Origin of the sequence: Lentibacillus persicus, assembly GCF_900112705.1 — a bacterium.
In the GTDB taxonomy this organism is placed as follows: domain Bacteria; phylum Bacillota; class Bacilli; order Bacillales; family Amphibacillaceae; genus Lentibacillus; species Lentibacillus persicus.
On sequence record NZ_FOMR01000001.1, the window covers coordinates 174,945 to 232,615 of the forward strand.

Annotated in this window: 57 protein-coding genes and 2 riboswitches (1 of these 59 only partly in view); of the genes, 41 read left to right on the forward strand and 16 right to left on the reverse strand. The window is 44.3% G+C overall.

Translation table 11 applies throughout. The features are described 5' to 3' along the window. Positions 1-120 precede the first annotated feature (120 nt). The 10 genes from BMZ22_RS00945 (at position 121) to BMZ22_RS00990 (ending at position 8,786) form a co-directional block, all read left to right on the forward strand. Complete coding sequence (locus BMZ22_RS00945) at positions 121-1,575, forward strand: adenosylcobinamide amidohydrolase (protein ID WP_090080096.1); 1,455 nt, start codon at positions 121-123, stop codon at positions 1,573-1,575. A 70-nt stretch (positions 1,576-1,645) separates the two neighbouring features. Next, the gene (locus BMZ22_RS00950) at positions 1,646-2,206 is read left to right on the forward strand and encodes a bifunctional adenosylcobinamide kinase/adenosylcobinamide-phosphate guanylyltransferase (RefSeq protein ID WP_090080097.1); all 561 of its coding nucleotides are present in this window, start codon (positions 1,646-1,648) and stop codon (positions 2,204-2,206) included. Beyond that, positions 2,203-3,048: a cobyric acid synthase gene (locus BMZ22_RS00955; RefSeq protein ID WP_090080100.1), complete on the forward strand. Its 846-nt coding sequence runs from the start codon at positions 2,203-2,205 to the stop codon at positions 3,046-3,048. The genes BMZ22_RS00950 and BMZ22_RS00955 overlap by 4 nt, the downstream gene beginning before the upstream one ends. Further along, positions 3,038-3,844, forward strand: a complete 807-nt coding sequence (gene cobS, locus BMZ22_RS00960; protein WP_090080102.1) for an adenosylcobinamide-GDP ribazoletransferase — start codon at positions 3,038-3,040, stop codon at positions 3,842-3,844. The genes BMZ22_RS00955 and cobS overlap by 11 nt, the downstream gene beginning before the upstream one ends. Positions 3,845-3,929: 85 nt before the next feature. Next, entirely contained in the window at positions 3,930-4,376 is a 447-nt protein-coding gene (locus tag BMZ22_RS00965; protein WP_090080105.1) for a bifunctional adenosylcobinamide kinase/adenosylcobinamide-phosphate guanylyltransferase, read from the forward strand. Then, positions 4,377-4,964 (forward strand): cob(I)yrinic acid a,c-diamide adenosyltransferase, encoded by a 588-nt coding sequence (locus tag BMZ22_RS00970; protein WP_090080107.1) that lies wholly within the window; start codon positions 4,377-4,379, stop codon positions 4,962-4,964. 17 nt (positions 4,965-4,981) lie between these two features. Continuing rightward, positions 4,982-5,689 carry a hypothetical protein gene (locus tag BMZ22_RS00975; protein WP_090080110.1) on the forward strand — a complete coding sequence of 236 codons (708 nt, stop codon included), beginning with the start codon at positions 4,982-4,984 and terminating at the stop codon, positions 5,687-5,689. Positions 5,690-5,933: 244 nt separating this feature from the next. Continuing rightward, positions 5,934-6,605, forward strand: coding sequence for a uracil-DNA glycosylase (locus BMZ22_RS00980; RefSeq protein WP_090080112.1), 672 nt, complete (start codon positions 5,934-5,936; stop codon positions 6,603-6,605). Between the two features lie 111 nt (positions 6,606-6,716). Then, complete coding sequence (locus BMZ22_RS00985) at positions 6,717-7,382, forward strand: YrrS family protein (RefSeq protein ID WP_090080114.1); 666 nt, start codon at positions 6,717-6,719, stop codon at positions 7,380-7,382. Between the two features lie 555 nt (positions 7,383-7,937). Then, positions 7,938-8,786 carry a formate/nitrite transporter family protein gene (locus BMZ22_RS00990; protein ID WP_090080116.1) on the forward strand — a complete coding sequence of 283 codons (849 nt, stop codon included), beginning with the start codon at positions 7,938-7,940 and terminating at the stop codon, positions 8,784-8,786. Positions 8,787-8,987: 201 nt separating this feature from the next. Here the strand turns inward: BMZ22_RS00990 and BMZ22_RS00995 are convergent, their stop codons facing one another. Both BMZ22_RS00995 and BMZ22_RS01000 read right to left on the reverse strand, forming a co-directional pair. Further along, positions 8,988-9,443 carry an OsmC family protein gene (locus BMZ22_RS00995; RefSeq protein ID WP_090080118.1) on the reverse strand — a complete coding sequence of 152 codons (456 nt, stop codon included), beginning with the start codon at positions 9,441-9,443 and terminating at the stop codon, positions 8,988-8,990. 167 nt (positions 9,444-9,610) lie between these two features. After that, positions 9,611-11,206, reverse strand: coding sequence for an ABC transporter permease (locus BMZ22_RS01000; protein WP_090080120.1), 1,596 nt, complete (start codon positions 11,204-11,206; stop codon positions 9,611-9,613). A 362-nt stretch (positions 11,207-11,568) separates the two neighbouring features. On the opposite strand from BMZ22_RS01000, the gene BMZ22_RS01005 reads away from it, so the two are divergent. The 3 genes from BMZ22_RS01005 to BMZ22_RS01015 all read left to right on the forward strand — a co-directional run bounded on the left by BMZ22_RS01005 (position 11,569) and on the right by BMZ22_RS01015 (position 14,537). Continuing rightward, complete coding sequence (locus tag BMZ22_RS01005; protein ID WP_090080123.1) at positions 11,569-12,639, forward strand: TRAP transporter substrate-binding protein; 1,071 nt, start codon at positions 11,569-11,571, stop codon at positions 12,637-12,639. A 75-nt stretch (positions 12,640-12,714) separates the two neighbouring features. Continuing rightward, the gene (locus BMZ22_RS01010; protein ID WP_090080125.1) at positions 12,715-13,221 is read left to right on the forward strand and encodes a TRAP transporter small permease; all 507 of its coding nucleotides are present in this window, start codon (positions 12,715-12,717) and stop codon (positions 13,219-13,221) included. A 20-nt stretch (positions 13,222-13,241) separates the two neighbouring features. Then, the gene (locus BMZ22_RS01015) at positions 13,242-14,537 is read left to right on the forward strand and encodes a TRAP transporter large permease (RefSeq protein WP_090080127.1); all 1,296 of its coding nucleotides are present in this window, start codon (positions 13,242-13,244) and stop codon (positions 14,535-14,537) included. A 21-nt stretch (positions 14,538-14,558) separates the two neighbouring features. Here the strand turns inward: BMZ22_RS01015 and BMZ22_RS01020 are convergent, their stop codons facing one another. The 3 genes from BMZ22_RS01020 to BMZ22_RS01030 all read right to left on the reverse strand — a co-directional run bounded on the left by BMZ22_RS01020 (position 14,559) and on the right by BMZ22_RS01030 (position 18,639). Further along, a complete protein-coding gene (locus BMZ22_RS01020) occupies positions 14,559-15,362 on the reverse strand; it encodes an N-acetylmuramoyl-L-alanine amidase (RefSeq protein WP_090080130.1) in 804 nt (267 codons plus the stop codon). 193 nt (positions 15,363-15,555) lie between these two features. After that, entirely contained in the window at positions 15,556-16,431 is an 876-nt protein-coding gene (locus BMZ22_RS01025; protein WP_090080132.1) for an AraC family transcriptional regulator, read from the reverse strand. A 147-nt stretch (positions 16,432-16,578) separates the two neighbouring features. Next, entirely contained in the window at positions 16,579-18,639 is a 2,061-nt protein-coding gene (locus BMZ22_RS01030; protein WP_090080134.1) for a catalase, read from the reverse strand. 145 nt (positions 18,640-18,784) lie between these two features. On the opposite strand from BMZ22_RS01030, the gene BMZ22_RS01035 reads away from it, so the two are divergent. Continuing rightward, positions 18,785-19,207, forward strand: coding sequence for a YugN family protein (locus BMZ22_RS01035; RefSeq protein ID WP_090080137.1), 423 nt, complete (start codon positions 18,785-18,787; stop codon positions 19,205-19,207). A gap of 125 nt (positions 19,208-19,332) precedes the next feature. Here BMZ22_RS01035 and gltC read toward each other — a convergent pair whose 3' ends face one another. Continuing rightward, entirely contained in the window at positions 19,333-20,235 is a 903-nt protein-coding gene (gene gltC / locus BMZ22_RS01040) for a glutamate biosynthesis transcriptional regulator GltC (RefSeq protein ID WP_090080138.1), read from the reverse strand. Between the two features lie 117 nt (positions 20,236-20,352). On the opposite strand from gltC, the gene BMZ22_RS01045 reads away from it, so the two are divergent. Continuing rightward, positions 20,353-20,604, forward strand: coding sequence for a hypothetical protein (locus BMZ22_RS01045; protein WP_090080140.1), 252 nt, complete (start codon positions 20,353-20,355; stop codon positions 20,602-20,604). Positions 20,605-20,633: 29 nt separating this feature from the next. Here the strand turns inward: BMZ22_RS01045 and BMZ22_RS01050 are convergent, their stop codons facing one another. After that, the gene (locus BMZ22_RS01050) at positions 20,634-21,818 is read right to left on the reverse strand and encodes an NADH-dependent flavin oxidoreductase (protein WP_090080608.1); all 1,185 of its coding nucleotides are present in this window, start codon (positions 21,816-21,818) and stop codon (positions 20,634-20,636) included. A gap of 198 nt (positions 21,819-22,016) precedes the next feature. On the opposite strand from BMZ22_RS01050, the gene BMZ22_RS01055 reads away from it, so the two are divergent. From BMZ22_RS01055 to BMZ22_RS01080, 6 genes are all read left to right on the forward strand, one after another. Further along, positions 22,017-22,349: a glycine cleavage system H family protein gene (locus BMZ22_RS01055; RefSeq protein ID WP_090080142.1), complete on the forward strand. Its 333-nt coding sequence runs from the start codon at positions 22,017-22,019 to the stop codon at positions 22,347-22,349. Between the two features lie 17 nt (positions 22,350-22,366). Next, entirely contained in the window at positions 22,367-23,161 is a 795-nt protein-coding gene (locus BMZ22_RS01060) for a protein-ADP-ribose hydrolase (RefSeq protein ID WP_090080144.1), read from the forward strand. A 10-nt stretch (positions 23,162-23,171) separates the two neighbouring features. Further along, complete coding sequence (locus tag BMZ22_RS01065) at positions 23,172-24,059, forward strand: SIR2 family NAD-dependent protein deacylase (RefSeq protein ID WP_090080147.1); 888 nt, start codon at positions 23,172-23,174, stop codon at positions 24,057-24,059. A gap of 16 nt (positions 24,060-24,075) precedes the next feature. After that, positions 24,076-25,107: a lipoate--protein ligase gene (gene lplA / locus BMZ22_RS01070; RefSeq protein ID WP_090080148.1), complete on the forward strand. Its 1,032-nt coding sequence runs from the start codon at positions 24,076-24,078 to the stop codon at positions 25,105-25,107. Between the two features lie 26 nt (positions 25,108-25,133). After that, positions 25,134-26,588 carry a sodium:solute symporter family protein gene (locus BMZ22_RS01075; RefSeq protein ID WP_245745108.1) on the forward strand — a complete coding sequence of 485 codons (1,455 nt, stop codon included), beginning with the start codon at positions 25,134-25,136 and terminating at the stop codon, positions 26,586-26,588. Between the two features lie 377 nt (positions 26,589-26,965). Further along, on the forward strand, positions 26,966-27,277 hold the full coding sequence (locus BMZ22_RS01080; RefSeq protein ID WP_090080152.1) for a TIGR04104 family putative zinc finger protein: 312 nt from the start codon (positions 26,966-26,968) through the stop codon (positions 27,275-27,277). On the opposite strand, the gene BMZ22_RS17060 is transcribed toward BMZ22_RS01080, so the two are convergent. Together BMZ22_RS17060 and BMZ22_RS01085 are read right to left on the reverse strand one after the other, a co-directional pair. After that, a complete protein-coding gene (locus BMZ22_RS17060) occupies positions 27,236-27,505 on the reverse strand; it encodes a hypothetical protein (protein ID WP_218144016.1) in 270 nt (89 codons plus the stop codon). The two genes, BMZ22_RS01080 and BMZ22_RS17060, sit on opposite strands and share 42 nt — an antisense overlap. 3 nt (positions 27,506-27,508) lie before the next feature. Beyond that, complete coding sequence (locus BMZ22_RS01085) at positions 27,509-28,906, reverse strand: purine-cytosine permease family protein (protein ID WP_090080153.1); 1,398 nt, start codon at positions 28,904-28,906, stop codon at positions 27,509-27,511. Between the two features lie 363 nt (positions 28,907-29,269). Between BMZ22_RS01085 and BMZ22_RS01090 the strand changes: the two genes are divergently transcribed. The 4 genes from BMZ22_RS01090 (at position 29,270) to BMZ22_RS01105 (ending at position 34,138) form a co-directional block, all read left to right on the forward strand. Beyond that, positions 29,270-29,863: a C40 family peptidase gene (locus BMZ22_RS01090; RefSeq protein WP_177183317.1), complete on the forward strand. Its 594-nt coding sequence runs from the start codon at positions 29,270-29,272 to the stop codon at positions 29,861-29,863. Positions 29,864-30,020: 157 nt separating this feature from the next. After that, positions 30,021-31,361 (forward strand): N-acetylmuramoyl-L-alanine amidase, encoded by a 1,341-nt coding sequence (locus tag BMZ22_RS01095; RefSeq protein WP_090080155.1) that lies wholly within the window; start codon positions 30,021-30,023, stop codon positions 31,359-31,361. 405 nt (positions 31,362-31,766) lie between these two features. Continuing rightward, positions 31,767-32,894, forward strand: a complete 1,128-nt coding sequence (gene proB / locus BMZ22_RS01100) for a glutamate 5-kinase (protein WP_090080157.1) — start codon at positions 31,767-31,769, stop codon at positions 32,892-32,894. Continuing rightward, positions 32,891-34,138, forward strand: coding sequence for a glutamate-5-semialdehyde dehydrogenase (locus BMZ22_RS01105; RefSeq protein WP_090080160.1), 1,248 nt, complete (start codon positions 32,891-32,893; stop codon positions 34,136-34,138). The genes proB and BMZ22_RS01105 overlap by 4 nt, the downstream gene beginning before the upstream one ends. Before the next feature lie 110 nt (positions 34,139-34,248). Here BMZ22_RS01105 and BMZ22_RS01110 read toward each other — a convergent pair whose 3' ends face one another. Beyond that, the gene (locus tag BMZ22_RS01110) at positions 34,249-35,262 is read right to left on the reverse strand and encodes a DUF3231 family protein (protein ID WP_245745109.1); all 1,014 of its coding nucleotides are present in this window, start codon (positions 35,260-35,262) and stop codon (positions 34,249-34,251) included. A gap of 176 nt (positions 35,263-35,438) precedes the next feature. On the opposite strand from BMZ22_RS01110, the gene sspO reads away from it, so the two are divergent. Further along, positions 35,439-35,588 (forward strand): small acid-soluble spore protein O, encoded by a 150-nt coding sequence (sspO, locus tag BMZ22_RS01115; protein ID WP_090080163.1) that lies wholly within the window; start codon positions 35,439-35,441, stop codon positions 35,586-35,588. An 84-nt stretch (positions 35,589-35,672) separates the two neighbouring features. On the opposite strand, the gene BMZ22_RS01120 is transcribed toward sspO, so the two are convergent. The 4 genes from BMZ22_RS01120 to BMZ22_RS01130 form a co-directional block, all read right to left on the reverse strand. Further along, entirely contained in the window at positions 35,673-36,230 is a 558-nt protein-coding gene (locus BMZ22_RS01120) for an RNase H family protein (RefSeq protein WP_090080165.1), read from the reverse strand. 72 nt (positions 36,231-36,302) lie between these two features. Continuing rightward, positions 36,303-36,530, reverse strand: coding sequence for a hypothetical protein (locus tag BMZ22_RS01125; RefSeq protein WP_090080167.1), 228 nt, complete (start codon positions 36,528-36,530; stop codon positions 36,303-36,305). A 211-nt stretch (positions 36,531-36,741) separates the two neighbouring features. Then, positions 36,742-36,900: a hypothetical protein gene (locus BMZ22_RS16845; protein WP_177183318.1), complete on the reverse strand. Its 159-nt coding sequence runs from the start codon at positions 36,898-36,900 to the stop codon at positions 36,742-36,744. Between the two features lie 333 nt (positions 36,901-37,233). Continuing rightward, entirely contained in the window at positions 37,234-37,824 is a 591-nt protein-coding gene (locus BMZ22_RS01130; protein WP_090080168.1) for a prolyl oligopeptidase family serine peptidase, read from the reverse strand. On the opposite strand from BMZ22_RS01130, the gene BMZ22_RS01135 reads away from it, so the two are divergent. The 3 genes from BMZ22_RS01135 (at position 37,784) to BMZ22_RS01145 (ending at position 41,728) form a co-directional block, all read left to right on the forward strand. Next, positions 37,784-38,770, forward strand: coding sequence for a hydantoinase/carbamoylase family amidase (locus tag BMZ22_RS01135; protein ID WP_245745110.1), 987 nt, complete (start codon positions 37,784-37,786; stop codon positions 38,768-38,770). The genes BMZ22_RS01130 and BMZ22_RS01135 overlap by 41 nt on opposite strands. A gap of 45 nt (positions 38,771-38,815) precedes the next feature. Then, positions 38,816-40,354, forward strand: a complete 1,539-nt coding sequence (gene fdrA, locus BMZ22_RS01140; protein WP_245745112.1) for an acyl-CoA synthetase FdrA — start codon at positions 38,816-38,818, stop codon at positions 40,352-40,354. Between the two features lie 66 nt (positions 40,355-40,420). Then, positions 40,421-41,728 (forward strand): uracil/xanthine transporter, encoded by a 1,308-nt coding sequence (locus BMZ22_RS01145; protein ID WP_090080171.1) that lies wholly within the window; start codon positions 40,421-40,423, stop codon positions 41,726-41,728. Between the two features lie 358 nt (positions 41,729-42,086). Here BMZ22_RS01145 and BMZ22_RS01150 read toward each other — a convergent pair whose 3' ends face one another. Beyond that, positions 42,087-42,791, reverse strand: coding sequence for a hypothetical protein (locus BMZ22_RS01150; RefSeq protein WP_090080174.1), 705 nt, complete (start codon positions 42,789-42,791; stop codon positions 42,087-42,089). 393 nt (positions 42,792-43,184) lie between these two features. Then, complete coding sequence (locus BMZ22_RS17325) at positions 43,185-43,991, reverse strand: C40 family peptidase (RefSeq protein ID WP_090080177.1); 807 nt, start codon at positions 43,989-43,991, stop codon at positions 43,185-43,187. A 296-nt stretch (positions 43,992-44,287) separates the two neighbouring features. After that, a riboswitch (SAM riboswitch) is annotated at positions 44,288-44,395 on the forward strand. Between the two features lie 99 nt (positions 44,396-44,494). Continuing rightward, positions 44,495-44,614: riboswitch (SAM riboswitch) on the forward strand. A 147-nt stretch (positions 44,615-44,761) separates the two neighbouring features. Here BMZ22_RS17325 and BMZ22_RS01160 point away from each other — a divergent pair. The 12 genes from BMZ22_RS01160 to BMZ22_RS01215 form a co-directional block, all read left to right on the forward strand. Beyond that, entirely contained in the window at positions 44,762-45,931 is a 1,170-nt protein-coding gene (locus BMZ22_RS01160) for a thiolase family protein (RefSeq protein ID WP_090080180.1), read from the forward strand. Beyond that, positions 45,928-47,871, forward strand: coding sequence for an acetoacetate--CoA ligase (locus BMZ22_RS01165; RefSeq protein WP_090080183.1), 1,944 nt, complete (start codon positions 45,928-45,930; stop codon positions 47,869-47,871). The genes BMZ22_RS01160 and BMZ22_RS01165 overlap by 4 nt, the downstream gene beginning before the upstream one ends. Beyond that, complete coding sequence (locus BMZ22_RS01170; RefSeq protein WP_090080187.1) at positions 47,871-49,031, forward strand: thiolase family protein; 1,161 nt, start codon at positions 47,871-47,873, stop codon at positions 49,029-49,031. Before BMZ22_RS01165 ends, BMZ22_RS01170 begins: the two co-directional genes overlap by 1 nt. Further along, the gene (locus tag BMZ22_RS01175; protein WP_090080190.1) at positions 49,028-49,447 is read left to right on the forward strand and encodes a Zn-ribbon domain-containing OB-fold protein; all 420 of its coding nucleotides are present in this window, start codon (positions 49,028-49,030) and stop codon (positions 49,445-49,447) included. The genes BMZ22_RS01170 and BMZ22_RS01175 overlap by 4 nt, the downstream gene beginning before the upstream one ends. Before the next feature lie 89 nt (positions 49,448-49,536). Then, positions 49,537-51,033, forward strand: coding sequence for a sodium:solute symporter family protein (locus BMZ22_RS01180; protein WP_090080192.1), 1,497 nt, complete (start codon positions 49,537-49,539; stop codon positions 51,031-51,033). 624 nt (positions 51,034-51,657) lie between these two features. After that, on the forward strand, positions 51,658-52,470 hold the full coding sequence (locus BMZ22_RS01185; RefSeq protein ID WP_090080195.1) for a CPBP family intramembrane glutamic endopeptidase: 813 nt from the start codon (positions 51,658-51,660) through the stop codon (positions 52,468-52,470). 93 nt (positions 52,471-52,563) lie between these two features. Next, a complete protein-coding gene (locus tag BMZ22_RS17330) occupies positions 52,564-53,007 on the forward strand; it encodes a glycosyltransferase (RefSeq protein WP_090080197.1) in 444 nt (147 codons plus the stop codon). Beyond that, complete coding sequence (locus BMZ22_RS01195) at positions 52,994-53,563, forward strand: glycosyltransferase family 2 protein (protein ID WP_281242064.1); 570 nt, start codon at positions 52,994-52,996, stop codon at positions 53,561-53,563. The genes BMZ22_RS17330 and BMZ22_RS01195 overlap by 14 nt, the downstream gene beginning before the upstream one ends. 379 nt (positions 53,564-53,942) lie before the next feature. Then, entirely contained in the window at positions 53,943-54,347 is a 405-nt protein-coding gene (locus BMZ22_RS01200) for a hypothetical protein (protein ID WP_090080201.1), read from the forward strand. A 160-nt stretch (positions 54,348-54,507) separates the two neighbouring features. Further along, positions 54,508-55,413 (forward strand): endonuclease I family protein, encoded by a 906-nt coding sequence (locus BMZ22_RS01205; RefSeq protein WP_090080204.1) that lies wholly within the window; start codon positions 54,508-54,510, stop codon positions 55,411-55,413. Positions 55,414-55,675: 262 nt separating this feature from the next. Then, complete coding sequence (locus BMZ22_RS01210) at positions 55,676-56,869, forward strand: M14 family zinc carboxypeptidase (RefSeq protein WP_090080206.1); 1,194 nt, start codon at positions 55,676-55,678, stop codon at positions 56,867-56,869. 398 nt (positions 56,870-57,267) lie between these two features. Beyond that, positions 57,268-57,671: the 5' portion of a hypothetical protein gene (locus BMZ22_RS01215; RefSeq protein ID WP_090080610.1), read on the forward strand. It continues 352 nt past the right edge of the window; only the first 404 of its 756 coding nucleotides appear in the window; its start codon is at positions 57,268-57,270; its stop codon lies beyond the right edge, outside the window.

The following is a 57,671-nucleotide window of genomic DNA, read 5'->3' on the forward strand; positions in this document are numbered from 1 at the left end:
AAATCGCGTGAACCCCGGTGGAAATCGCGTGAACCCCGGTGGAAATCGCGTGAACCCCGGTGGAAATCGCGTGAACCCCGGTGGAAATCGCGTGGTCCCTATGAAAAGGAGGTGAATGCCATGCTGAAGCTGGAGAATGTGTCAGGCGGCTATGGCGGCGAGCCGGTTATTCAAGATATCAGTTTTTCAGTTGCTCAGGGAAATTTTTTTGGGATATTGGGACCAAATGGCAGCGGTAAGACGACGCTGTTGAAGATGATCAGCGGTCTGATTCCTAATAGTTCGGGTTCGATCCAACTGAATAATAGAAACATAGACCTTTTTTCCCGGAAGGCATTAGCACAAAAAATGGCTGTTCTTCCCCAGCTCACGGCGCATGCGTTTTCTTATACAGTGAGAGAGACGGTGGCGCTTGGAAGGTATGCACATCACGAAGGTTTTTTTCAGACGTGGACATCTGATGACGAGCGGGTGCTTCAGACGGTGATGGAGCAGACGAATATTACGGGGTTTCAGCACCAGACGATTCAAGAACTCTCGGGCGGCGAGCAACAGCGTGTGTTTTTGGCACAGGCACTCGCACAGGAACCTGATTTGCTGCTGCTTGATGAACCGACCAACCACTTGGATTTAGCTTATCAGAAAGATTTACTGGATCTGTTGAAAAAAGGAACGAAACACGATGGATTAATCGTTGTGTCGATCTTCCACGATCTGAATCTGGCCAGTCTTTACTGTGATCGGCTGCTGCTGCTTGAAAAAGGGAAAGAGCGCGCGATTCATTCACCTGATGGCGTCCTGAAAGAACATTTGATTCAAGACGTTTACAAAACCAATGTGCGAAAATATCCGCACCCGGTAGTTGCTAAACCACAGATGCACCTGCTGCCGGATGCCCTTGAAATGCATAATAAACCAATAAAAATAGATTCATCGATGCTGAGTGTTAAGACGGACCGAATTGCTTTAACCTCACCCATTCCGCTTAGAACGCTGTCTTCGGGTGTATGTGGTGCTGGAATCGGCTGGAACAACCAATTTGTCAATCGTCATGTGCCGGATGATTATTATTGTGCCGATCCTGCCGACGAAATGCAGGCTTATCTTGAAACAAATGGATTTGACGTATCACGCACTGTTGGCATGATGACGGCGGTGGATTTGAAAAACGTTGCCCACAGCCATTCTGAAAACAAAGGTGTATCCCTTTTTACCGTAGTGACTGCGGGGACAGAGAACGCGACAGACAGCGCCCGACCTGTTGCTCAAACGCTTGCGCAAGGGACGATCAATATTTGGTTGTTTGTCAATGGCTGCTTAACTGATCAAGCATTTATCCAAGCAATTATGACGGCCACTGAAGCAAAGGCCCAAGCACTAAAGGAGCTTGACATTCATGACAAGTGGACGGGGACGATCGCAACAGGCACTTCAACCGACAGTATTTTAGTTGCGGCCACACAACAAGGGCGATCGGTACCATATGCCGGAGCCGCAACGGAACTGGGTCAACTGATCGGGCAAAGTGTTTTTACTGAAACGAAAAAAGCCATTATAAATGATCAAGGGAAATAACGATGCTCATCCAACCGGACGGCACGGCTTCGTGCAGACATCAATAAGTTTTAATGGAGGCATTAGCTGAATGGAAACAGAACAATTGATATTCATTTCAGGCGGAGTTCGAAGCGGGAAAAGCAGCTTTGCCGAAACAATGGCAGCTGATTTAAGCAAAAAGCAGGGAACGATTTTGCATTATATCGCATGTGGCGTAGCGTCTGATGAAGAAATGGCTGCCCGGATTACGCGCCACCGTAAAGATCGGGAAAACGCATCAGTTGACTGGTCGACATGGGAATGCCCGGATCATTTACAGCGCATCGCCAATCATTTTTCAAAACACGATATCCTCGTTCTTGATTGTGTCACAACCCTATTAAACAATTATTTATTTGACGGTAATATGTCAGATCCTGAACATGTCATAAATGTCATATTAACCGATTTGATCAGTCTGAGGGAAACATCTGCCACGTTAATTGTCGTATCCAACGAAGTGACGCAAGGGGTTCCCTTTGAGCAGCCCTCCATAAGAAATTATCAATACATACTCGGAAATGCGCATCAACATATCGTTGACCAAGCAGATACCGCTTATTTAGTCGAAAACGGGATGCCGATTTGCAAGAAAGGAGCAGTGCCATGAAAGGGGTTATGATTCAAGGAACAGCTTCCAATGTTGGTAAAAGTCTAATCACAACTGCTCTGTGCCGGTTGTTTTCTGAAAAAGGATATGCCGCTGCACCATTCAAAGCACAGAACATGTCCAACCGTACGATTCAGACGGAAGATGGAAAAGAGATGAGTGTAGCGCAGGCTCAGCAGGCTGAAGCGGCAGGTCTTTCGCCACGTGCATATATGAATCCCGTTGTGTTAAAACCTTCTGCCAATCACCAGACAGAAGTGATTTTTATGGGCGAGGGAATCAACGCAATCGACGGCAATAATTATCAAATGACCTATTACAATGACGCCAAACAAACGATTCAATCAGCTCTGGAACAGTTAGACCGGAAGCATGATCTCATTTTTGCGGAAGGTGCAGGCAGTCCGGTGGAGATGAACCTGAAGGCGCATGATTTGGCCAATATGGCTGTTGCCGAGATGGCGGACGTTCCGGTCGTTCTGGTCACTGACATTGACAGAGGCGGTGCTTTTGCGAGTGTTGCCGGAACATTGGCATTGCTCGCTGAGGAAGAGCGCAATCGGGTGAAGGGGCTCGTCATTAACAAATTTCATGGCGATGTCACTTCGTTTGCCTCAGGCAGCGAGTGGCTAGAGGCCTATACCGGGATCCCCGTTTTGGGCGTAATACCGCATATTGAGCATGACCTTGCTGAAGAGGACGGGTTCAGAACACAGGAGCCGTCGACTGACAGCGCCAGGGAAAAAGAATCAACCTATGACAGACTGGCACGGCATGTGGAGCATTATGTGGACTGTCAAAAGCTGACAGCCATTGTGTTTGGTGAATCACATGTTCACTAGTTTACGCGGCATTTTAACAGGCATGGGCATTAACCTGCAGCTGTTTACCATTATCCCCATTAATAGGGGGCTTCCGATGAACCAATCCAGCTTGTCATATGTATTAAAGACATTTCCGCTGCTCGGATTGCTTCAAGGCGTCATCTATGCATCCGTTTTATTTTTACTGCTGTCCTATACACCATTTTCGCAAGTTTCAATAGCCATGGGTTTATGGCTTGTCTTGATTGTGCTGTCAGGAGGGATTCACCTGGACGGTTTGATTGATACAAGTGATGCGTATTTTTCGTACCGGGAGCCGGAAAAGCGGCTTGAAGTGATGGAAGATCCGCGTGTCGGCGCGTTTGGCGTACTGTCTGTTGTCGTCTTCCTTGCCGGGCGTTTTGTCGTTTTTTATGAATTGGCCACCATGACAAATGATTGGACCTATCTATTGATGGTGACCGTTCCGTTTCTGGGGAAAATGCTGATGGGTGTTTATCTGCAGATGCTTCCGGCAGCCCGGGCCAGCGGTATGGCTCACTTTTTTAAACAAGGTTCAAGCAGAATAAACTGGTTGATTTACAGTTGTTATTTAATTGTCATTGGTTTATTGATCGGCGTTTTAAACATTGAATTGTTGGCGGGCTATTTTATACTGGTCAGCTCTACAGCCGTTGTGGGTTATATCATCACCGGAAAAATCACGAAACATTTCGGTGGCATATCGGGTGATACACTTGGCGCGAGTTCAGAAGGATTGGAATTGGTGTTATGGATTGTCATGTGGCAGTTACACTCCTTTGCTATGGTGTAACAAGGGGAATATGCAGGGGGGGAGCGACCCGCCGATTTGATGCGAAACTTTTTTGAAGTTACAGTGATTGGAAGGAGGGTGGCCGGTGCACTTCATTACGGGCGGTGCCTTCAATGGCAAACGAAAATGGGTGAAAAATCACTACGCTCAGGAACATTGTTTATGGTTGAGTGCCTATGACGGCAATACGCTAAAGAAACAGTGCAATGAAGCGTTGCCGGAAGTTGTGGTGCTGGAAGGCCTGGAAGAATGGGTAAATATTCAAATTGATCCCGCCATTTTGCCCGATAAACAATGCCGGGAGATGATGCAGGAAATCGAACCCTGGCTGGCATGGGAAAAAGCTGACAGCCGACGTAGATTGGTTATCATCGGCACGGATATTTCCAAAGGGATTGTGCCGGCAAATAAGGAAGAGCGGATGTGGCGGGATATGACCGGGTGGCTGTACCAGCGTCTGGCGGCCAAAGCCGAACGGGTTGATCTCATCTGGTATGGCATCGAACAAACAATAAAAAGGGAGAGATTTTAAATGCGACTTTATACAAAATCTGGTGACAAAGGACAAACAAGTGTTATTGGCGGACGATTGGACAAGGACGATATCCGCGTTGAAGCATACGGAACCATCGATGAGGTGAATTCATTTGTCGGAAAGGCGATTGCAGAATTGGATACCGCTATTTTCCCGGATATTGTGGCCGACCTGGAAAAGATCCAGCATGAGTTGTTTGACTGCGGCTCCGAATTATCGAATATTAAAGCAGAACGCGAACATAAATTGTCTGAGGAACCGATCACTTATCTGGAAAATAAAATGGACGAATTGATCGATGAAGCGCCCGAATTGGAACGATTTATATTGCCGGGCGGTTCAGATGCCTCGTCGTCGATTCACATTGCCCGAACGGTTGCACGCAGGGCTGAGCGAATGATTGTGTCACTCATGAAAGCAGAAGATGATATCTCACCTGTTCCATTGAAATATGTGAACCGTCTGTCGGACTACTTTTTCGCAGCTGCACGTGTTATTAATGCCAGGCTGGGAGTACCGGATGTCGAGTATGCCCGCAGTGCAAAAGTTTTCCGCGGATCAAATAAGAAGCGAAGAGATTCATAAAAGGAGCTCGATTTGTGATGAGCAACGTGGTTGTGGTGCCGTTGACGGTTGAGCAAGAACTTGTCATTGCATCGGATAACAGTGGGGCAATTGGTGAAAAGCCAGATGATGCAGTGAGGACATCCAATAGCGTTGTCGGCCGTTTTGCCTGCCGTGTTGCTGCAATGGAATGTTTAGCTGCCGGCGGTGACATTCAAACGGTCGTGATACATAATTTTACGAGTGACGAAGCTTGGCCGGCGTATAAATATGGGGTGGCAGCGGTATTGAACGAACTGGGGTCAGAGCGGATTCCGATGACCGGCAGCAGCGAGAGCAATTTTGCCGGGTTGCAATCCGGATTCGGGCTGACGATCATTGGGACGCGCCCGATCGGGAAAACGAGCCGTCTATCAGGCCGGGAAGCATTTGCGGTTATCGGGAAGCCACTGGTTGGTAAAGAAGTGCTTGAACAGTATGATGACGTTGCACCACTTTGGTTATTTCAGCATCTGTGCCGGCTGGAGTCGGTGAAAGCAGTTCTTCCAGTTGGTTCAAAAGGGATTGCTGAAAAGTGGAGGGGCTGGACACACCGGTCAAATAAGCTGGAATGCGTGCTCAATTTAGAAAAATCCGCCGGTCCGGCCACCTGTTTTTTGATTGCTTTTGATAAAGATGATGAGCCGAACATAAGTAGCATAGCCGGTCGTTATTTCCATAGACTGTTAGCTGTTGAGAGTGAATAGTGAACCTAATGGGGTTATCACGCGAAATTTGATGGGTCCAACCGAAATTGGGGCAGAACGACGCGAAATTCGGCGAAGACCAATCGATATCCAGCGAAGACTACGCGAAATCCGCCCCACACCACGCGAACTAGACTAAAAGCCAGGCGTTTCCACCTCTCTGAACCACACGTCCCATTTTCAGTTTACTGATAGCGTGATATGATATATTAAAGATATTGATTTGTTGTTGGGAGCTGAAATTGTGGCTGTATTAACGAATGACTGGGCGCCGGTTGTGGGGGACGAATTTGAAAAAGACTATTATCAGGAGCTGCGATCATTTTTAAAGCAGGAATACACCCGTACAACCGTTTATCCGGATATGCATGATATTTATAACGCCCTGCACTATACAACTTATGAAAATACGAAAGTGGTCATCCTTGGACAGGACCCGTATCATGGGCCGAATCAGGCGCACGGCTTGAGTTTTTCCGTGCAGCCGCACGTTGCCATTCCGCCGTCATTGAAAAATATTTATAAAGAATTGTATGATGATCTCGGAATTGAAAGTCCAAATCATGGTAACTTGACCGATTGGGCCAAGCAAGGTGTGCTTCTGTTGAACACCGTATTGACGGTACGGGCGGGAAAGCCGGCCTCACACCGAGGTAAAGGATGGGAACATTTTACAAATGAAGTCATCCGGCAAGTAAATGCCAAGCAGGACCCGGTCGTGTTTATGCTTTGGGGCCGGCATGCACAAGCGAAAGAAGCCCTCATTACCGGTGCACATCATCTCATTATAAAATCGCCGCACCCGAGCCCTTTTTCTGCGCATAAAGGGTTCTTTGGCAGCAAACCGTTCTCACGTGCGAATGACTTTTTAAAGCAATCAGGCCGGGAGGAAATTAACTGGAAACTGCGATCCTGATGCCATGTGCCGGAACCAACTATTGGCAGTTTGGAATACAAGCGAAAAGGGAATTGATGGCTGACAATTCATTAATCGAGATACTTTCGTTGACTTGGAAAGGGGATTCGTATGAACACACGGTCTGATATGCGTAAAAATAAACGGAATAAGCATTTTATACTCAATACGCTGATCGGTATTGTCTTTATTCTGATACTTGTCGTCGGCGGCAATATCCTTTTTGGCGGCAGCGATACAGCCGAAGATGAACAAGGCAGCGCACCTAATGAAGGCGGGTCAAATGGCGATGATGAAGACGTCGAAATCACTGAAAATGAAGATGCCGACCAAAATGAATCAGGCAACTCAGGTGAGGGATCAAACTCAGAACAGGAAGAAAATGACAATGAACAAAGTGGCAATAATGATGAAAACAACAGCGATAGCGAAAACGACGGACAAGAAGATAATGATTCACAGCAGGAAGAGCAGGACGAAAACGGCGTTAATTCAGACCAGATAGGCGAACCGATTGGCACGTCCCAGACTGGAGAACATACATCCAGCTATGAAGAAGGGTCTGTCGACTGGAATGAAAAAGTGAAAGCCATTCAAATGGCAACAGGTGTGGGCGAGGGCATGACGCTCTGGCGCCTGGAAAGCGGGGGAGGCCCCCAGCAATCAGTCGGTAAAGTTAGTCCTGAAGGCGTCCAGGATTGGATGTATGTCGTAGACCTCCAGTGGGTCGACCAACAGGGCTGGAAAGTGACAAATGTCGATCGTCAAAACCGATAATAAGTGAAGCGTACTGAATCGCACAGATTTAGTACGCTATTTTTTTGTTTGTGGGGGGACAAGTTGTCAGACACCTTGGCCATAATGCCCCAGCATACAGCGGTTAACATAACTGGACCGACACCTGCAAGTCGCGCCATGAAGCTCTTATTGAGAAGTGAGGCTGCAGATGTTGTTCACGTAATAGAAACCTAACTGGCGAAGTAAGTTTTAAAGGCTGACAACCCTTTTTCAAAAGGTGTAAACGGTAATTCCTTTAATTTCTAAAACTTAAACCATCAGCTTTCATGGAGGCGGTGTAGTTGCTAACACAGTCTTCAGCGCGTATGAGAATTTTGCATGTTTACACAAAGATATTAACGGGGAAATTTTAATGAATGTATACAGGAGCAGGCATGACAACTAGAAACGTTATGCAATTTAAGCTAACACCCGATTTTTAGATTGAAAATAGTAAAAATTGAGATGTTTAATAAACGAAAAACGACAGATGCCGTAAAGGGAAAAACCATATAAGGCGGCCGGTTATTCCTCAAACGGATAGGAGGCAGCTTAATGAACGACAACGACAATCAGGAACCCAAAGACAACGATACACAAGAAGAAGCTGAGAGACAGTTTTTTCTTCCGTCACAGGTAATGCAGACATTCGGTGAAAAAGGGAAAGAGCATCTTAATACAAATATGCCGTCCCTGTTCACTTTGTCTCTGGCGGCCGGCTCATTTATGACATTTGGTGCCGTTTTCTCGGTGCTCCTTTCGCTCGGTGTTGATGCTAAGGGGCTGACCTATCTGCTTGAGGGAGTTGGGTTTGCCACAGGCTATCTTATGGTATTCATATCAGGATCAGCTTTGTTTACCGAGGTGAATGTGCTTTTACCAACCTATTATTTGCAGAAATCTTATTGGAAAAAGCATAAATTTGTAAAGTTTTGGGCTGTAACCTATATAGGCAACATTGCAGGGGCGTTTTTTGTAGCTTTGTTAATAATCAGTTCGAGCTCCATGACCCCTGAATTCTCAAAAGGGCTTGAGACACTTCTTGGCCATAAAATGCAATTTGCTGAGCGTGGCTGGTCAGGCTGGATTCAGGTCGTTCTATCAGGGATAATCGCCAATTGGCTCATTGGTATGGCTGCCTTCTTAACAACCTCGGCCAGGGACATGAGCGGGAAAATTATGGGAACAGCGCTGCCTGTTATCCTTTTTGTGGCAGGTAACTTTCAGCACAGTGCCGCAAATATGGGTTACTTTAGCATGGGCCTCTTCAAAACTGACAACTATGAATGGTACGAATACTTATTCCTTAACCTCGTTCCGGCGAGTATCGGTAACATTATCGGCGGCGCCATCTTTATTTCCCTGCTTTTCAATTATGCATATCGAAAAGAAATTAAAAATTAGAAGGGAAGGCTGAGACAAAAGTTTTAAATTCATAAAAAGACGAACGATTATTAGGAAAGGAAGCGGGATACACCGCCCCGGAAATATGCTTGGGTGCTCGTCGTGTTGCAAGTGTTCTCTGTGAAGCAGTACTCCTCGCCTTGATTATCGTTCGTCTTTCATATTGCTCTTTTCAATTATGTTCCGGTCCCGTCCCAGTTATTATTGTTTGACGGTTTTTTCGACAACGACTTTTGCCGATCCGAGATTAACTTGATTTGCGATGGTATCCCCGACAGGGCAATGGGCTTCAATGAAATCTTTGTATGCTTGTAATTTATCTTCCGGAGCGTCGGTTTCAATATAGAATACATAGCGAATATCGGAAAAACCGGGCCGGACATCTGATTTGCCCAGAAAGCCGTCCAAATCGATATCACCCTCCAATTCAACCCGGAAGTTTTGCAGCTCAATCTCAAATTTCTCAGCATACGTTCGAGCGACGATTGACTGACATGCTCCTAATGAGGAAAGCAGCAGCTCGACGGGATTCATGCCTTTATCAGTTCCCCCTAAATTTTCGGGTTCATCCACGATGACTTTATGCCCCCGTGATTCTGTTTCCACTAATAGATTGTCTTTCAAAACCGCCTTCGCACTTACTGTTGTATTTGCCAATGTGAAATCTCTCCTTTTTATGTAATGAAATAAAAACCCTTCACGTTCAGTTCGCGGGGTCAGTCCCCCTCTCTCTTGATAAGAAGCGGTCTTAATCACTACTAATTTGATCGGAATTGTTATATATACTAACACACCCTTGAGCAGAAGGCAAGGGTATCTGAAATTTATCCTTTCAAATCGCGCTTTTGATACCCGATAATACCGGTAACCATGGCTGCAATGGCAATGCCCGTTATCCAGCTGATCGGCGTCACATCCATTTCGGCAGCGGGCAGCTGCGGGATATGTTCAAAGACTGAAAGATTGTTAAGCCAGTTGGGAAGATCAAGCAGGCTTCCTATATAGACGGTTACGAAGCCATAGAATACAAACGCCCAGACAAACGGCGTTAACGTTGGAAGCAACCCAATCAACAACACACCAATCCCTGTGATCAGCCATATTGCCGGCAAGTAGACAAATGCAGCGGAAAAGATGGTTTGCAATGTCAACGGATCCGCCATGACACCTAAACTTGCAGCCCATAGACCTAAAGCAACGAGCGCCTGCATGATGTAACTAACTGCAATGGCCAGGATAAGATAACTGCTTAGCAGGTGCGTGCGTGAGATAGCACGGCTGTATATATTTTCGGTCCGGTGTTTCGTTTCTTCGCCTTTAACGTGCATCACGGCCATAATGGACGGCACCGTACTGATCAACGCCATAATCGCCATCAAAAGCGAAATAAATTGATCGGTCAAGTTCCCGCCCGGGGTGTCTTTAAGCATTGATTCAATAAACGCGACATCCGAAAAATAATTTTCCAAATCACCGAGGATGAATCCAAACGCTGCACTCAGCGAAAAAAGACTGATTCCCCAGATCAACAGATTTGTTTGCTGCAGCCGTAAAATCAGGCCAAATGGTTTCAACAGGAAGGGTGAGGCGTGTACGCGTCCGTTTTTTGCCGGAATAAAACCAGCGTTAAGGTCACGGATGGATTGTAACCAGAACGCGACTGCGATTAACCCAATGGTAAGTAAAAGAAACAAATAAACCGGCCACCAGTGATTGTTAACAAAAACGTTCGTTCTTACAGTCCAACCGAGTGGTGAAATAAGCGAAAGCACATCACTTTTCACGTCGCCAAACGCCCGCAGTAAATAGGCTATAATCAGTGTTCCAAATGCGAGGATGCTTGTGCCGCGTGAAGTTTCGGCCACCTGGGCGAAAACGGCTGTAAATCCGGCGAACACCAGACCTGTTCCCGCTAAAATTGATCCGTATAAAAATGAACTTTCGGCATCCAAGCTGTCAATCCCGAGAGACATCAATCCAGCTCCTGTTATGACAGCTAACATAACGTTTAACGACACGATAATAATGCCGGAAGCACATATGTAAGCGAGACGGCCTGCCGGAAGCGACCGAATCATTTCAGTCCGGCCATCTTCTTCGTCCCCGCGAGTCATCCGTGTTACGAGTAAAATGTTCATAATAGCTGCTGTGATGGCGGTAAAGAGAAGCATCTCGTTCGCGAACAGTGCACCGATTGCGCTGTATGCATCCTTCTCATAACCCGGCCCGACCATTGCAATCATCGCAGGATTTTTCATTGTTATGGCAAAAGCCTGTTTCGCCTGCGAGTCCGGGTACATTGATGGATAAGCCGAAGCAGCAGCGAGTGTCACACCGACAAGACCAGTAAGCCAGACGAAAAATTTAAACCGTTGCTGACGCAACATTAACCTTATTAACAGCCACGTTCCGTTAAACATTCGTTATCCCCCCCTAAAAAATCAACCCCTTACTATAATTATAAGCGCATATGTTATAAGAGACCAGATTGCTATGGGGTCAGACCCCTCCTTATATTACTTTTTTTGAATTTAAAAAATATTTGACAAGCTGTGATAATAATTTTATAATTTAGATAATTTAGTAGATGTCGACAATCGACAAAGGAAAAAGGCGCTTTCATGTTGTATCGGGTCGAATAATTCGTCAAGTATGACTCTTTTTCCAGCCGTGAAAGCGTTTAAACTTAGAATTATGGAGGTGATTATTCAGTCCCGCCCTCGCTTTATCGTGCAATAGGCACTATGCAATTTGAATTAAATAAAAGGAAGGGGTTTAATTAATGTTAAAAAAAGGACTGTTTTATTTTTTAATCGGTTTGGCCCTGTTAGTGGTAGCTGCATGTTCCGGTGGCGATTCAGAATCAGGTGACGCCGCAGAATCTTCCGGAGATACGAATGATAGCGGTGAAACAATATCGATTCAAGCTGCTCACGTTGTCTCAACAGAAACGACCCAACACGAAGCGTTTTTGGAATTTAAGGACCTTGTTGAAGAAAGATCTGATGGAAGAATCGAAGTCGAGATCTATCCTGATGGCCAACTGGGTGGCGAGAGAGAAATGATTGAAAGCACGCAGGCTGGAAATATTCAAATGTCTTCCCCTTCAGTTGGAGTTCTTGCAAACTTCTCGTCTGCACTGGAAGTATTTGACTTTCCATTCATTTTCAAAGATACCGAGACCGCACATGAAGTGCTTGATGGCGAGTTTGGTCAAGAATTATTAACAGGGTTAGAGGAAAATGGATTTGTCGGGCTAAGCTATGGTGAACTTGGCTGGCGACACTTATCAAATAACCAAGGTGAAGTGGTTACGCCCGAGGATGCTGAAGGCGTGAAACTCCGCACAATGGAAGTCCCTATGCATATCGCCTATTGGGAAAGTGTAGGGTTAAATCCAACCCCTTTAGCCTTTACTGAAGTGTTTAATGGGCTGCAGCAAGGCGTAGTAGATGGCGTTGAAAATACGCTCGGGCTTATCTATACAGGGAAATTCCACGAGGTCAGTAAGTATATTACAATGACAGAGCATATTTACGATCCCGAAGTGTATATCATGAACCAGGATTTCTTTAATGGCCTGTCTGAGGAAGATCAGGAAATTATCCAGTCATCGATTGATGATACAGTTACACATTTAAGAGAATTAAACAGTGAACGTAAAGATGAGCTAATAACAATGCTTGAAGACGAAGGAGCTGAATTCAGGGAGTTATCTGAAGAAGAAAAACAAGTGTGGGTTGATTCTGCCATCCCTTTTTATGAAGAATATGCGGACGAAGTTGATAAAGAAAAGCTAATCAAATTACTTGAAGCTGCAGGGAATGAGACATACTTGGATGCAATAGAATAACAGTTAACACCCAGCACTAAGTTCCAACTTAGTCTGGGTGTGATTTAATGACATGTGTATAAGGGAGTGATTCTCATGAAGATTTATAAACATTTAGACGAACATATTGAAACGTATCTATCATCTATATTATTAGTTTTCTTTTCGATCTTATGTATTGTACAAGTCGTCATGCGTTATATCTTTAACGAATCACTTACATGGTCGGAAGAATTGTCCAGATATGCTTTTGTTTGGTTTGTTTATACAAGCGCGTCCTACGCGGTTAAATACCAACGGCATGTAAAATTTAATTTTCTGGTTAATCTGCTTAAAAAGTTATCACCGATTTACAGTCAATTCCTCAAACTAATTGCTTTACTATTATGGATTGGGTTTCTGATATTTTTGGACGTCTATAGTATCAATTTGGTTATTGATCAGTATCATACCAAGCAAGTATCACCAGCTAATCAGATTCCAATGTTTATTGTCTATTTGGGCGTGCCATTAGGGGCATTTCTAATGACCTTTCGAGTTGTCCAACATATTGTATATGAGGTAAAAGAATTAAAAGCGTATTTTCTTAAAGAAAGTCATTAGTTTATAGGGGGTGAGAAGAATTGGCTACTTTAATCTTATTTGGAAGTTTTATCGTTTTAATGATTTTGAGCGTTCCTATCGCGTTTGCCTTAGGTATTTCCTCAGTATTAACATTGTTTATAACAGAGAAAATGCCGCTTAACTTCATTGCACAAGGTATGTTTACGACAGTAGATTCTTATGCGCTAATGGCTATACCATTATTTGTCTTTGCCGGCATGATTATGGAATATGGGGGATTATCCAGACGACTTATCGATGTAGCTAAATCATTTGTCGGCCACTATACAGGTGGGCTTGCAGGTGTTGCGATTGTGGCGTGTACAATTTTCGCAGCATTAAGTGGTTCTGGTCCTGCAACGGTTGCAGCGATCGGAGGAATTATGGTGCCTGCCATGGTAAAGGAAGGTTATGATAAAGGGTTTAGTTCAGGGGTTGTTGCATCCTCCGGCACACTCGGTATTATCATTCCACCGAGTATTCCATTAATTATTTATGGAATTGTGACAAGTACATCGATTGGCGATTTATTTATTGCTGGCGTCATCCCGGGACTATTTATAGCAGCGGTATTGTGGGGCGTTAGTTATATTTTTTCGAAAAAGCGAAACTATGTTGGGTCGGAAACGAAACCGTCGTGGAAAGAACGATTTAAATACATAAATGAGGCAAAATGGACTCTTTTAATGCCTGTCGTTGTGCTTGGCGGGATTTATGGCGGAATATTCACACCTACAGAAGCGGCCGGCGTTGCGGTTGGTTATAGTGCGATTCTCGGCATCCTTATATATAAGGAAGTTAAATGGAAAGATTCGATTGAACTATTTAAGAGAACCGCATTAATATCTGGTATTATATTGATTATTATTGCTACTGCTTCAACGTATGGTCGTATTCTTACCGTAGAACGAATTCCTGTTATGATTGCAGATTTCTTAACATCACTTCCAGTTGGTTCATGGGTAATTATTGCGCTGATTGTTCTTTTACTAATATTTATTGGAATGTTTATGGAAACAGTAGCAGGGATTATTTTACTCGCACCAATTTTACTGCCTGTCGTAACTGAACTGGGAATGGAGCCGGTGCATTTTGGAATTGTCATGATTTTGGCAGCTGAAATTGGGTTCTTAACACCTCCTGTTGGCGATAACCTAAACGTTGCAAGCGCCATAAGCGGACTGTCCCTGGAACAAGTGGCCAAATCGACGCTTCCATTTACAATCACATTGATTATCCTTTTATTTATCATGACATTTTTCGAACCACTCATTATGTTCCTGCCCGATCTAATTGGCACTACAGGAGGAGGATAAATAACGGAGGACAATGGGGGGTCAGACCCCTTGTCCCCGTCCTGTGATATAAGCATCGTTTATGCCGGCAGCACGAACGGTGTCCAGGTGTGTTCTGGCGTTTTTCCGGTTTGAATACGCACCGGCCTGCACGCGATACCATGGCTTTCCGGCTATGCTGGTTTTGGTAATAAAGGCGCTGATGCCATGCGACTTGAGCAGTTCCACCCGCGTGCTGGCGTTTTCTTTTGAGTGAAACCCGCCGGCTATGACTTTGCAAAGTGCTTGATTGGACGCTGCCAGTTTTAATTTAAAGGCTTTTGCCAGCCCGTTCACATGACCGCGTGCCACCGCTTGACGCCACGCTGGGTTCGCCATTTTCCTGGCATCAGCCGGGTTGTCAATAAAGCCGTTTTCGGTCAAAAGCGCCGGCATCGCGGTTTCCCGCAAAACATGGAAATTTGCTTTCTTCAGTCCGCGATCAGGCAGTTCATTGGTTTTCATGACTTCCTTGTGAATGGCACGCTGGTGAGCCGCTGTATCCGACCGGTCAGATAAGCTGCTGTAAATAAAATCTTCATAGCCACGCGCGGCCCCGTTAAACGCGTTGCAGTGAATGGATAAATAAAAATCAGCTCCCCAGCCATTTGCTTCATTTGTTCGTTCCCGGAGGCTTTTTGTCCGGTCATCCGAACGGCTCATGCGAACACGGACCCCTTTATAATCCTGCGTTAAAATCGTCCTGATCCGAAGTGCTATATCGAGATTCAATGTTTTCTCGTTGATGCCTTTTCCTTGAGCGCCAGCGTCCGAACCACCATGCCCCGGGTCTAAGTATAATTTCATCAACCGTCCCCCCTTAGTAATATCGTTTTTCAGAAAGCGAATCACCAGTACCGGCAACAAGCTTTCTTATAACGATAATCGAACGTTTTGCTGAAAAAAGGGGGAAGGTCTAAACAGCCCAACGATTAAACCTTGAAGACTGAGGCACATAAAAAAACCTCAAACTGCAAGGCAGATTGAGGCTTCAAGGTTCTTACTGCTTTTTCAAAACCGGTATCCAGATTTCACTTCTAAAATTAGGGGAAGTGGTATCTTTATCTTCATTCCACAGAATCTCCGGCCCTTCAGTTTGTTCGTAAACAGAAGTCGGGAACCATTCGGAATAGATGCGTCCCCACACGTCCTGTAGGGTGTCCGGGAATGGACCGGCTGCTTCGAAGACGGCCCATGTCATAGCGGGGACTTCGAGGCCGGCGAAGTTTTCCGGATAGTCCTCTGTTGTGGCGACACCAATATAATGATCCAGTTCACCTTTTTCTTCCATACGGCCTTCGGAAAAGTTAGTGGATGCACTGATTAGACCATGCGGTTCCATGTTTGACAGGGCCTTTAACGCATTAATTCGTTCAGGGGTTAAGCTTTTCCACATAGCAGCTATTTCCGGGTTGACCCCGTGGAAAACAATCGGAACGCGCTTCATCAGACCGATAATCCGGAAAGCATCTTTTTCAACGATTCGGTAATTCAATGCACTGCCTCCTTCTACTGTTAATTGGAAAGTCATCCGTGGATAAGCTTTCAGTGGCTGGTCATGGCGTTTTGCTTCAGAAGGGGTAATGCCTTGCACACTTTGAAATGCACGTGTGAATGCATCCGGTGATTGATAGCCGTACTTGATTGCTGCATCAATAACTTTTATACGGCTGGTCTGAAGCTCAAAAGCGGCCAGTGTAAGCCGTCGCTGGCGAATATACTCTGATAAGCTCGTTCCGGCCAAAAAGGAAAACATACGTTGAAAGTGATATGCAGAACAGTGAGCCAGCTCAGCAGCGTAGGCAATATTGATTTCATTTGTCAGGTGCGCTTCTATATAAGCCATCGCATCATTCATTTTTTTAAGCGAATCCATTTGATGACCTCCCTTACTTAACAGATTACCACGATTGAAACAGATAAACCCGACAATTTGTGCCCAATTGTGCAGGGTGAGGATAGCATTTTTGATACTCCTTAAACAAAAAAATCCCCCATCGTTTAAACAGGGGATTCGTCAATGCTATGTCCGGTCCCAGAAACGCTGCATGGCTATGGCAGAGATGAAATCCGCCCCGAAATTGGGATTATTCGCGGCAAAAACGACACCGGCTAGGTTATTTTCCGCTGATGTCTGAATATACGGCTGGCCCGACGAGGCAACGCCAATTGGTTTATAGTGTGAATAGGCGTTTTGTACAAAATACGTCATGTCTTGATTAAATTTTGCTTGATTTTTAGGATTGCCACCAACGACATACAATGTATCATACAGGTAAGGACTTGTTGTTAAAAATGTTTCGTTTACGTTGAGTTGAGCACTATCCGCACCGGATATGGTCCCGAGATGCTCACTTACGATGTCGGTAAAAATGCCGTTTCGCTGCAGCTGGTTTAGGACGTTCGTTACTTCACTGCCGTTAAAACCATCGGTAATCAGGACGCCCGCTTTTTGGGTTGCTGCATACTTAGGCGTGTTGTATTGACTAAGGGAAGGGTAGCTGGCTGAAACGGGTACGTGCGAGCCGCTGGGGTGCCTGACGCCAATATTGTCAGCAACAACACATGCCATTTCTCTATCTACATTAACAAGTAAATCGACATTTTGTTGTCGGACGGATTCACTTCTTACTTTTCCAAGCTGATAGCTGAAGGCTTCGATCGTATGCTGTTTTTCAATAGCGGTCATGCTGTTCCAAAATATGCGGGGTTGTGAAAAATAATCCTTGAACGAATCACTTCTCGCTCTGATTTTGTATCCTTCCACTTTTCCGGGGTAATGCTGGTAACCGCCTTCTTCCGGGGGCACCGTGTATGGTGTGTTGTTTGCGAGCGAGTTTCTGTGATAATTTACTTCATCAACATCGATGCGCTCCCGCATGTAGCCGCGTCGCGTATTGTTATGAAACGGGCAAAGCGGACGGTTGATTGGAAGCTGATCATAGTTGGCACTGCCGAGCCGGTGCTGCTGGGTATCCCGGTACGCCATCAATCTTCCTTGAAGAACAGGGTCATTGGAAAAATCGATGCCTGGTACAACATTTGCTGGATTAAACGCCGCCTGTTCTGATTCGGTAAAATAATTATCGATATTTCGATTTAACGTCATTTTGCCAATCGGCTGACAAGGAACAAGCTCTTCCGGCCAAAATTTCGCAGGGTCGAGGACATCAAAGTCGTATTTAAACTCATCTTCCATGGGGATTAACTGCACGCATAGTTCATACTCCGGGTAAGCCCCCTCATCAATTGCCCGTCTGAGGTCGCGCCTGTGAAAGTCCGGATCCAATCCACCGATTTTCAGGGCCTCATCCTGCAGAAGGGAATGAACACCAAGAAGAGGTTTCCAAACAAACCGTACAAACGTGGCTTCGTTTTGATCATTTACAAATAAATACGTGTTGATGGACCATGACTCCATCATGCGATAGCTTCTTATAATGCCTCGGTCAGACATAATCCACTGCACCATATGGAGTGATTCAGGATTGTTGGCGACATAATCCCAAAAATGATCGTGTGCACCGGTAGCCGTCGGAATGTCATCATCCTGCTTCGATTGGTAGGCATGCATGGCATCGGGAAACTTCATGGCATCCTGATTAATCAGGACGGGCATCGCAATCGTGGTTAGATCGTAATTCCCTTCTTCTGTATACAGTTTGACACCCTGACAACGTAAATCTCTTGCCGTGTCATAGGAGCCTTTAGCCCCTTGCACAGTAGAGAAACGGGTTGTTAGGGGAGTTTTCTTTCCTGCTTCCTGTAAAAAGCCTGCTTTGGTCACATGTTTCATTGACTGATAACATTCAAATTCTCCATGGGCGCTATACCCTCTGGCATGTACTACTCTTTCCGGTATTTCTTCGTGGTTGAAATGGGACATCTTTTCAAAGAACTCATAATCCTCACGCAACGAGGGGCCGCGTATACCGGCTTTTAATTGATCCTGATCCTGTGATCGTTTCTTTCCTTCTTTGGTTGTCATCGGTTTTCCGGTATTTTGGATACGGTATCGATTGAGTTGCTCCTGTTTAGGATTGTTACCGGCAGGATTGGAGTTTCTTGATGACTGATCATCCATGGATGAGCCTCCTTCGTCATAAATATTCCAACACTATATATGCTTATGCTTATTTTGCGGTTACATTCTTATAAATCGAGGTATTATATTCCAGTTTTCGTTAAAACTAATTGCTGACACATATAAAAAGAGGAGTGAAAGCTATATGTTAAAACTGGATACAGGGATTGAAGGTAAACGTGCTTATTTCGGAGACGTCTATAAGATATTTCGCTCCAATGGCTACACATTATGCGGTAATTGGGAATATGACCGTGGGAAATTCGACATGGTATTATGCCGGGAAGGCGGCGAGACAATTTATGTCCGTATTCCGTTTAGTGTTCTCCAGGGGGAACTTGACAGTCCAAGAGCTTTCCTTGAGTTCCGCACACCGTATGTGATTAAGCATGTCGTTAATACAGGGCTTGACTGGGATGAAAATTTGCTTTTGTCCACGACGGGCTTTAACCAGTTCCAGAAACCGCTTGATAAAGATGGTAATATTACTGATAAAAGCAGGTGGGAAGCAGCAGGTGAAGAAGTTGTTCAGGACGTGATGACGTCACTTGATTTGCAGGTTTCGTGAAATGTTGGCCGGATCGATACACATTTTCCAAAACACGAGAAAACAGCCTTTTTCCGATAAAGCGCCGGGAAAAGGCTGTTTTGATTATTCAGTGGGGAGAGCCAACCGCTGCTTACTGTTGTATGTTACTGAAATTCCTGCAGGCGGGTGAATAACTGCTTAACGAAATCGTAAAACACTTCTTCCGTTGGGGAAAATGTTTTTTCTTTTGGTTTGATAATGCCGACTGTCCGTCTGACTTCGAGCAGTTCGAGCGGGATTTTGACCGTCATGCCTGGGATGGACTCATGGAAGGAGCTTTCCGGCAGCAGGGTGACACCAATCCCGGCGGCAACGAGTCCTTTGATGGCGTCAAGATCTTCACCCTCCGCAGAAATCAGCGGGTTGAAGCCTGCTTGCCTGCAAGCATCAATCGTTATTTGATTCAGGACATAACCTTCAGGAAAACTGACAAATTGTTCATGTTTTAAATCGACGAGCGAGATGCTTTCCCTTTCGGCCAACGCGTGGTTGATAGGGAGAAGCGCCACAACCTGCTCGGAAAACAAGATATCGGATTCAATGTCGGGTTCATCTTTAGGAACCGGTCCGAGAAACGCAACTTGAATATCCCCTTTTTTGACAGCATCGATCAAGTAACGATACGAGCCCTGGCGCAATTGAAATTTGGCATTTGGGTAGTCTTTTTTAAAAGCGGAAATCACATTAGGCAGCAGATGACTGGATAAGCTGGTCGGGAAGCCGACTTTGATCGTGCCGCGTTCAGGGTCGAGATACTCATCGACCTGTTTAACGGCATTATCAATCGCTTCCATGGCAACCTTTGCGTAAGCGTAAAAGGTTTTACCAATTTCGGTTAACTTAATATTTCTGCCTTCACGTTTGAACAAATCGACTTCAAGTTCACTTTCAAGATTGGCAATTTGTCTGCTCACCGCTGACTGGGCAACGTGTAAATTGGCAGCAGCTTCGGAAACATGTTCCCGTTCGGCAACCTCCATAAAATAACGCAGTTGACGTAATTCCATCACGATCATCCACCATTCATATCAATAATAGATTGATTATAGCTCAAGTATATAGTGTTTAGATAATTTTGAAAACCTATTATTATAATAGCACGTGGACGCTTCAACGGAGTTTTGTTGGCTGGGGATATCACATGGCGTTTTAAGGGGATCGGGCGAGGACCACGCGAAATTCCGGGCGGATCAATCGAAATCGGGGAAGGACCATGCGAAATTCCGGGGAGATCAATCGAAATCCGGCCGGGACCGCCCGAAATCGGGTCCTCATCACGCGAAATGGGAGCACCACCACGCGAACTCGGCTATGAGCCGGGCGTGCCGCGCGCCGATTCGGTAGTAAATAATATAAAAACACCAATCTTCCGCTAACACGGTTAGTTGGTGTTTTGTTCTGAGCATTATTTATATAATCTGCGTAGTTCCTGACGGGCTTCTTCGGAAAGTGAGCCGCCGATATCCATTAATTCGACAATGTCTTTAAAAGCGCCTTCGGGGATTGCCAAGTCGGCCAGCTCTTCCGGAGAAAAACCTAAATCAATCTCATGTTCCCGGCCTTCTTCTAATTTGATAACAAAATCAGGTTCGGTAACAAATGGGCTCGACATCCCGACCATATCGGAAAATTCGAGAGCGTCGCGTGCTTTTTCCGGTGAGTTAATGCCGCCGGTGGCCATTACCGGGAGACGGCCGGCGAGATGATCGTACACCACTTGATTCATAAATTCACCTTTAAATTTACCTTGACGAATGGTTTGTTTATAAATATTTTTGCCCCAGCTTGCTGTAGCTAAGTAGTGAATGTTGGCTACTTTCAAAATCTCATCCATGAAATAAAGGAAATCTTCTACACTGTAGCCAATGTCATTGCCACGTGTTTCTTCGGGCGTGCCCCTGAATCCGAGAATAAAATCAGCTGGTGCTTCTTCATCGATAACATTTTGAACCGCCTTCATTACTTCGATGCCAAAGCGTGAGCGATTGTCGAGCGTCTGCGGGCCATATTCATCGGCGCGCTGGTTTGAAAAAGTGGACAAAAATGTTTGGATCAACAAACGCTGTGCACTTGAGATTTCAACGCCGTCAAAACCGGCTTTAATCGCACGACGGGTTGCATCTGCATATTGGGTAATGACATGCCGGATTTTACGTGTGCTCATCGGCAAGACGGTATGTTCAACAGGCGTTCTCAAATGCATTTCACTGGGACCATAAACGACCCCGAAGTCTCTGAGCGATATTTTGGAAAAACGTCCGGCATGTGTTAATTGTATAATCGCTTTGGCGCCATCTTTTTTCATAGCCTGTGCAAGGTGTTTAAGTCCTTCGATGCTGCGGTCGTCATCAATACTGAACCCATATTCAAATAATTGCCCGTATTCTTCTATATACGCGGCACCTGTAATTTGCAGTGGTGCTGAACGTGCACGCCGCTCAGCATAGGCCAAGTCTTCTTCCGTCACATACCCTTCAGTGGTTGAGGAATTCGTTATCATCGGGGATAGGACAAAGCGATTATCTAACTCGATCCCGTTTGGCAGACTGATTGTTTTAAATAATGACTTGTATTGTTCGGTTGTCTTCATTTGAATCGTAATCAATTCCCTCCCTGATGTAATGATTATTAACTTAAAAGCTACCACCTGTGCCGGGACGTGTCAATTTAATACAACTTTCGGGAAAATGCCATCCCAAAAACTGTATGAAAGAGTTGGGAGCTAGTGTGAATAATGTTATACTAAATTTTATTATGATTAAAAATTATTAAGAAAGAGGGATAAATTATGAAAAAACGCGCAAATTTCCTGTTTATCGAAAAAAATAATGATGTTTATACGATCAGTATGACACCGGAGTTGCAAGATGATATCGGGACAGTCGGCTTTGTCGAATTCGCAGATGGGGATACCCTTAACGCAGGGGACGCCATATTAAACATTGAAGCATCAAAGACGGTGTTTGAACTGAATTCACCATTGGCCGGTAAAATTGTTGAGCGGAACAATGCAGCCGAGAACGAGCCAACCCTTTTAAACTCGGCCAGGCCTGAAGAAAATTGGGTGGTGAAGTTAACCGAAGTTGATGAAGATGCATTTAACCAATTGGATGAAGCTTAAGTATCGGAGGGCAGGGTATGGACCAGGAAGCTCGGTTGGATTATCTGATTGACTATTTATGGCATAAAAATCCGAAAGCTGACGCACACTTCGGGCAGTATAAAGCAACGAACATAGAAGAAAAAACGGCGTTGTTTCAAGGTTTGTGCAATGTTCGGCAGCCGGAGCCGGTCACGGATGAATTTGTGAAAGTCCAGGATGCGTTTTTAACACAGTGGAATAACGAACGAGAGCTGACGTCATTACGCAATCTAGAAGATGTTCGGCCACAGCTTTATGTATGGCAGGGTGATATAACACGTTTGGCAGTGGATGCGATTGTTAATGCAGCAAACAGTGACATGCTCGGTTGCACTAAAGCCAATCATGAGTGTATCGACAATCGAATACATACCCGTGCAGGCGTGCAATTACGATTGGAATGCCATGAACTGATGAAAGCGCAGGGACGTAAAGAGCCGATGGGCAAAGCAAAAATCACGAAAGCATATAACTTACCGTCAAATTACGTGATACATACCGTCGGCCCGTTTATTGACGCGCGTGGTGTCTCGCCTTTAAAAGAGCAATTACTGGCTTCGTCTTATCAATCGTGTCTGGCATTAGCGGATGCGTATCAGTTGGACACGATTGCTTTTTGCTGTATCTCGACCGGGGAATTTAATTTTCCGAATCAACGTGCAGCTGAAATTGCCATTCAAATGGTGGAAGAATATTTAAGAAAAACGGAGTCCAACCTTCATGTGATTTTTAATGTGTTTAAAGATGAAGATCTGGAAATCTATCAATCATTATTAGCAAAAAACGAATAGGGAGATTGTTATGCCGGAAGTTAAAGGATATTGGCAGACATTGACGGAAAAACCCACAATGTCACAAGCCGATTTATTAAACGAGCTCATTGATGAAGCAGAAGCCGTTGTCATTGGAATTGGTGCGGGCATGTCGGCAGCGGCCGGGTTTACTTATACAGGCAAACGATTTACGGACGCGTTTCCTGATTTTATCGAAAAGTACCGTTTCCTCGATATGCTGCAGGCGAGTTTATTTGAGTTTGAAGACGAACGCGAATATTGGGCGTTTCAAAGCCGCTTCAGCCTGCTGAATTATTTTGACCAGCCGGTCGGGCAGGCGTATATGGATTTGCGCCATATGATCCGAAACAAGAGTTATCATATTATTACAACAAATGCCGATAACGCGTTTTATGCGGCAACATTCGATATGGAGAAAGTTTTCCGCATTCAAGGGGAATATGGATTGTGGCAATGTTCCCGGCACTGCCACCAACAGACGTATCACGACGAAGCGTTAATCCGTGAAATGGCGGATAGGCAGTCGGATCTGAAAATACCGGCCGATCTCGTGCCGTATTGTCCGGAATGTGGCGCACCGTTGGAAGTTAACAAACGTACTGAAGAAAAAGGCATGGTGGAAGATAATCATTTCCATGAACAAAAGAAACGTTATGAGCAATTTTTAGCTGAAAACCAGAACAAAAAAGTGCTTTTTTTGGAAATTGGTGTGGGGCATACTACACCGCAATTCATTAAACATCCCTTCCAGGAGATGACTGAAGAAAATGAGCAAGCATTGTTTGTGACGATGAACCAAAAAGATTACTTCGTGCCGCATGCGATTCGGCCACAAACAGTACGGCTTGATGATGATATTGCTGACGTTTTACATTCAGCAGCATGCAAGGCTTAACGGAGGTAGACAGCACATGTACTTAATTGAATCAAAGCGCAATGGTGAATGGATTTATGATCCCGGCATGATTATGGCTTTACAGGAATATGTGAAAGACAATATTTTTCTGGATGAGGCTATTTTGTTTCCTTATATGATGGACCCGGTCGTTCAAATTGGAAAGTTTCAAAACGCATTTGAAGAAATCAATCAGCCGTATATGGATGACCATGATATTAAAATGATTCGCCGGGAGTCCGGTGGCGGGGCGATTTACCTCGACGACCGCAATATGAGTTTTTGTTTTTTAGTTGACGGTGCGGAAGATATTTATGGAAATTATGCACGGTTGTATGAACCAGCCATTAAAGCGCTTGAGAAGCTGGGTGTCACCCATGTCGAACATAAAGGCCGTAACGATCTAGTCTTAAATGATAAAAAAATCTCTGGTGCAGCGATGACAGTAAAGAATGATCGCGTTTACGCCGGGTACTCGTTATTGCTTGATCCTGATTATGAAGCGATGGTGAACGCCCTGAATCCCAACCAGAAGAAAATTGCCTCACACGGAATTCAGTCTGTCCGCAGCCGGGTAGGGGCTATCCGGGACCATTTGGCACCTGACTATCAGGACATGACGGTTTGGGAGTTTGCCGATTTTATGATGTGTGAGCTGCTTGGCGTTAATGACATCAACGAAGCCAAACGTTATGACTTAACACCGGAAGACTGGGCGGGCGTTGAAAAAATTGCCGCTGAAAAATACCATAACTGGGACTGGAACTACGGCCGTTTCAACCAATTCGAATATCATTTAACCGAACGGTTTCCAATTGGAACGATCAGCATCGGTTTGGGCGTTGAGCGAGGCAAAATCGGTGCAATCGAGATTTCGGGCGACTTTTTCGGGACAAGCGATCTGAACGCCGTGGAAGAAGCCCTGATTGGGGTGCGGTTAAGACGAGACGCTATATTAAATGCGCTTGAGCCGTTGGATTTAATGCATTATTTTGGGGACATAACAAAAGAAGAATTCACCCGTTTTATTCTAAGTGAAAACAGATAAGCGCCGTACCAGGTGGCGGAGGAGAGGTGAGTAAAGGTATGTTCAGTGGAGACGAGCGAATCATTCTAAGCGTCATCGTCGTGGTTTACTTCATTTTTCTGTTCGTGTTTGCGTTATATATGAACCATAAAACGAAAACGTATGAAGATTATAATGTTGCCGGCCGATCGGTTTCAATTTTTCCGATCATTTTAACATTTATCGGAACCGGCGTCGGCGGCTCAACATTGTTGGGTTATATGGAGAATGGCTATCGGTTGGGAATGGGAGAGCAATGGATAAATATCACGATGCTCTTTTGCGTCATCATTTTTGCAACCTTTCTGCTTAAGCGGATCAGACAGCTCGGGGAAGATTATAATATGGTCACAGTCGGTGATTATACGTCATTGCGGTACGGGAAACAAGCGCGTATTCCGACGGTGATCAGTATCTTATTTTCATATTGTGCCATGACCGGCATGCAGTTTGTGGCAATTGCCACGATCCTGAATTTGACCATTGGACTGAATATGACATTGGGAATTTTTATCGGCTGGATATTGCTCACGGTCAAAACGTATTTTGGCGGATTGAAAGCCGTTATCTGGCAGGATGTATTTCACGGAACAATTCAGACAATTGGTCTCATTATCTTGTTTTTAACCGTCCTGATCGCTGCCGGCAGTTGGGAAACCATCACTGAACGAGCTGCCTCTGTTAATCAGGAAAATATGATAAGCATTATAAACATTGGTCCAAGTGAAATTATGGTCTATCTTTTGACGTTAGGTGTGTATCAATTTATCAGACAAGATCTATGGCAGCGTGTTTGGGCAGCGAAAAACATAAAAACGGCTATGAGCGGCTATTGGATTTCCATGATTATTGCCATTGCATTAGCCGCGTTTGTGGTGGCGATTGGTGTATTCAGCCGGTTCGGTTTAAATTTGGAAAATGTCGATCCGGTCCTCATCTATTATGGTGTGATTGGCGATGTTTTTCCTTTTTCTTTCGTCGTTGTCATGATTGTCGTCCTGCTGGCATCGGTGATTTCAACGGCAGACTCATTTTTTCTGGCAGGCTCGTCGTCGATCGTAAACGATATTTTCAAACCGAATTTCAAACAGGCTGATAATCAAACGATGCTGTTTTACAGTAAGATTTCCGTTTTGATCGTATCAGTCATCGCACTTGTGTTAGCCCTGACAGTTCCTGGGCTGGTCAACCTGATGGTGACGGGCACTGCAATGTCTGTTTCAGGGCTGTTGGCACCTGTCATGCTTGGTTTATTCTGGAAACGTGTGACGAAAGCAGCGGGTATTGCGTCGATGTGGGGAGGACTTGTCACAGCTGTTATTTGGCAGATACTGGGCCACCCGTTTGACTTACATCCTATTTTTATCGGCTTGCCATTATCGTTGATTATCCTTTTGACTGTGACGTTTTTAACAAAACAAACGAATGAGTCCAGAGCTGATCATATCGGGAGTGCGGGCTAAAAGGATATCAACCGAAGAAGAGATATATCAACACGAGGGCGGGGATATCAGCAGAAGAACAGGTATATCAACAGAAGACGGGAGATATCAACGGAAGAGCAGATATATCAACAGAAGACGGAAGATATCAACGGAAGAGCAGATATATCAACAGAAGGGTGGGGATATCAGCAGAAGAGCAGATATATCAACGGAAGGCTGAGGATATCAACAGAAGAGCAGATATATCAACACATGACAGAAAATATCAACCCGAAAACACTCCGATAAAATTAAACGAATAAAATCTTGTGTAAATTACAGAAATTCGAGATAATTATGGTAATGCACGTAACGGATTAGCACTAAAACCACTGTTTCAGCAGGGGGATGATACTATGCCATCGTGTGAAAAATGCGGGCACACGTGGAGCTGGAAGCAAACCTTGAAAAAATCGTTCACCCTCGATCCAGCGATGAAATGCCCAAATTGTGGAGAAAAACAATATCAGACACGGAAATCAAGAAAGAAAAGCAGCTTTTTAACCTTCATTATTATATCGCCGTTGCTTCTCAACTTCTTGTTCGACATACCAGGTGTTATTTTGCTTAGTCTGTTTCCTGTTCTGTTCCTTGCCGTGATGGCAATTCACCCTTTTTTAATCAAATTAAGCAGCAAGGAAGAATATATTAATTTTCTTAGTAAATGAACTAAACGCAATCGTCAACAAAGGATTGGCGTCCAATGGTACATAAGGAGTTGATATAATGAATCCTTCTATTGTGGCTGCATTACTAGTCATCTTTATAGCTACGTTGGGCTTAAGATCTAAAAAGAAATAGCAGGAGGGCAGACGAGCGTGCATTTGGTAAACAAATAAAACATGAAAAAAACAGCTGCCTGCTGTGGTTAATCCAGCGGACAGCTGTTTTTTCATGTTTTAAGCAATATAATCTTCTTTTGCGACATTTTTGTTTTCATTCTTAATATAATAACGACCTTTCGTGGCGATAGCCAGTGTCACGGTTAATACAGCAGCCAGAAGTGCTGCGAAAAATGCAGCGGTACTTTGCAGGAATGTCCCCATGAAACCTAATGCGGCTGCGGTTCCCAAAGCGCTTGCCACAATTAAGGAGACGACACCCACGGGATTCCATTTGTACAAATTCTGCTGCCGTGCTTCATAGTAACCAGGACCGAGTTTGAGCAGTTTTTTAACAATAACGGCATCGGTTACCAATATAGCCGCCCACGTCATCAGAAATACCCCCTGGAAAGTCATCACGGTATCCAGATGGTTGACAATGCCTCCGAGCATCAGAATCATCGCCGTTACGCCTGTGACAACAACCCAGAAACGTCTGCCCGGGGTAAATTTAAAAATGTTTTCAAAGAAAGTTGACAGAGACAGCGAGCCACTGTAGATATTCGTAATATTAATCCGTATTTGCGTCAGCATCGTAAATAATGCGCCCCAGATGCCAAGCAGCAGCACAATGTAGACACCAGGGTTCGGTTCACCCAGACGAACGCCGAATAGAATACCAAGACCGCCCATAACACCAAAACAGAAAATCTGTGGAATAAAACCGATGGCAAAAATCCCTATTTTAGTATCTCTTGGTTTTAGAAAACGGGCATAATCCGAGGCGAGCAATGGTGTAAGCCCCATGATGCCGTGCTGCATTCCAATACAAAGCAGTAAAGCCGTTCCGCCGACTTGAACACCTTCAGGCATGTAACTCCAGAAAGCGCCATCATAGGTTGATGGTGTGAGTGCAGCCATAATGATTGCTGCAACCAGGAAAACGAAGAAGAGCGGCAGTGACCATTTTTGCAGTTTGTCCAATTGACTGATTCCGAACCAATTTAATGGAATCACAACTGTTCCAAAGAATACGATCAGCACCCACTCCGGTATGACAGGGAAAAAATGGTGTACGGCAGCTACGAGAATTAAGCCCTCGAGTGCACAATACATAATAAAATTCGTGGCGTAAATAAAAGATGTTAATGAGGCTCCCACATACCCAAATCCGCCGCCGCGGGACAATAGATTAACGTTCATCCCCGATTTTGCGGATAAGTATGCAATAAATGTTCCCAGAATACCTGCGACAACAATAGCATATACAGCTGATATAATAGCATTAATTGCCCCGAATTGAAGGGCCATTACACTTCCCATCTGGAAATAAAAAATCGCTGTGGCTATACCAAACGTAATATTTGTAATGCTTAACCAACCCATGTTTCGTTTGCTGCGCGGAACCCGGTCCAGGGAATAATCAGTATCTGTTTCCTCGTTAGTTTGCTGTTTTGTCTGAACAGATTCCATTGTATCACTCCTATTCTTGTTAAATATTTCACATTCATGTTCTGTTCGAAGTGGGAACTGGAAATTTGCCGCAACGTTATTAAACTTATCACTCAGGTCATAAGGTATCAAATTGAGTAAGACGACATATTTTGTGAAAATAGACGAAGAATTCCACCTATCTACGTTTAACGCCTTTTATCTCCCAATGAAAGCTTGATTTGATTGTGTAATCGCTTACTTGGTAATGCTGGAGCAGTTACTACGTGCGGAGAAAATTTAAGGATATTTAGTAATTCTTAAACTTTTCCGGAAAATGTATTCGCGTTTCGTTCATTTAATTGTATAATAATTCTATAGGATGTTTGCCATGGAGGGATGGCTATGACCGTTAGAAAGGGATATATTTTGTTGACGGATACAGGCACATTATTCACACGATTAATTAGGCTGTATACGAAAAAGCCCTATAATCATGCATCCATCGCGTTTGATTCAAATTTAACCGAAGTCTACAGCTTCGGAAGAAAATCAGCGGGCAACCCCTTTGTCGGCGGTTTTATAAAAGAAGATGTGAACTCCGAATTATTTCACCATGCCGGTTGTGTTATTTATTCATTTACTGCAACCGACGAACAATGGCAAACGATGAACCGTTATTTAAAAACGATTGAAGCACAAAAAGAAGATTATCGCTACAATTGTTTAGGTTTAATCGGATTTATCGTCAAACGGCCAATCAATCGAAAAAAAGCTTTCTTTTGTTCACAGTTTGTCGCCTCTATACTCAACGAATGCAACATTGTCGACTTTGGCAAGCCTTTGTCCCTTATCTCACCAGGTGACTTGCAAAATCTGGCTGAATTTCAATTAATCTATCAAGGCGCATTAAAAGGTTATCACGAAAAACGACATTTCCTCGCATCGTACGTAACACCCCCTATATTGGAAACCGAACGGCATAAAAGCCGTATCTGACACGCTGACAAACCAGCAATCGACGTTAAACTGCCATCACATCACCCAGAATAAACACCCTTTTTTCCTGAAAACGGCGTGTATGTCCAATTATCCAGTCCCTTCGTTTCATACACTAATAACGCAACCCAATGCAAATCAGAAGGGAGCTTAGCACATGAAACTTTACCTCGATCCCGGGCATGGCGGATCGGAATCGGGTGCCCGGGGCAATGGCTTATTGGAAAAAGACATCGTGTTGGACATCGCGCAGCGGATCCGGACGATTCTGAATGCCGATTATGACGATGTTGAAGTCAAGATGAGCCGATCGGCCGATATTACGAAAAGCCTCAGCCAACGAACCACTGAAGCCAATAACTGGGGTGCGGATTATTACCTGAGTATTCATTGCAACGCCTTTAACGGGTCAGCGCGAGGGTATGAGGACTATATATTCAGCGGTTTATCAGATGATTCGTCGACTGCCCGGTACAGGGATATCATGCACGAAGAATTGATAGCCATAAACCGACTACCTGACCGCGGAAAGAAAAAAGCCAACTTTCATGTCCTGCGTGAAACAACGATGTCCGCGCTTCTAACCGAGAATGGTTTTATCGACAACGATGCGGATGCCCGATTGATTAGTGATCCATCGTGGCGACAGCGTGTCGCACAGGGTCATGTGAACGGCCTTGCACGCGCATTTGATTTGCAGCAGAACCAAGGTAATGGCACGCTTTATAAAATAATTGCCGGATCCTTCCGGTCAAGAGAAAATGCCCAAAGGCGGGCGGCTGAACTCCAATCACAAGGAATTGAATCGTTTATTGTGCCATTTTCAGCTAACGGCACGCAATGGCACCGTGTGCAAGCCGGCGCTTTCGCTTCACGAGCGAATGCAGAGACACATCTTGCACGAGTGAGAGAAGCCGGCGTTGAAGATGCTTTTATTATCACGGAAACCAACGGGCCGGAAAACGGTGAAACAGAAGGCTATTCGATTGCCGGGGAAACCTACCTTTCCCCCGAATTAATGGACCAATACGTGAAACAGGTCAATTCTGAAGCCCCCGAACTTGGCCGTTATTATCTCGAATTCGGCGACCATTATGGAATCAGGGGGGATATTGCTTTCGCGCAGGCGTTGCATGAAACCGACTTTCTTCGGTTCACCGGGGTAGTCCAGCTCGAACAGAACAACTTTGCCGGGATAGGTGCCACTGGAGCGGAGGAGCAGGGGGCAAGTTTTGAGTCCGAACGACAAGGTGTTCTTGCTCATATTCAGCACCTGTACGCCTATGCTTCCGATGAACCCCTTCCGGATGGTCATCCATTGGCGGATCCACGGTTTGATTTGGCAGATCGAGGCTCTGCACCGGCGTGGACCGATCTGAATGGGAAGTGGGCTGTGCCGGGGGATCAATACGGGCAGTCCATTTTGGATATTTATGAACGAATGGTCAACGACGCCACAAGCATTTTGGAAGAAATTGTGGAGCAAATAGGGGAGTAAGCTATTTTTCGCGCTTTTTCCAATCAGTTGCACAAAATTTTATGTGAACGCGACTGTCTGTAAAAAAATGCTTGACATTCGCGTCCAATTAGCACATAATAATTTTTAAAATCGATCTAACGTGAAGTGTTGACAGGGGCCAGTAAATAGACCCTGAAACGAAAGAGAACGGAGTCCATCGGCTGTAAGGCTCCAGCGGTTTTCAGGCTATTGAACCTACTCCTTAAGCTTGCCGGGCGAATAACCCGGCCGTTCCCCTGCGTTAACGGGCACGAGAGGGCATCATGCACATCTGATGCCAAAAAAGGTGGTACCGCGGAGCGTGAGACGCTTTTTTCGTCCTTTGCAGCTTTATGCAACGGATGGGAAAGCGTCTTTTTAGTTGGCAGAAAAGAGGTATGACAGATGGCAAAAAAACGTATTGTCGTGAAAATCGGCAGCAGTTTGTTAACAAATAAAAATGGTGGTCTCAGCGAGAGCAAACTGAACGAACACGCAGACGCGTTGGCCTATTTAAAAAAACAAGGCCATGAAGTGATTCTCATTTCTTCAGGTGCAGTCGCGGCGGGCTTCAGCGAGCTTGGTTATCCGTCCCGACCTGTAACGCTTGCAGGCAAACAAGCGACAGCGGCGGTCGGCCAGGGGCTGCTCGTACAAGCCTATACCAAAACATTAAAGGATCACGGCATCGTCGCCGCGCAGCTGCTGTTAACGCGCAATAACTTTGGCAATCAGGCGCAATACAGCAACGTGTACAGCACGTTGACCGAGCTGTTAAAGCGTTCGGTTTTGCCGATTATCAACGAAAATGATTCGGTAGCGGTTGATGAATTGACATTCGGCGATAATGATATGCTCTCGGCGTTGGTAAGCGGCCTCGTTCATGCCGATTTTTTAATCATGCTGACGGATATTAACGGCGTGTATAAAAGCAATCCAAACGTAGATTCAACCGCCAAGCGTTACGATTTTCTGCCGGCGATCACCGACGAATTATTCCGTTATACGAAAAACAAGTCAAGTTCAAAGGTCGGAACAGGCGGCATGACATCGAAACTATCAGCAGCACAGACAGCCTTGTCACTTGGTGTTCCTGCCTTCGTCGGCACCGGCAGCGGTGAAGAAAAATTAATGCATATAGTGAATGGCCACGGCGACGGCACTTATATCGGGGACAGCAGCACGCACAATTTGAAAAAGCCCGAGCAATGGATTGCGTTTCATTCATCAATTTCGGGAAAAATTGAAGTTGATGAGGGCGCCGAGCAGGCGATTATTTCGCATGGTAAAAGCTTGCTGCCTGCGGGGACGAAGGCATTTGAAGGTGTTTTCGACGCAGGGGACGTCGTCGAAATTATTAACAGCGAAAAAGCGGTTATCGGCAAAGGTCAGGTCAATTATTCATCGGAAGACTTAAGTGCTGTCAAAGGGATGGCAAGTGAAACAGCCATGCGTAAAACAGACCGGCACCGGCCCGAAGTGATTCACCGCGACCGATTAATATTAACGTTAAGAGAGGAGAACGCTTTATGAGTGATCTGATGGCAAAAGCAGCAAAAGCAAAGAGCTCTGCGCAAGGACTTGGGGTGAAAACAACCGAACAAAAGAACGCGGCATTGCATCGCATCGCGGAACAACTAAGCAGCGAAACCGAATTTATTATTGCTGAAAACAAAAAGGATATCGAAAGTGCCAAAAAGAAAGGTTTTCAAACATCGCTGATTGACCGCCTCATCCTGAACGAACAGCGTATTCAGGACATGGCCGATGCATTGAAGCAGCAGGCCGAATTGAACGATCCAATCGGTGATGTATTGGAATCGTGGGAACGTCCGAACGGCCTCACAATTGACAAAGTGAGTGTCCCGCTCGGTGTTATCGGGATGATATATGAAGCACGGCCCAACGTCACAGTAGACGCCGCAAGCCTTTGCCTGAAAACCGGCAACGCTGTGTTACTGCGCGGCAGTTCGTCAGCCGCACATTCGAACAAAGCGCTTGTGGACGTGATCCACCGTGCACTTGAACAATCGGATCTTCCCGCTGATGCTGTGCAGCTGCTTGAGGACAACAGCCGGGAGACCGCTTCTGAAATGTTCAAGCTCAATGACTATCTCGACGTTTTGATTCCGCGCGGCGGCAAGAATCTTATCAAAACCGTTGTCGAACAATCATCGGTTCCCGTATTGGAAACGGGTTCAGGCAATTGCCACGTGTTTATCGATGAAAGCGCCGATAAACAAATGGCGATAGATATCACCGTTAATGCGAAAACCCAGCGCCCATCTGTCTGTAACGCTGCCGAAACAGTGGTTGTCCATGAAGCGTGGGCCGAAAAGCATTTACCGGAACTTGTACAGGCTTTGAAAGAACATGATGTTGACGTACGTGGCGATGACAAAGCACAGGCCATTGTCGACAATCTGACACCGGCGACAGAAGAAGACTGGGCAACCGAATTTCTGGATACGATTATCGCAGTCAAAATTGTTTCCGGTGTGCAGGAAGCGATAGAACATATTAATCAGTACGGCACGAGCCACTCAGAGGCAATCGTAACAGAATCTGACGACAACATGCTCGCGTTCTTTAATAACGTGGATGCTGCAGCCTTGTATCATAACGCGTCGACGCGTTTCACGGATGGCTTCGAATTCGGTTTCGGCGCGGAAATCGGCATCAGCACCCAAAAACTGCACGCTCGCGGCCCGATGGGACTCCCTGCATTAACCTCAACGAAATATATCATTCGTGGTAAGGGACAGATTAAAGCGTAGGGTAATGTCGTGTAGATAACCGTCTGTTTGATGAAGGAGGCCGTTTGGTTTACGTGCACCAAACGGCCTTTTAAAAATAACGTTTATCGGACGTGAGATGATATGGCTGCCTATCCCTTCCGTTTTGCTATATCGGTTCGGTCACTTGCGAGTGGCGGCTGTTCCATCCATCCGTGTTGAATCATGACGTTGGCGGCGTCCTCCACATATAATCCAGTACTTGCAAGAAAGCGGGCATACATGGCACCGATATCACGTCTGCCGTTCAGAGATGAAGCGTTGGCATATGACCTGATTTTCATGGAAAACATGTCAATTTTATGTGATAATATAAGTTTGTCTGAAAAAGGTGAAAACGTGGACGTCATTACCTGATCATCCAATAATGGAGGTGAGGGCAAATTATCCCTATTGAGCATCTCTTTGCACCCCATTATATGTCGATTCGTAATCTTTTTCCCTCTTAACATTAACTGCTTGACTTCATTCGTTTTAGCCACTTGGCTGAATCCGATTAACAGCGCTTTACTTGTAATATCGTCTTCAATATTGTCATAAAGATGTGTAATCTCCATTGCATGAGGCGGTCTGACTTCTCCAAAAAAACCGGCAAGAAAACGCTGCTTTTCAACAAAGTCAACTTTTTCCGGAATCGGGATGAACGGAGGTTTCACCGTGAGCCCTTTGGTAAGTAACAAATCGTTAACCTCATTCAATAAAGCGACGGTAGCATGAAGTGTATCCCCAAAAAAATCGCGTATGTCTTTTCGCGTTATGAGTGGAATGGCGATCGAATAAATACTCATTCCCGCCTTACTCGTATACTTTAAGTAACGCAGATAAAACGCATCTGCAAACAACCTTGGCGCACCTAAGTTCACGTCTTCTTTCGTAAATCCGATCGGGAGGGGAAAATTTTCCTGAATAAATATTTCTTTAATACGCTTTACAATTTTTTGGCTTAAATCGAGCGCATTCTCCAAAACACTCTTGATATCGGGGTCATTGACGTGTTGGAGATAGTAGCTGAGTACACGTTCCGCCATCGTGTTTCCTGCATATGTCGCCCAAAGTTTTCCAATTTCAGCAGACGTTAATCTGATATGATCGGGGTTATAATCCATTATACGACCTCCAAATGATAAACGATCCATAATTACTATGTCCTTTTTTGTCGAATTTATGCGCTTCTGGTGAATAAAAATACATAGTCAATGAATAAACCAGAAAGAAATGCTGGGCTGCAATTTGTGTTAAATAACCATCTTTTGGCTCAAACTATAGCGCGGAGGTGGTTAATATGGCCAAAAATAAGAAAAGAACAGATGGATTCAGTGACGAGCAGGCGGTGAAGAAGGATCTTACGCGTAAGTATGATCATGAATTTGCCAACGAGCCGCTGACTGAAAATGAAAAAGCGAATAATAAAAAAACAAAAAAGCGGCAGTGAACAGAATGGGAAGTGGTTTTGGCCACTTCCTTAGTTGTTAAGGTGATTACTGGATAGGACTGCTGCAGCTAACAGAGCTGCTCTTTATGTGATGAGTTCGCGTGCGGCATTATGAGCGGCTTTCAGAAAGGGATTGTGCTTCTTCTGGTTTCTGGTCAGAGGTGAGATAGCTATTTTGGTGTTTGGATGTTGGCGTGAAGTCTGTTCAAATGTGTCGATTAATTCCTTCTGTGCTATTTTGAGGCAGCTATTTTTGAAAGAGGTTCTTTGCGTCAGGATATTGTCAATATAATCCAAATCGCTATAGATCAGCACAATTGAATAATTTCCTCTGACGTTTTGAGGGAATTTTTTCAGCGCACTGATGATTGCTATGACCTCTGCAAATACGGGCATTGAACAATCGCTTGTTTTGTTAATCAAATGATATTTCTTCGTCACGGTCCCTTTGTAAACATAGCAGAAACCCGCAGCCATCTTGTTCTGTCTATTCACCGATGCATCACAATAAATCGTTATAACATCCCAGTTGAAGTATTGGTCGTAAATCCAATCCTTATGTTCTTGTTTAATTAGTTCCTTCGATCTTCCCCAAAAATCAGGTAGTGTCGGCGCAGACTTTTTGCTGTTTTTTTGTCTCATTATTTAATCTCCTCAACAACTGGAATGGTGAAGACAGTATAATAAGAAAGGCGGGGCAGGGGACGTGTCTTCTCACTGTTTCTTTCTTTCGCTCTTATTTTCTTTAATCTGCTTAATCCATTCATCAATCTGGTCTTTTGTCCACCCAGCTTTGTCCCCAATCATGACAGCAGGTTCAGGCAATTTATCTCTCCCTTTGTAAACGGATAATTGCCGTGTGCTGTAATGCATCCCTTCTTCTTTGGCAATGTCAGCAAACTCTTTTAGTCCATAGTATTGCAGCGGTTTTCTGGAAGTCATTTAATCCACCTCGGTTGCATCAGCTATTTTTGTTTTTCTTCCAGCGTGTTTTGTACAAAAGCATAAATGTCGACAGGGTGATGAGCATTGAAGCGATGGAAATAACAATCGCCGCTGTCAGCATCGGATCAACTCCTTGACAAATGTGGTATGGCAAGGGTATGATAAGCATATAATAGTGGTGAGGCAAGGGGGATAGCCCCCTTTAACCTCAGTTGTTTGTTTTTGAATCCTTCTCCGGTTGGCTCGGAGGCGGATTCTTTTCTTTTTGGCTGAGCAAGTCCCTATACGTTGTTACGACTGACGTAACAAAACCAACAATCGCCGTATTAAGGCCTAAAACAGCCGTTAGAAGCGCAATCTCATCCACTATTATCACCCCCTTTCTAAAAGAGGGCAGGGCATCTATCATACCCTTGCTATAAAGATATACTATGGTGTTGTATAAGTCAACGATTAAATATCAGAATTTTCTTTTACTAATGGAGAGGGACCCGAGACTGCCGAAAGTGAAACCTCCGTGCAACAGCAGGCGTCGCCTCAGAAACAGAAGGGACTGTAACGTATACATTGCCCAAATAGCTGTCTTGCTTGCCAAAGGGCCAGCTTCTCATGTCACTGCGTGTGATGAGAAGCTGGCCTATTTCCCCGTTGGATTAAATCGCCTTGTTAGCCGACAACTAATCGAAATGAGTCGCCTCGCTTACAGGTTGGCTTTCAAAAAAGATATGACGTGGTCGAATGCCTTTATGACAGCCGGGTTCTCCATATTCGCATCAAATGAATGTTCACCATTTGGAATGGTTATGAGTTCGGTCGTGATGCCGGCATTTGACAGTGCTTTCTGCATGTTTACCGATTCCTGATAGGGAACGTCTTTGTCTGCGTCACCGTGCAGCAATAGGGTCGCCGGAAAATCAGCCTCGATGTTATCCACAGGCGAATACGCGCTAAGTTTTGCCTTGTCGAACTTGGCGTCCCAAGATGTTACATAATCGATCCATTTTCCTTGCTGCCGGCAATATAAGTAAATTCCATACCGTCGCTGGATGGGCGCTTCTGAGATTGTTTTTGCCTGAATTAATTGTTTCGCCAGGTTTTCCGGCACGTTGGTCATCTTTAGAAAATGGGGTGAGGGCTTGGTATACCAATCACCATAGATACTCCCATAGCCGTAAAACGATACGATGGCTTTCGGCTTGACAGGCATCGTTCCGGACAGAAGCGCCAGATACCCTCCTGCAGAACTGCCGGTGACGGCGATTTTATCAGCGTACGATGGGCAATATGGCATTATCGCCGGTTTCCTGGCCCTGCGCTATTTGAAAGAAAAATATGGTGCGCCGCTGAGGAACCTGGAAGTCGTTTCAATGGCTGAAGAAGAAGGAAGCCGTTTCCCTTACTCGTACTGGGGATCGAATAATATTGTCGGACAAGCGAAAGCAGAAGATGTTCAAGGCATCAAAGATTTCGAAGGGACATCGTTTGACGATGCGATCCAACAGGCCGGCTTCGGTTATAAAAAAGATCCGGAAGCGATTCGCTCTGACTTGAAATCTTTTGTGGAAATTCATGTTGAGCAAGGGAACGTTCTGGAGAAAGAAAATATACCGGTCGGAATTGTGCAGCATATTGTGGGGCAGCGCCGATACACGATTACTGTAAATGGTGAAGCGAACCATGCAGGCACCACCCCGATGGGATACCGGGCCGATGCCATGAATGCCGCTTCCCGCATGACGTGTGCGATTAACGATATGGCCGTTGCTGAAGGGGATCCGTTAGTGGCAACAGTCGGGTCCATGTACCTTGAACCGAATACGGTCAATGTTGTACCGGGCAAAGCGACGTTCACAATCGATATCAGACATACCGAAAAAGACGCCTTAATGGATTTCACAGCAGCTGTGGAAGCTAAATTACAGGAAATCGCAGAACAAATCGGTGTTGACGTGGCGATTGACCTATGGATGGATGCCGATCCTGTACCGATGGATCAGGACATCGTCAAGGTTATGCAAAAGCAGTGTGATGAAAATGATGTGCACTATAAGCTGATGCACAGCGGTGCCGGGCACGATGCCCAGGTAATCGCACCCGTCATTCCGACAGCCATGCTTTTTGTCCCAAGCCATAAAGGAATCAGTCATAATCCGAAAGAGTACACGAACCCCGAACATTTGGCGGAGGGTGTACAAGCGTTAATTCATACGTTATATGAATTAGGCTATGCCGAATAGAAACGGCGAGCGTTAATCAAAAACTAATCGTTTGGAGTGAAAATCGTGCTATATACTGTGATTAAGAAAAACTTGTATCAGGACTCTGTCAGTCTGATGCTGTTAACCAATCACTTGTCTGCGGTAGATGGTGTCACTCAGGTGCAAGTTATGATGGGCACACCGGCTAACAAAGACATTTTCAAAAACTCCGGTTTGTATACCGAAGAACTGGAAGATGCAAACCCGAGTGATCTGTGCATCGTGGTTGATACCGAGGACGAAAGTGTTGTCGAAAATGTGGTGAACGAAACCGATTCATATTTGAACAGTCAAGCTGAAGCGTCTCAGGAAAGCACCATTAAAGTCGTCAGAACGTGGGAAATGGCTGAAAACAAATTGTCCAATGCGGATGTGGCGTTAATTTCGATTGCCGGTGAGCATGCAACGGCAGAAGCCAATAAAGCACTTGATCGCGGCCTGAACGTCTTTATGTTCAGTGACAACGTTCCGGTGGAAGATGAATTGCAGCTAAAAACACGCGCGCAGGAAGAAGGTCTGATCGTGATGGGACCGGACTGCGGCACCGGCATTTTAGATGGTGTGCCAATGGCATTCGCGAATGTGGTTGAAAAAGGAAACATCGGGATTGTCGGGGCATCCGGAACCGGCATTCAGGAAGTCTCATCGATTATCGGCAGAAACGGCAGCGGCGTATCACAGGCTATCGGTACCGGCGGCCGGGACTTGTCATCAGAAATCGGGGCGATCACAACGATTCGCGGTTTGAAATTGCTCGATCAGGATCCAGAAACAGATGTTATTACGTATATTTCAAAGCCACCCGCACCCGAAGTACGTGAAAAAGTGGTAGATGTTTTTAAAACATTGTCAAAACCGGTTGTTGCTATCTTTATGGGTGATAAGCCGCGTGAGGCACATGATAATGTTCACTATACATGGACGCTGGAAGACACGGCGCATAAAGCATTGGAACTGGCCAGTGCCAACAAAACGGCCGGCTACAATTTCGCTGGAGATGAAGACCTGCAGACTATCAAACAAAACAGCAAACAGCGCTATATCAAAGGCTATTTCTGCGGCGGTACATTAGCGAGCGAAGCAGCTATGATTGTTGAAGATGCGCTTGAGCTTGATGCCTCCCATGAACATCCTGAAGGCATGATGCTCCAGTATGAAGGTCATGAAGTCATTGACCTTGGTGATGATGCCTATACACAGGGACGCGCACATCCGATGATTGATCCGACCTTGCGCGTTGAAAAAGTGGAAGAAGCCGCAGCAGACGATGAAACAGCGGTTATATTGCTGGATAACGTTATCGGTTATGGAGCACATGAAGATATGGCGGGTGTATTTGCACCGGTTGTTGAAAAGGCAAAAGCACAAGCTGCCAGTGAAGGTAAAGCATTCGCAGCCATCGCTTCAGTCACCGGTACAGCAGAAGATCCGCAAGTATTTCAGGATCAAGTGGATAAACTGGAAGCTGCCGGTGTCATTGTGACCGACATGAAAGTGATTGGCCACACATCCGGTGCAGATACGGTGACAGGCATTTTGCTCGGCATCAAGGCAGGCACATGAATGGTGTTATGATACATTTGCAGCCTGCTGAGCACGCACTTATAGCTGGAGAAGGAGAAGAGTTAAATGAATGAGTTCTGGAAGTCAAGCAGTTGGATATCCGGCTTGCAATGGCTTTTTTTCATTTTCACGAATACAGTCGTTATACCGATCACAGTCGGAGCAGCGTTCGGATTGTCACAGGGGAGTATCGCAAGCATTTTGCAGCTGTCATTTATCGTGACAGGTATTGCCTGTATCGTTCAGGCACTTTTTGGTCATAAGCGAGCGCTGATGGAAGGCCAGTCCGGTTTATGGTGGGGCGTCATTTTGACACTTACCACTATTGCCGTGGCACAGGATATGCCTTTAGAAGTGCTGGGCGGCAGCCTTGCCATTGGGGTCATTCTTTCCGGTTTAATGACCATTGCCATCGGATTGACTGGCTTGGGTCCCATTCTTGCCAAGCTGTTTAAGCCTGCTGTGATGGGTGTGTTTATGTTTTTGTTTGGTGTTAAACTGATTGGCATATTTTTAAAAGGAATGCTTGGCATCCCTTTTGGAAATGAAGCACAATCAGCAACGATTGATTTATCGGTATCGCTTTTATCGATTATTATAGCGATTATTGTCATTGTTATCAGTATTAAAGCGCCGCCCGTTATTCGCCGTTACGCACTGTTGATTGGCATTGTCATTGGCTGGATTGCTTTCAACCTGACATTCGGCGGACAGCAAACCGTTGATCAATCAGAATCATCAGGCTTTACTTTGTTCCCGCTTGGTGAACCGACGTGGAATACCGGCGTGATTATAACCGCAATACTCGCCGGCCTGCTTAACACCGCGAATACATTCGGCGCCTTAAAAGGAACGGATGATATGTATAACGCTGAGACGACAAATGGTCAGTATCGTGCATCGTTTACGATCACGGGGATCTTTACAAGCATTTCAGGTGTGCTCGGTCTTGTTCCGTATGCACCATACGTTTCATCCATTGGCTTTTTGAGCCAGACAGGTATTATTAAACGTGTGCCATTCATCATCGGCGGCCTGATGTTTTTTGTCATGGGTGTTATCCCGCCGGTCGGACAATTCTTCTCGATGTTGCCGTTAAGTATCGGCAGCGCTGTTTTGTTTGTATCGTATTTACAGTTACTGAACTCGTCATGGAATTTCTTCTCGGGCGTGACATTTACGTCTTTAAATGTCTACCGGGCAGCCATTCCGTTGTTCGTGGGCATTATCATTATGACACTGCCGCCATCTTATTTTGAGACTATTCCCGGCACTGTCCGCCCGCTTTTAAGCAGTGGCTTGCTTGTCGGCATCATACTGGCGCTCTTTCTGGAAAATACGTTCAAATGGGACCGGGATACTGAGAAAAGCTGATTGTCTCCCGCGACTTACTTAAAAAGGGCAGCCGTTAAATCGGCTGCCCTTATTTATGCACAAAGTGGTGTGTTTTCATAGAAATAAGCGGAGGAGCGGGTGGTAATTTATTCCAATATTGTGAACTTCAGCTAAAAAATTGTGAACTTCAGCGGAAATTGTGACAACTTAAGCGGAAACATCCTGAACTTCAGCGGAATCTGTGACAACTTCAGCCAAAAGCGGTTCTGGCTGATGAAAAGTTGAATCACAAGCACTACCTGAAATCGTATACCAGTATGCGTTTCCCTGATGAGAGGCTGACTCTTTTATGGTCCCGGTGCAGTGAGCGAAAAAGGACCCAATTGGCCACTCAAACCTACTCCGCTGTATGCCGTCGTTCGATTTTGGTTTTTCCGTCAGGTAACGCGACTTCACTCATGTTATCCAGCTCACAGTTTTTCCTGGCATTGTTGCATTTCTCCTGCCACTGTCTGATTGTGACTTTCTCACCGGTCTTTTTGGCTTCCGCGATCTTAGCGTCTTTTTCTGCCTGTTCCTTCTCTCTTTTCTCCACTAACGGTTTTGCATAAGCGGCTGCCTGCTCGTATGTAAATTCCTCGCCAACTGCTTCAATGAATTCTTCATCAACCAACGTCTGCCACCCGCCTGCGGTTTTGGCAACACCCAATTCTTTCAATAACTCTGCTTCATGGCCGAAAATAACATAACCATTTAACAGCTTTCCACTGCGTTTATTCACTTTAATCGTTGTTGTGCCATTCATCAAGTCTTCTTTTCGCTTGGCATCCCGTTCGATTGCTTGTTGCTTAAATTTCTCTTCAATTTCATCGATGACCTTCAGCTCTTCATCTGTAATCTCTAATTCTTTCACCAGCATGCCCGCTATTTTGTAATATTTAAAGAATGTAATTATGTTGCGTTTCCGTGACAGGTCCCTGACGATGATGGTGTCATCAACTTCTTCCGTTTTGACGACATAATCATTTCTGGCATTTACAATCAAGTCGAAACTGACTTCCTGATCGTTTATTATGTTTTTGATGTGTAATGTATTTTCCATTTTTCTCACGACCTTTGGCGATTTTTATCTTATGACGTATTAAGCCTATTATAACAACGAATGTTAGTTGTGTGAAAAATGTTGAAAGCGATGCAGCGAGAATTTTCATAGAAATAAGCGGAGGGATGGGTGGGAATATATTCCAATATTGTGAACTTCGGTGGAATCATTGTGAACTTCGGGAAAAATTACGACAACTTCAGCGAAAACACCGTGAACTTCGGCGAAATCTGTGACAATTTCAGCGAAAATCGGTCGGCCGGGGCACAACTTATAATTTAAATATAAAAAACGAACGACAATGAAGGTTAGGGGAGTTTATTTTCGAAGCAGCGTCCCCCGATCCCTTTCTAATTATCGTTCGTTTTTTTATAATCCTAATCGTTTTAACTGTTAATCAAACGATTTAGCGCCTAAATATCGATCTTGCCAATAGTCGATGGACATGTCAGCCACTTCAACGCCGGTGCCTTCATTCCCTGCATGAATCATTTGGTCATTTCCGATGTAGATACCGCTGTGGGAAGCGCCCTCTTTATCATATGTTGCTTCAAAAAATACAACGTCACCCACACTAGGTGAATCAACATGTTGACCATCTGATGTCCACATATCAGCATGTTCTCTGCTCAGATCGATGCCATTCTGTTCAAATACATAGTTAATAAACCCGCTGCTGTCAAATCCTTCACTTGGCGTTTCGCCGCCAAATGTATAAGATTCTCCGATTAGGTTCTCTGCAGTAGACACTACATCAGAATCTGAAGGAGAACCAGACGACGTTGAATTCAGGTTCATCGTTTCGGGTTGTGTTTCAGTTTCGGACTTAGCTTCGGTTTGGTTTCCAGATGAAGATAAGGCTCCTTTTGTTTCGGGACCTACGATTCCATCAACTTTCAATCCATTGTCGGCCTGAAAATCCTCCACAGCATCTTTTGTGATCGGTCCGTAGATGCCGTCAAGATTATATGTATAATAACCTTGGGAAGCAAGCTCGGATTGAACTGACTCGACTGCTTCACCGCGGTCACCCTGGGTTAACAGTGATGGTTCTGATACTTCAATGGAAGAATCAGTATCCGACGAATTTACATTCGCTTTAGCTGATACATCCTCGCCGAACGCAGGTGTGAATGCCAGTGAAGCAAAAAGGGCGGTGGAAACAACGGACGTCTTAATCGGATGGTTAAGTTTCGTCATTCCGAAATCCTCCTACATAGTATTGTTAGTTTGAAGCATTCCCATGTGATTCCATTAAAACTATCAACACGTCTTCAAACTGCCACCCATTTTACCAGTTAAATGATACAAGCAGGTTTCACTCATTTTAAGCTGCAATTATAGTTGTTTTACATGACATTTGTTTTGTCTTTGTAAAGTCAGTATAAGAAAATTGTACAACGCAGCGGAATGAATGAATAAAAAGATTGCAAAAACCAATTGACAGAAGCGATCAATTACTTTAGTATAAATACAATTAATTTTATAAGAATACTTTCTTATCCAGAGAGGCGGAGGGGTATGGCCCGTTGAAGCCTCGGCAACAGACTCTGATAGCGGAATACTGTGCCAATTCCATCATGCGTAAGCCTGAAAGATAAGAAAGAGTGAATGGTGTCTATCAAAAACTCTTTTCTTTTTCAGGAAAAGAGTTTTTGTGTTTATACAAGATTTAGCAATGAATAATTGAATAATCTAAAAGCTTCTTATCCAGAGAGAGGGAGGGACTGACCCTGTGAACTCTCGGCAACCAGCCAGTGCTAAAATGCACATCCCGGCACGGTGCCAATTTCAGAGGTTTATTAATGATCCGAAGATAAGAAGGCTGTAGCAAACGTGTTTTGTGAACCCTTCTCTTATTTGGAGAAGGGTTTTTAACGTTGAAAGGAGGATTTGGAAACGGGTTGTTAATACTGGATACGGGTGCGAGAAAAAGCAGAGGTTTAAAAATTTAAGAGGAGGCGGGTACGATGAAAACTGTTTTATTGGATGGAATTAGAACACCTTTTGGCAAGTGGAAAGGAGCGCTTTCCAAGTTATCAGCTGTCGATTTGGGTGCAAGCGCAGTGACAGCATTATTACAGCGTTGTCCCGAAGTCAGAAAAGCAGACGGAGCCATCCTTGCTCAAGTCATCCAGGCCGGGACAGGGCAAAATCCCGCAAGGCAAGTTGCTTATCACGCTGGAATAGACCCGAGCACACCTGCGATTACGCTAAACAATGTATGTTTGGGAGGACTTGCCACGATTGCAGATGCTTCAAGGCGGGTCCAATTGAATGAAGGTAATTTATTTCTTGTTGGCGGATTTGACTCAATGACGAATGCCCCGCATACCGCAAATGTCCGGATGCAAAGCGGGGTTGGGGATACACAATTGAAGGATACATTGCAAAATGACGGGCTATGGTGCGCGTTAACGGATCAATCAATGGGCGTGCTCACTGACCACTATAACGCTATTTATGACATATCACGCAAAGAGCAGGACGAATATGCAGCACGATCCCAGCAACGGGCAGCTGATGCTCAGGCTGGCGGCAGACTATCAGATGAAATAACTGCTATAACCGATTTTTTAGAATCAGACGAAGGCATTCGTGTAAATACAACAGTTGATAAGCTGAGCAATCTTTCGCCCGCTTTTTCTTCTGAGGGGACGATCACAGCGGGGAATGCCTCGCAAATGACTGATGGCGCAAGCGTCGGAATTGTGACGTCGGAAGAACAGGCACAGAACTTAAACCAAACACCCCTGGCAGCGGTCATTGACTGGCAGGAAACGGCAGGTCCTGATGCCAGTTTGCAAACAAAACCGGCCAAGGCGATCAACAGTTTACTGGAAAGACAGCGTTTGTCTGTTGATGATATCGATTTGTTTGAAATCAACGAAGCTTTTTCCAGTGTTGTGATTGCCAGTTGCCGCGAGTTGGGTATTGGCTACGATCGTGTCAATGTCAACGGTGGAGCAATTGCAATTGGTCATCCATTAGGCGGCACCGGATTCCGGCTTGTGTTAACACTTGCCCATGAATTGAAGCGACGCGGTGGCGGAAAAGGCATCGCCGCTTTATGCGGTGGTGGCGGCCAGGGTTTCGCTATTTTAATAGAAGTACCGGCAACGAAAGGAGAATCAGTATGACAACACAACTAACACAGCAGCGTTCCAGGGTTCTTTGGGAGCCGGAACGGAAAGATATCGAACGGTCACATATTAATAAGTTTGCAGCATTTGCCAATCAGCCTCTTTTTCCTTATGAGCGGCTGCATCACTGGTCCGTTGCTCATTTAGATGAATTTTGGTCACACGTGTGGGATTACGCCGGGATTATTGGCAAAAAAGGCGAGCGCATCTACATACCATCGGACGCGATGCCCGATGTCCAGTGGTTTCCTGAGGCCGAATTGAATTTCGCTGAAAATTTATTAAGAGGTGCTGATGAGCGGGTCGTTGCCTATGAAGCCGATGAAGCGGGATTTAAACGTTCAATTCAGTTGAAAGAACTGAAACAGCTTGTCGCCCAGGCACAGGCAGGCCTGAAACAATTAGGTGTTGAAAAAGGTGACCGGGTTGCCGGGGTAACCATTAATAACATTCAAGGTCTCGCTGCATTAATTGCAACGGTTTCACTTGGTGCGGTATGGACGTCTTGTTCACCCGACTTTGGTGCCAAAGGCATGATTGACCGTATTGGACAAGCCCGTCCGAAAGTGCTGATTACGGTGCTTTCCTATCAATACAAACAAAAGCCGTTTAATATTACAGACAAAATCAAAGAAACAAGTGATGCGATCAGCAGTCTAACCGCTGTCGTCACACTGAACGGAAAGCTTGAGTCGGATAAGCTTGATACGCATACGTGGGAATCGTTATGTGATAAGCAGGCGAACGTACCTGAGTATACCCGAGTTCCGTTCCAACATCCGCTGTACATTTTATATACGTCCGGGACGACCGGTTTGCCAAAAGCTATTGTTCATTCGGTCGGCGGGACTTTACTTCAACATGTCAAAGAGCACCAGTTGCATTGTGATGTGCACAAAAACGATGTTCTTTTTTGGTATACCAATACTGCCTGGATGATGTATCCGTGGCTTGTGACGGGGCTGGCGAGTGAAGCGGCAATTTTGTTGTATGATGGCTCGCCCATACGAACAGACTGTATCACACACCTTTGGCAGATTGCCGACCAGATAGGTGTCACGCATTTTGGAACAAGCCCGAAATACCTGGATACACTGATGAAAAACAATGTGGAACTGCAGCACGAGTACCCGCTTAAAAAGCTTAAGAGCATTTTGTCCTGCGGGGCGCCATTAAGCGCTGAGCAATATGATTGGGTGTATCAAACAATTAAACAAGACATTGTCCTTGCTTCAATTTCCGGCGGCACTGAAATCATTGGCTGTTTCGTAATGGGCACGCCGGTTCACCCTGTTCGGAGAGGTGAAATTACGTGCAAAGCGCTGGGAATGGCTGTTGATGTTCTTGATGAAAGGGGAGCATCGGTTTATGCCGAAAAAGGTGATCTTGTTTGTACCCAGCCAGCACCGAGCATGCCCATTACGTTTTACGGAAAAGACGGCGATGAACGTTATCGGAAAACGTACTTTTCAAAGTGGCCAGGGATTTGGACGCACGGTGACTTTGTGGAACAGACAGTTGATGACACGTTTATTATTTATGGGCGGTCAGATACGACGTTAAATCCCGGCGGTGTTCGAATAGGGACAGCGGAAATTTATAACGTCGTCGAGCAGTTTGCACACGTGAAGGATTCGATTGTCTTTGGGCTGCCTGTGGATAATGACGAAGATATCGTGCTATGTCTTGTGGCTGATCAACAAGATAAGCTGTTAATCAAAGAGATTCGCCGGCAAATTCGGGCGCATGCATCGCCACGACACGTACCAAAACGGATTTATTTTGTCGACGACATCCCGTATACGATTAATGGAAAAAAGGTGGAAGCTGCTGCGAAAAAGGAAGCGCTGGGAAACGAAGTGAAAAATAAAGCATCGCTAAGTAACCCAAATAGTTTAGCGGCTTTTACCAGATTAATAGAAAGGACGTATGACTAATGTCGCACAAACCTCACGGAGCAATTATTGGCATCGGAGAACTGAAACCGGAACGCTATTCGCAAGGGAAGACAACGCTGAGTTTAATCGCGGATTCAGTGCGGGAGGCAATTAGCGATGCGGGTATTTCCAAAGATGTGATTGACGGATTGCTTGTTGGTCCACAGGTTGGCGAGACGCCTCAGCACGTTCCGGCAACTGTATCGGAATATTTAGGCATCAATCCGACAATGTCAAATACGGTCGACCTTGGTGGAGCAACGGGACCGGGAATGATTTGGCGGGCAGCCGCTGCCATTAAAATGGAAATGTGTGAAACCGTCGTATGCGTATTAGCAAACAAAAATGAAAAAGGTGAAACATTGCGTTCACCAAACCGCAATCCAATCCGGGAATTCGATGTACCATTCGGTGCTTTAGGTGCCAATACGTCTTATGCATTATTGAAGCGGCAGCACATGGAAAAGCACGGCTCGTCACAAGAACAATTCGCCAAAATTGCTTATTGGTCAAGAAAAAATGCCCAGTTCAATCCGAACGCAATATTTTACGGGAAGTCATTGGAACTGGATGACATTCTGACATCACCATTGATTGCTGATCCGCTTCATCTATTGGAAATCGTGATGCCGGTTGCTGGTGGGGCGGCAGTAATTGTTACGTCTGAAGACCGTGCGGGACAAGGGAAGCACAAACCCGTCTATCTGAAAGGAGCAGGCGAAAAAATCACCCATCGTGCAGTAAGCCAGGCACCGGACATTGATGATTTGCCATTTCAATATTCGATCCCGTCTGCGCTTAAGCAGGCGGAAATTGCTATCCATGATGTTGATTTATTGTCGCTTTATGACTGTTATACGAGCGTTGTTGCCACACAATTGGAAAGCACCGGTCTTTGCGGGCCGGGTGAATTCGGCCGTTTTATTGACAATCACAGCTTTGGTCATGATGGCGATTATCCGCTGAACACGCACGGCGGTCAGCTGGGATTTGGGCAGGCCGATTTAGCCGGTGGCATGTCACATGTGATTGAAGCTGTCCATCAATTGCGCGGTAATGCCGGAGAACGTCAAATACCAAGTGCCCGGCATGCACTTGTTACGGGTAATGGGGCAACTTTAAGCGAAACGACAGCACTTGTATTAGGAGGCGTATCATGAGTATTTCCTTACCGAAACCGCTCAGGACATCAATAAGTAAGCCATTTTGGGACAACATTGCTGAAGGGCGGTTTTCACTCCAGTTTTGTGATGATTGCAGCCGGGCGATCTTCTATCCGAGGGCGCATTGTCCGTTCTGTTTTAGTAATCAATTGACCTGGAAAGAAGCATCTGGTCAGGGCAAGTTGCAAACATGGAGTATCATTTACCGGACAGATCATCCTGCCTGGCAGGAGAAAACCCCGTATGTCGTTGGTGTCGTGGAGCTGACAGAGGGGCCTTCAATGTTAACACATTTGTTGATAGAGCCAAGCGAGGTCTTTTATCAAATGGATGTTTCGGTCTGCTTTATAACCATTGAAGACGAGGTACTGCCTTTTTTCAAGGCAAAAGGAGATGACACCCCATGGTTCTGACTTACTTTCTTTTGGTCGTTGCATGCTGGATAATCGGTTTTGTTTTATGGAAAAAAATTTATGCCAGCAGAAAGGAGAAGCCTTAAAGTATGCTAACTAACTCAAGTGTGGTGTTATGGACGGTTGTTCTGCTATTAGTTATTTATTTTGCTTTTGTTACGTGGATTGGCAAGCGGGGAAGTGCGCACAGTCACTCAATGAATGGCTTTGCGACAGCCCGGGGAAAGGTGAGTCCGGTGCTTGTTGGAGCGAGTTTCGCTACTTCCTACGCCAGTGCGAATCTGTTCATTGGTGTACCAGGGCTTGCTTATGAATATGGAACTTCAGTCCTGTGGTACACACTTGGTTGCTTCGGCGTTTCCTGGATTGGCTTATTACTGTTTGCCAAAGCTTTTTGGCGTTACGGCAAAAAACTCGGCCGTGTATCGACATTGCCTGAATGGCTGGGGAGGCGTTACAATTCAAAAACGTTACAAGTCCTTGTGACGGTATTGATTCTATTTAATGTATATTATATTGTCGGTCAAAATGTAGGGCTTGCCACAATCTTTGAAACGGTCATCGGTATTCCGTACGAATGGGGGATTGTAATTGGTGTGACGATTACGATTCTTTATATTGGACTTGGCGGCGCTTTCGCTCAAATGGTTACGGATGGCCTTCAAGGAATTTTAATGGCAGTTACATCCGTTTTAATTATGGTTTCATTGTTTTGGACAATCGGGGGCGGATTTAATGTCTTCGGCGTTTTGACCACGCAATTAGAAGCGATTGACCCGGGTTTAACCGGCGCCGTAGGTACTGATGGCCCATATAATAGTGTGCTTGCGATTATGGCTGTTCAGTTTATGTTATTCAGTTTTGTATTAATGCCTCACTTATTAAACAAAGTTTTATCAATTGAAACGGAAGAAGAGCTTGCGCCGTTTACGATGTCTGCTGGAATTATTTTGTGTATCATTTCAATATTAATGGTGCTTGGTGGACTTGCAGCACGTGTGCTCTTCCCGGCATTGGAAAGTGCTGATTCCGCGATACCGGTGTACGTTATTGAAGCCTTTCCCGGTGTGATTGCAGCGATAATGATTGTCGGAATTATTTCAGCCATCTTATCAAGCACAGACAGTTTGTACCTCGGAGTTACAACCAGTATTGGAAATGATTTTTATCGGGTAGTGGCACCCCTTTTTATGAAAAACATATCAGATGCCGAACTGGACCAAAAATCTGTGAAAGTAGCGAAAGGTGCCTTGATTGTTGTTGGGCTGGTGTCACTCTATTTTTCATTAGAGCGCCCGGAATCATTGTCGATTTTAATTCAATTTAGCTTTTCAGCGATTATCTCCGGAATCATTGCCCCGATTACGCTGGGTTATTTCTGGAAATATGCCAACAATTACGGCGCCATCGCTTCATTAATGACAGGGACAACCCTTTATGTCGTGTTCACCTCGTTTAATATAGTTGAGAATATTTATTTGGCAATGTTTTTCAGCTCGCTCGCCGGGTTTGCTATTATGGGAGCTATTAGTGCCCTTACATCGAAAGGGAGCGATCAAGATCTCCTGTTAAGAAAATCAGGTTAACAAGCGCATTAAGCGATAGTACGCAGGGTTTGTGTGAAAGAAATCGTCTATTTACTCCACGGGGCGATGAATCTATGGTAATTTATTCCAAATATGTGAACATCAGCGAAATCTTAGTGAACATCAGCGGAAATTGCGCCAACTTGAGCGAAAATACCACGAACTTGAGCGGAATGGGTCACAATTTGAGCCAAATAGGGTTCTGGCTGAAAAAAAGTTGGGATTGCTATCACGATAAAAATAAAAAACAGAGTGTACCGGCAAGCTTTTTAAAGTAATCACGCATATTCAGCCACTTTCCGGTTGCACAGAATTGTATAAAATAACTCCAATAGCAATGCCGCTCGGAATATACTCCGGCGGCATTTTTTTGTGCGTTATTATTTACTGGGTAAAAACGATTTTAAAAACATGTTATAATTAAACCGAACATGCCAAAAAACTTTCTTGCCTTTAAATGGCATGAAGCCAGTTCTTAAAACACTTCCAAATCCTCTTTGTAATACAGCCCACTAGATGGAAGGCATCATCCCATTTCCACCTTGCGTCAGCCTGTCTTAATAGTCGTATGGAGATATTGAATTGATACAGCAACGTTTGTTTTAAAGAGGAGCTGAGAGTGCATTGGGTGAAAATTTTAAAATGAAAAACACAATAATAAGAATTACTGCAGTGTTGGTTTTAGGTATCATCATTTGGAATTTTATAACCTACCTTAGCGATACGTTTATGGGGCAAGACTATAGCTCTCTTAAACACTTTATAATTGCTCTGACCACAACTGCTTTAACAGTTATACTTATACAAGTGGCGTTGAAAATTGACAAGACTTCATGGAACCGGCTTGGGCAATCAACTGTTAAAAAAAATATCTTTTCATTTCTTATTGGTTTTTTTCTTTGGACAATACCTGCATCTATTGGTATATATATCTGTTTAATGCTTGGATGGGTTGAAATAAACGTTTATACAGATTTTAGTTACCTATTGTTGAGTATTTTGATTTTATCCGTGACTGTATTTTTTATAGAAGCATTGCCTGAAGAACTTATTTTTAGGGGATATATATACAGTTACTTAAATGCGTTATTTCCCCATTGGGGTACTATTATTTTACAAGCTTTGTTGTTCTCATTATTTGCCTATTTTATAGGGGCAATCTATTCAGTTGAACAGCTTCAATTTATCCCTGGTTTTGCAATAATCTTAGGTGTGTTTAGAGCGATATCGGGAAGTCTGTGGACATCAATTGGATTTCATGTTGCAATTATGACGGCAACACAAATTTTAGGACCTGTTCATGGACACTTTGATGTAAGTGGAATGGTCACACTTCAATTTTTTTCATTTATTTTGCTGCCAAGTACTGTTGGAGCGACTGTATTGTCATTTATTTATTCAAACTACAATTGGAGGAGAAAAGTACCTTTACATTAAATCAAGTAAAAAGGTTTGTATTCAAAGCATGGTGTATGTCAACAAAGTCGCTTTTGTCATAGGTTGTTATAGGCAACTTTTTATGACAAGGTGATGATAATCAGACATACTTCAATATTTTATGTAGCCTTATTTTGTGCCGCATTGTGGCTTGTTGTTTGTATATGGCTTTCTCTAGCTTGGATTGATGACTTGAGTAGATTTATGCCATTACCTATGGCTGTTCTTTGCGTTTTTGGTGTTGCCCTTTTTCCGGGATTTCTGAATATGTTTTTATTATTCACATTATGGTTAGGGAGATGGGATATTTCAATACCAAAAGCTAAATTGCCAAACATTTCGATTCTTATTGCCTGTTATAATGAAGAAAACTCAATTGAAAGAACAATCTGTAATATTTTGGCCACATGCTATCCCAGTCATATCGAATTATTGGTAATTGATGATGGATCGAATGATGACACTTATCTTACCTTAAAAAGTTTACAAGAAGAATTTAGGGATTACCCCCCACACTCTCCGTATTTTCCAACATAAGACGAATCAAGGGAAAAGTAATGCTTTAAATACAGGGCTGGGTTATGCAAGTTATGAATATCTTGTAACCGTTGATGCCGACACTTTGCTCCATTCAAAAGCCTTACGCAATATCATGAGTCGTTTCAGGAAAGAAGAAAGAGATAAAAAGGTTGGAGCTGTTGCCGGGTCAATCATGATAAGTAATACGAAACAAAGTTGGCTAACGCGATTACAAACGTGGGATTACTTCTTGGGTATCGCCGCACTAAAGAGGCAGCAAGGAATCTATGAAAGTACACTAGTGGCTCAAGGAGCATTTAGTGCCATGCGAAAAGAAGTGATTACTGAGTTAGGAGGCTGGCAATCGGTTGTTGGCGAAGACATTGTATTAACTTGGGGCATGTTGCGTCAAAACTACCGTGTCTTTTTTGAGTCAACCGCATTGGCGTATACGCAAGCACCTGTTTCATTATATGCTTTTTTTCGGCAGAGAAAGCGATGGGCGAGAGGAATGATCGAGGCTTTTCGTACTTATCCCAATATTTTATTTCGGTGTAAAGATCATCAAACTTGAATAGTGATTGGAATGAACCTATTTTTTCCGATCATTGATTTCTCCTTAGTGTTCTTTTTTATCCCAGGTTTATTTCTCGCCTTTTTTGGTGTTTATCTCATTGTTGGGCTAATGACCTTATTTATTCTGCCTTTAATATTTATGATGACTCTGACTTCATATATGGCTCAGCGAAAGACGTACCGGTTTCTTCGGCAGAAATGCCCTCGTATAATATGGAGTTATGTGTTTTATGCGTTGACATATTCGTTAATTCAAGCCCCCAATAGTTTGTTCGGCTATATTGAAGAAATCCTGTCTTTGAAGAAAAGATGGTAAGATTAGTATAAACGTCAATACGGTGCCGGATATAAATTTAAATTCAAAGGATGTGCAATAAATGGATGGGATGAACGATCAATTGGAAGAATTCACCAAAGTGCATGATGAATTTATTACTGAATGGAACGAAGTTATGCGTTCAGGCGATACATCTTCAATAGAAAGGATGACTGATGGCTATTATGTAGCATTTTTTAAAGGGATAAATGACAAACCGATTATTTTTAACCGGCAAGAGGCGATAACCGGGATGAAGCAATCTGTTAAGCAATTATTAGGTGCTACGAAGAAATTTGAAAACAGGATAATTCGGTTAAAGGATGAAGCGAATGCTGTAGTGTTTTATGAACAGCTGATTATGAAAAATGCAGAATTACTTGCAAGATTATTCACGATCGAAAACTGGCAACTGAGCAATGGAAAATGGATGATCGTACGAGAAACAGAAGAATCAATTAATTAATTTCAGTCGCAACTTGTTCAATGATAGGACAAACTTCCAAGAAAGAAAGGTGTATTTTTTATGTTGTTATCAACTATAGGCGGTTTAAATACGAGCGATATGATTATCCAAATAGTTTTCTTCTTGTTTGTTATTGCGGTTATTATAGGGGGGAAGCAATATGCGTTTATTTACTGATAAAAAGGTCGTTACACCCAAGAGCCCTCAACATCTCGCCATCATTCTTTCCCAGCTTAGAAAAACACAAGAAAATATACAAAAAGATAAGAGAGAATATTATGATGAGGAAGCAGATAAGCGAAAGATCGAGCAATACTATAAAAACATCGACTTTGGAAATGTCAGTGATAGTGAGTTGGCTCGAACATTGAAGAAGCTTCTTCGGGACACTCATATGAACAAGGTGAGTTACGACCCGAGTGAGTATGTTTACCCCTGGGTTGATTTACGTCCTGATGGTAACCTTGCGAGTATTTATTCAGGCAAAAGAAGAAAAGTGGAAGAAGTGATCAAAGAGGACTATGCCATTTCTATCAAACGAAAAGAAGAGCTTGAAAAGATAACTGATAAAGACCGCTATTTGATAGATGATAGATTGGCACACATTGAAAATAATTTCAAATTTAATTGCGAGCATTCCGTCCCACAGTCCTGGTTCAGCAGACAAGAGCCAATGCGGGGAGACCTCCATCACTTATTCACCTGTGAACCTGTTTGTAATTCCATAAGAAGCAATTATCCATACCATGACTTCAAGGGTTACAAACCGGAAGAGATAAGTTCAAAGCGAATAGAGGAGACATGCGGAAAGGCAGATGAAGGATTATTCGAACCAGAAAGTGGCAAAGGAGCAGTAGCAAGAGCGATGTTATATTTTTTAATCAGGTATCCTGATGAGATTGAATCATCCTATAGGAAAGGTATTGACACGGCTTTATTATTGGATTGGCATCAGAACTTTCCACCTGATCTTTATGAAAAGCACCGCAACCTGGCTATTTACGAAATTCAAGGAAACCGGAACCCATTCATCGATTATCCAAAAGAAATGATGAAATGCTTTTAACATAAATGACATGGTCATTCCTGGCCTATACAATAAGCTCAAAACTTCCTTGAGATAAGTTGAATAAAACCGGGGTTACATGCGATTGGAAGTTTTTTAATAGAAATTATAGTTAATTAATCCTATCCATTTACCACATTAAATCCCTTGTAAGGCCTTTGACACAAGTGCTTTGGATTCATTTTCCATTTTTTTAAAGGAGTTTCATTATTAGAAATAGAATGAATCAAACAAGCATTTAAATCAATGGAGGGATTTTTGTATGAAGAAAAGGAAGAAACTGGCATTAACGTGCAGTGCCGTGCTGCTCAGTGCAGGGATGCTTGTACCAACGTATGACGCCCCGGTTAAGGCTAAACCAAACCCTGTCACGATGAACCAGCCTCCCGTATCGGGTTTTATTAGTCACGATGAATTAACCAGAGCATTAAATCAAGTTGAAAGAACCAGCCAGGGAAATGTCGATGTGGAAGTGGTCGGCTATTCGAATCAAGGTCGTGAAATTCATAAGGCGACGATTGGTTCAGGGGATAAGGTTGTCTTAATTCAAAGTGAAATTCACGGCAACGAGAAAGTGGGTACCAAAGCATTGCTGGAAATGATTAAAAAAATCGGATCCAATAATTCGCCTGAAATGCGACAGCTCAGGGAAGAATTAACGATTGTCGCCATGCCTATGATTAATCCGGATGCAACCGAATTAAATCGACGCGGAACTGAAATGACATGGGATGAAGTGACGAACGAATTTCCGCAGTTGGAAGGGGTTGAACCATCATGGAATTATTACACCTACCAAAACCAATATTGGGATTATGCATCCAACCCGGGATTCGACATGAATCGGGACTTCAATCCTGACCTGGATTACACACCGCAGCCGGCTGATTTCCCGGGTTCCTCTTCCGAACCGGGATGGTATATTACACCTGAAGCACAGACAGTTCGTGATGTTTATAAAGGCTTGCAGAATCAATTTGATACTGTAGATGTTTTTATTGACTTGCACCATCAGGGAGAATATGTCATTGAAGGAACAGAAGAGCCGGTAACATTCTCATTGTCCGGTGTTTTCGTACCACATCCGGACACTGAAGAGGGAGAAAAATATAGTGAATATGCTGACCAATATAATCTCGAATATTCCAAGCAGTTAAACTTGGCAGCCTATGACGCCGTACAGCAAATGGGTAATTCACCATTTGGTAATATCTCGCTATACCCGCAAGATTTGGATTTACCCGGAACAGCACTAGGCTCATTTGCACTCAATGGCAGTGGCTCTGTTTTATTTGAAATCACGGGCCAAACCCAGAGTTTTGGTCAAAAGAAGATGGGACAGCTGAGAAGGGCAGTCGAAACGGGCGTATTCGGCATATTAAATGGCGTTGCAACTGGAGAGGTATCTGATTTGGATGCTGAAAGGTATAATGACATACCGGAAACGGAAAGATAAGTAAGCTGTTAGATCAATAACCCTGCGCCATGTATAAGTGGTGCAGGTTATTTTATATAAGTGGTATTAACTGTGATCGAAGGGCTTTGCAACCCAAAAGTGAAATGTTTATGGGTGTACTTATTCCCCGTTATGGCGGGGAGTGACAGGCACCCTGGTTCAAGTTTGACAGGGGAACAAGACAGCTTTGTTAGTCTTCCTTCCCTGCTTCTCGCATATAGTTTTATAAGAAAAAGTCAAACACAAGCAATATGGTGGCTAAAAATCAGTACGCCGGTTCATGTTTGGCTTTTCTATTACTGGATATAATGATTAATGATTTTATATAAATCATTAATTAATTAAATTGACTTTTTGTTAAAAATAAAGCTATAATGGAGGTGAGAGAGGTGAGAATGATGACTGCGACGATATTTGAAGAAACAGAAAAAGACATTGAAAATGCTTACAAATTACAAAGTAAACCAAAGATTGAAAAAGAGACAAGTTATGTATTGAGTCAAATTATTGTCATCATGTTAGGGACTTTTAAGGATCGCTTAAGGGAAATCACCTTTGATACACCCCACCTTCAATTCAATGAACAATACATTTTATCGGACAAAAACCGTCTGGCGTTATTGGAGTGGTTAAAACGTCTCATGTTGCTTGGTAAGCCAACCAGTGATTTGGAATTTGGAAAGCTCAAGTTGGATTTAGAGGATTGGTATTATCAAATTAGTGGTAAAGATATCGTTTTCGAGTATAGGGAAGACTATTTAATCAAACCAAAACAAGCAGCCAAGCTTCTGGGCATATCGAA

Bases quoted from the DNA above. Each gene is read 5' to 3' on its own strand.
- BMZ22_RS01125 (WP_090080167.1), bottom strand. From the start codon at position 36,530: ATGACTTCCAGAAAACCGCTGCAATACTATGGACTAAAAGAGTTTGCT.
- BMZ22_RS01030 (WP_090080134.1), bottom strand. From the start codon at position 18,639: ATGGATGATCAGTCATCAAGAAACTCCAATCCTGCCGGTAACAATCCT.
- BMZ22_RS01090 (WP_177183317.1), top strand. From the start codon at position 29,270: ATGACCGTTAGAAAGGGATATATTTTGTTGACGGATACAGGCACATTA.
- BMZ22_RS01175 (WP_090080190.1), top strand. From the start codon at position 49,028: ATGAGTATTTCCTTACCGAAACCGCTCAGGACATCAATAAGTAAGCCA.
- BMZ22_RS00970 (WP_090080107.1), top strand. From the start codon at position 4,377: ATGCGACTTTATACAAAATCTGGTGACAAAGGACAAACAAGTGTTATT.
- BMZ22_RS01065 (WP_090080147.1), top strand. From the start codon at position 23,172: ATGCCGGAAGTTAAAGGATATTGGCAGACATTGACGGAAAAACCCACA.
- BMZ22_RS01050 (WP_090080608.1), bottom strand. From the start codon at position 21,818: ATGAAGACAACCGAACAATACAAGTCATTATTTAAAACAATCAGTCTG.
- BMZ22_RS01200 (WP_090080201.1), top strand. From the start codon at position 53,943: ATGGATGGGATGAACGATCAATTGGAAGAATTCACCAAAGTGCATGAT.
- BMZ22_RS01105 (WP_090080160.1), top strand. From the start codon at position 32,891: ATGAGTGATCTGATGGCAAAAGCAGCAAAAGCAAAGAGCTCTGCGCAA.
- BMZ22_RS17325 (WP_090080177.1), bottom strand. From the start codon at position 43,991: ATGACGAAACTTAACCATCCGATTAAGACGTCCGTTGTTTCCACCGCC.
- lplA (WP_090080148.1), top strand. From the start codon at position 24,076: ATGTACTTAATTGAATCAAAGCGCAATGGTGAATGGATTTATGATCCC.
- BMZ22_RS00945 (WP_090080096.1), top strand. From the start codon at position 121: ATGCTGAAGCTGGAGAATGTGTCAGGCGGCTATGGCGGCGAGCCGGTT.
- BMZ22_RS01205 (WP_090080204.1), top strand. From the start codon at position 54,508: ATGCGTTTATTTACTGATAAAAAGGTCGTTACACCCAAGAGCCCTCAA.
- BMZ22_RS00975 (WP_090080110.1), top strand. From the start codon at position 4,982: ATGAGCAACGTGGTTGTGGTGCCGTTGACGGTTGAGCAAGAACTTGTC.
- BMZ22_RS01025 (WP_090080132.1), bottom strand. From the start codon at position 16,431: ATGGATTCGCTTAAAAAAATGAATGATGCGATGGCTTATATAGAAGCG.
- BMZ22_RS01170 (WP_090080187.1), top strand. From the start codon at position 47,871: ATGTCGCACAAACCTCACGGAGCAATTATTGGCATCGGAGAACTGAAA.
- BMZ22_RS00955 (WP_090080100.1), top strand. From the start codon at position 2,203: ATGAAAGGGGTTATGATTCAAGGAACAGCTTCCAATGTTGGTAAAAGT.
- BMZ22_RS01150 (WP_090080174.1), bottom strand. From the start codon at position 42,791: ATGGAAAATACATTACACATCAAAAACATAATAAACGATCAGGAAGTC.
- BMZ22_RS00990 (WP_090080116.1), top strand. From the start codon at position 7,938: ATGAACGACAACGACAATCAGGAACCCAAAGACAACGATACACAAGAA.
- BMZ22_RS01110 (WP_245745109.1), bottom strand. From the start codon at position 35,262: ATGGATTATAACCCCGATCATATCAGATTAACGTCTGCTGAAATTGGA.
- BMZ22_RS01210 (WP_090080206.1), top strand. From the start codon at position 55,676: ATGAAGAAAAGGAAGAAACTGGCATTAACGTGCAGTGCCGTGCTGCTC.
- BMZ22_RS17330 (WP_090080197.1), top strand. From the start codon at position 52,564: ATGATAATCAGACATACTTCAATATTTTATGTAGCCTTATTTTGTGCC.
- BMZ22_RS01035 (WP_090080137.1), top strand. From the start codon at position 18,785: ATGTTAAAACTGGATACAGGGATTGAAGGTAAACGTGCTTATTTCGGA.
- BMZ22_RS01145 (WP_090080171.1), top strand. From the start codon at position 40,421: ATGAATGAGTTCTGGAAGTCAAGCAGTTGGATATCCGGCTTGCAATGG.
- BMZ22_RS17060 (WP_218144016.1), bottom strand. From the start codon at position 27,505: ATGAAAAAACAGCTGTCCGCTGGATTAACCACAGCAGGCAGCTGTTTT.
- BMZ22_RS01020 (WP_090080130.1), bottom strand. From the start codon at position 15,362: ATGAAATTATACTTAGACCCGGGGCATGGTGGTTCGGACGCTGGCGCT.
- cobS (WP_090080102.1), top strand. From the start codon at position 3,038: ATGTTCACTAGTTTACGCGGCATTTTAACAGGCATGGGCATTAACCTG.
- proB (WP_090080157.1), top strand. From the start codon at position 31,767: ATGGCAAAAAAACGTATTGTCGTGAAAATCGGCAGCAGTTTGTTAACA.
- gltC (WP_090080138.1), bottom strand. From the start codon at position 20,235: ATGGAATTACGTCAACTGCGTTATTTTATGGAGGTTGCCGAACGGGAA.
- BMZ22_RS01120 (WP_090080165.1), bottom strand. From the start codon at position 36,230: ATGAGACAAAAAAACAGCAAAAAGTCTGCGCCGACACTACCTGATTTT.
- BMZ22_RS01165 (WP_090080183.1), top strand. From the start codon at position 45,928: ATGACAACACAACTAACACAGCAGCGTTCCAGGGTTCTTTGGGAGCCG.
- BMZ22_RS01130 (WP_090080168.1), bottom strand. From the start codon at position 37,824: ATGCCATATTGCCCATCGTACGCTGATAAAATCGCCGTCACCGGCAGT.
- BMZ22_RS01010 (WP_090080125.1), top strand. From the start codon at position 12,715: ATGAAGATTTATAAACATTTAGACGAACATATTGAAACGTATCTATCA.
- sspO (WP_090080163.1), top strand. From the start codon at position 35,439: ATGGCCAAAAATAAGAAAAGAACAGATGGATTCAGTGACGAGCAGGCG.
- BMZ22_RS01060 (WP_090080144.1), top strand. From the start codon at position 22,367: ATGGACCAGGAAGCTCGGTTGGATTATCTGATTGACTATTTATGGCAT.
- BMZ22_RS01180 (WP_090080192.1), top strand. From the start codon at position 49,537: ATGCTAACTAACTCAAGTGTGGTGTTATGGACGGTTGTTCTGCTATTA.
- BMZ22_RS01000 (WP_090080120.1), bottom strand. From the start codon at position 11,206: ATGTTTAACGGAACGTGGCTGTTAATAAGGTTAATGTTGCGTCAGCAA.
- BMZ22_RS01080 (WP_090080152.1), top strand. From the start codon at position 26,966: ATGCCATCGTGTGAAAAATGCGGGCACACGTGGAGCTGGAAGCAAACC.
- BMZ22_RS01055 (WP_090080142.1), top strand. From the start codon at position 22,017: ATGAAAAAACGCGCAAATTTCCTGTTTATCGAAAAAAATAATGATGTT.
- BMZ22_RS00985 (WP_090080114.1), top strand. From the start codon at position 6,717: ATGAACACACGGTCTGATATGCGTAAAAATAAACGGAATAAGCATTTT.
- BMZ22_RS01095 (WP_090080155.1), top strand. From the start codon at position 30,021: ATGAAACTTTACCTCGATCCCGGGCATGGCGGATCGGAATCGGGTGCC.
- BMZ22_RS01005 (WP_090080123.1), top strand. From the start codon at position 11,569: ATGTTAAAAAAAGGACTGTTTTATTTTTTAATCGGTTTGGCCCTGTTA.
- BMZ22_RS00950 (WP_090080097.1), top strand. From the start codon at position 1,646: ATGGAAACAGAACAATTGATATTCATTTCAGGCGGAGTTCGAAGCGGG.
- BMZ22_RS01085 (WP_090080153.1), bottom strand. From the start codon at position 28,906: ATGGAATCTGTTCAGACAAAACAGCAAACTAACGAGGAAACAGATACT.
- BMZ22_RS01160 (WP_090080180.1), top strand. From the start codon at position 44,762: ATGAAAACTGTTTTATTGGATGGAATTAGAACACCTTTTGGCAAGTGG.